This window comes from Bacillus sp. BD59S (genome assembly GCF_007363175.1).
In the GTDB taxonomy this organism is placed as follows: Bacteria; Bacillota; Bacilli; order Bacillales; family Bacillaceae_G; genus Bacillus_A; species Bacillus_A pacificus.
Map to the genome: position 1 here is coordinate 4,110,441 of NZ_CP034686.1, position 57,671 is coordinate 4,168,111.

The window sequence follows — 57,671 nt, forward strand, 5'->3', positions numbered from 1 at the left end:
CCAAATAGCGGAATAAATGAACAAAACATACAACAATGTATAAAAAAGAGAGGATGATATCACCCTCTCTTCTTAAACAACACTATTTACTTTCCACAATGAGGGTCACCGGACCATCATTGATTAAAGAAACATCCATCATCGCTCCGAACTTCCCTGTTTCTACATGCAATCCTTGCTTACGAACTTCTTCATTAAAGAAATCATATAAACGCTCTGCATAGTCAGGTTTGGCAGCATCCATAAAGTTTGGACGTCTGCCTTTGCGACAATCTCCATATAATGTGAATTGCGAAATTGATAGAACTTGTCCTTCTACATCGAGTACAGAATGGTTCATCTTTCCGCTCTCATCTTCAAAAATACGTAAGTTCGCAATTTTTTCTGCGATGTAAGTTGCATCTTTTTCTGTATCTTCATGCGTAATGCCAACTAGTAATGTTAAACCGAACGGAATTTGTCCTACGATCTCACCGTCTACTGTGACAGACGCTTCTTTTGATCGTTGTAAAACAACTCTCATCTTTTCTACACTCCCTATTAATGCATCATGCGTCGTACTGCATAAATTTCTGGAACACGTTTAATGCGTTCTACTACTTTTTTCAGGTGTTGTAAGTTACGAATAGAGATTGACATATTAATTGTCGCCATCTTATTACGGTCACTTCTACCCGAAACGGCCGAAATGTACGTTTTCGTCTCTGTAACAGCTTGTAATACTTCGTTTAATAAACCACGGCGATCGTAACCTGAAATTTCAATATCAACGTTATACTCAATTTCTTTTTCAGGACTACCTTCCCACTCTACTTCTAATAAACGTTCTATAGCTTCTTCTGTATGAACATTTACACAATCACGGCGGTGAATTGATACGCCTCGGCCTTTCGTAATATATCCAACGATATCATCACCAGGTACTGGGTTACAGCATTTTGATAAGCGAATTAATAAATTATCCGCACCGCTTACTTTAACGCCAGAATCCCATTTTCGAATTTTCATCGGTTTACGAACTTCTTTAACTTCAACAATCTCTTCTTCTTCACGTTGCTTACGGAACTTGTCCGTTAATCGCGTAACAATTTGTGATGCAGTGATGCCATTATATCCAACTGCAGCAAACATATCTTCTTCATTTGCAAAGTTGAATTTTTCAGCAACACGTTTTAAATTGTCAGGAGCTAACACTTCTTTCATCTCATACTCTAGGCTACGTACTTCTTTCTCAACAAGTTCACGGCCTTTCTCAATATTTTCATCTCTACGTTGCTTCTTAAAGAATTGACGTATTTTGTTTTTTGCATGAGATGTTTGAGCTAGTTTCACCCAATCTTGACTTGGTCCATACGAATGTTTCGATGTTAAAATCTCAATAATGTCACCTGTTTTTAATTTATAATCAAGTGTCACCATTTTCCCGTTTACTTTTGCACCAATTGTTTTATTCCCAATCTCTGAATGCACGCGATATGCAAAGTCAATCGGAACAGATCCAAGTGGTAGTTCCATTACATCGCCTTTCGGTGTAAAGACGAATACCATGTCAGAGAATAAATCAATTTTTAACGACTCCATAAACTCTTCTGCATTAGAAGCTTCATTTTGCCATTCTAATATTTGACGGAACCATGTAAGTTTCTTCTCTAATGTGCCTGTTGTTTCTGCTGTTTTTCCTTCTTTATACGCCCAGTGTGCCGCGATCCCGAATTCTGCAATTTCATGCATTTCTTTCGTACGAATTTGCACTTCAAGTGGATCACCTTTCGGCCCAATTACAGTCGTATGAAGAGATTGATATAGATTTGCTTTCGGCATTGCAATATAATCTTTAAAACGACCTGGCATCGGCTTCCAGCACGTATGAATAATTCCAAGTACTGCATAACAATCTTTAATACTATTTACAACGACACGTACAGCTAATAAATCGTAAATTTCATTGAACTGTTTATTTTGCAGTGCCATTTTACGATAAATACTATAAATATGTTTTGGTCTTCCAGAAATTTCAGGTTGAATTGCAACTTCGTCTAATTTCTCACGAATACCAGTCATTACTTCGTCTAAATACTCTTCACGTTCTGCACGTTTACGCTTCATTAAATTTACAATACGATAATATTGCTGTGGATTTAAATAGCGAAGTGACGTATCCTCTAGCTCCCATTTAATAGTACTAATTCCGAGTCTATGTGCTAAAGGTGCAAAGATTTCTAACGTTTCATTTGCAATGCGACGCTGCTTCTCTTGAGGCAAATGTTTCAATGTACGCATGTTATGAAGACGATCAGCTAGTTTAATTAAAATAACTCGAATATCTTGAGCCATTGCAATAAACATTTTGCGATGGTTTTCTGCTTGTTGCTGCTCATGAGATTTATATTTAATCTTTCCGAGCTTTGTCACACCATCGACAAGCATAGCAATTTCTTTATTAAATTCCCGTTCAATATCTTCTAAAGTAATCTCTGTATCTTCTACTACATCATGTAAGAAACCTGCTGATACTGTAGCTGGATCCATGTGTAAATCAACTAAAATACCTGCAACTTGAATTGGATGAATAATGTACGGTTCACCCGATTTTCTATATTGTTCGCTATGCGCATCGCGTGCATATTCATAGGCACGTGCTACTAGCTCAATATCTTCATCCACTAAATATTGACTTGCTTTCTCGAGTACCTGTTCAGCTGTTAGTACCTGCTCATTTGCCATCGAATCACCTTTTATTGAAAATTGACTTTATCTTAATTAAATAGAATAAATTATATTCTATCATTATAACCCAATGATTGTGAATTGTGAAAAGGAAAAGATTTTACTGACATTTCACCATAATTTTTTGTTCAATTATACAAAAGTACCCGCTCCTCTCCAAGAGATTCACGGGTACTTTTTATCACCGTAGTTTTACTATATAGTGATTAGTATTTTTCTAATACTAATACATCGTAACCATCTAACATTTTACGACCATCTAAGTAAGTAAGTTCTACTAAGAATGCAATTCCTGCTACAACTCCGCCTAGCTCTTCAACTAACTTAATTGTCGCTTCAATTGTTCCACCTGTAGCTAATAAGTCATCTGTAATTAATACGCGTTGACCTGGTTTAATTGCATCTTTATGGATTGTTAAAACGTCTTTACCATATTCTTTACCGTAGTCAACAGTAATTACTTCACGTGGTAATTTTCCTAATTTACGAACTGGCGCAAATCCTACTTCTAATGCATAAGAAACTGGGCAACCGATAATAAAGCCACGTGCTTCTGGTCCTACTACAAGGTCGATGTCTCTCTCTTTTGCATACTCAACGATTGCATCTGTTGCTGCTTTGTATGCTTTACCGTCGTTCATTAACGGTGTAATGTCTTTAAACACGATACCTTCTTTCGGATAATCCGGTACAATTGCGATATGTTGCTTGAAATCCATATTTCTGAATCCTCCTCAGATCTAAAAGGTTTGTAAATACAAATCCTTTACCCTAACTGTTCTACTTCTTTATGATTACGAATCGTTTCAAACCATGTATATAGTTGCTGATATGTGCTATAAACCAATTCTTTTTCTAATTGTAAGTGGTTCATTTTCTCACGATATGTGTTCGATTCAATTAAATCACGCTTTTGTTTTTTGTCTGCCATAAAAATGACGCCATCTTTTATTGTAACAAATTCTAACTCAAAAAACACCTGTGTCATGAAATTTACTGTATCTTTTGACCAACCTTTATGCTGACATAGTTGCGCTCCATATTGTCTTAAAGAAAATGGTGATTTTTGGCTCAAGAACGAATAGTACCATTTAAAGTGTTCTCTCGTTGGAACAGTACTAAATAAATGATTATTCTCTTGATAAAATAGTGTATAAATTCGCGACGGGAACCCCACTTTAAATAGCTCTCGTAATTCATCTGTTCCTTTCGGTAAATCAAGGAACACGATGTATTGATCATCTAATTCTGTTACTTCTGATGCATGCATCATATACTCTTTATAGTCTTCTAAAGAAAATTTATTCAATACCTCTTCAGAAAAATACACCATCGTTATTTTTTCTTTCTGAAGCTCTGCTATATTTGCTTCTACGTTACGCATACTACGCCAATCAAATAATTGCCATGCCTCTACCGCAATATCTTGTACCATTAATTGCGGCTTCTTGAAATTATTCCATTCATTAATAGACGCTTCCCCGATTACAGATACTTTTGCAACTGGAGAAATTTCTTTCGCATACGCACCAAATCCAAATCCAATTGTATCCAGTGTTGCTTGTCCATCACGAAGAGCCATTTTTAAATGTGAACCGTCTGATCCGATTGCACGAATACTTTCTAACTCCGCATCTTTCACTGCAATACGTGGCTTTGGATTTCCAACACCAAATGGTGCTAACTTTTGCATATCTTCAATTGCTGCAAGTGTTACGTCCTCCACTTTACAAAATGCATCGACAGCTGTAATTGGAATAAAATCTTCTTCTGTTAAAATTACCTCTGCTTGCTCATTTAAACGGCGGCGTAATTCATCTACATCATTCATATGTAGCGTCATTCCCGCTGCCATCGGATGTCCTCCGAAGTGTGGCAATAACTCTCTACAATCTGACAAGTTTGCAAACAAATCAAATCCTGCAATACTACGCGCTGAACCTTTTGCTGTTTCTTTCACAGGATCAATGCATAATACAATCGTTGGACGATAAAAACGTTCAACTAATTTAGAAGCGACAATTCCAATTACACCTGGATTCCATCCTTCTTTTGCAAGCACTAATACTTTATTGTCTTCAGGCGGGAAATTCGTTTCCACTTCAGCGATAGCTTCTTCTGTAATTTGCTTTACAATATCTTTTCGCAGTTTGTTCAGCTCATCAATTTCTTCAGCCAGCTCTTTCGCTTCTTCGGGATCCTCTGATAATAAAAGATGTACAGCCGGCGTAGCATCCTCTAAACGTCCAACTGCATTAATACGCGGTGCGATTGAGAAGCCAATACTCTCTTCTGTAATTTCACTTTGTGAAACGTTAGCAACTTTAAATAGCGCCTTTAGTCCAATATTTTTCGTCATGCGCATATGTTTTAAACCGCGCTTCACTAGCAATCTATTCTCTCCATGAAGTGATACTAAATCAGCCACTGTACCAATTACTGCAATTTCTAATAAATGTTCTGGTACACGGCCGAGTAGTGCATGCGCAACTTTAAACGCAACACCAACGCCCGCTAAATAGTGAAACGGATACACACCGCCATCTAATTTCGGGTGAATAATCGCAAGTGCTTCTGGCAATTCTGGTGGCGGCTCATGGTGATCTGTAATAATTAGATCTATCCCAAGTTCCTTCGCTACTTTCGCTTCATGTACAGCTGCGATACCAGTATCGACAGTAATAATGAGTGAGAATCCTGCGCTATGTGCCCAACGAAATGCGTCTTCGTTTGGTCCATATCCTTCTGTAAAACGGTTTGGAATATAAAATTCTACATCTGCACCTAATTCTTGCAAGGCAAGATATAACACAGTCGTACTACTTACTCCGTCCGCATCGTAGTCACCAAATATTAATATTTGCTCTCCATTTTGAATCGCCTTATTTACACGTTCTACCGTTCTATCCATTCCTTCTAATAAAAATGGATCATGAAATTCTTGATTTTCTGTATTTAAAAAATCTAAAATCTTATCTTCTGTATCTAGTCCTCTACCGAGGAATAACGAAACGACAAGTGGTGATAATTGTAATTTACTTGCTAATTCACTCACTCGCTCGCCATTATATTCTTTTTCTTTCCAACGCGTCTTCGGTTGTAACACGAAATCACCCCTTAACCTGTTCATTATACAAGACAGATTAAGGGGTGACAATATAATGCAAACTACGATGCAATATCTATATACTAAAATGTTAATAATGTTTAATTTGGAGAATACGGATTTATATGTACAAACACATTTTGTACGTTATCTTGTTTCATAAGCGTTTCTTTCACATGCTTTCCAATGCGATGCCCTTCTTCTACAGTAATGTATGGATCTACAGAAACTTTAATATCAACAATAACGTAATGACCATGTTCCCTGGCGTATAAAGAACCAATTTTTTTCACACCATCTATTTGAAGTACTGCTTCTCTAAGCGGAATAACATCTTCCTCATGAAGAACATGATCAAGCGTTGCATGAATTGCTTCTGCCCCAATACTCCATGCCATTTTTGCAACAAGAAGTGAAACAAATAATCCTGCAATTGGATCGGCATACACAAGCCAATCTAACCCGAACTTACCACCAATAATCGCTGCACAAATACCGATTAAAGCTGCAATTGAAGAAAATACATCTGAACGGTGCTCATATGCATTTGCAATAATTGCATCACTATTTACCTTTTTCCCTAATCGAAACTTATATTGAAACATTCCTTCTTTCACAACAATCGAAAGAACGACAGCAAAAATCGTAATCCCTTTCGGTGGTTCTAGTTCCTGCGAAAAAGCTTTTATGGACGAAATCGCTATCTCGATTCCCACAATAAATAATAATACTGCAACAATAATCGCTGAAATCGATTCCGCTTTACCATGACCATACGGATGATCTTCATCGGGCGGCTGCTTTGCTGCTCGTAACCCAAACAGTACAGCTAGTGAACCAATTACATCTGATGCAGAATGCACCGCATCTGCTAATAGCGCTTTACTGTTTCCAATATAACCAATTACCGCCTTTACAATCGCTAATATAATATTACCAACGATCCCGACAATAGCACCAAACTCGGCCTGTTTAAAACGTTCATCTTTTTCCATAATTAAAATCCCTTCTTTTCTTAACCTATCTTTTTATCCCACTTTAATGGGCAGTAAGACCCCCACCTCAAAATTCAGCGAAAGCAAAGAAGTAAAGTGGGGGATCAACTGCCCATAAAAGTCCGATTGGTGAAGGCTAATAATCAGTGGGGGATGAAGAAAACTCCCACTGATTAAAGTTTCACTTTATTGTAACAAAAACAGCGATACCATCACCACTTTCTTCCATTTTATCATTTCAAAGTAACTATCTTATTGTATCCACAAACGAAAAAAGAGATGCCTCATAAAGAGACATCATCTTTTTTATACTTGCGGTTCAGATTCTACTTTCTCAACCTTTTTCTTGTTTTTGCCCTTTTTCAAACGACGGTTTTCAAGCATTAACCAAATTTGAGAAGCAACGAAAACAGAAGAATACGTACCTACAACTAATCCAACAAGTAACGCAAACGAGAAGTTACGTAGTGACTCACTACCGAAGATAAGCAGTGCAATTACTGGGAATAACACTGTTAATACAGTATTAATCGAACGACCAAGCGTTTGACGAATACTCGCATTCACAATTTCTTCTAAGTCTTTTATATCGCGTACTCGTTTTTTCTGTTTGTATAATTCACGGTTTCTATCGAATGTAACGATCGAGTCATTAATAGAATAACCGATGATTGTTAATACCGCAGCGATAAACGTTAAGTCTACCTCTAATTGGAAAATACTAAATATAACAATCATAACGAATGCATCATGTAATAATGCAAGTACTGCAGATAATGCATACGTAAATCGGAATCGAATGCTTACGTATAAAATGATAACCGCAGAAGCGATTAATACTGCGATAAATGCATTTCGTGCAATTTCTTTACCGATTGTCGGCGAAACTGTACTTACGTTTGGATCTGTACCATATTTATCGTGGAAGAATGTTTTTGTTTTCGCAATTTCATCTTTTGATAGAACACCTAATGTACGAACTGCGAATCCTTTATTGTCATCTCCAGTCGGTACAATGTTTTCTTCTTTCACATCAATGTTCAATTCTTTAAAATCTTTATAAACATCAGATACAGTAACTGCTTGTTTTGATTGCAAGTCGATACGTGTACCACTCGCAAAATCAATACCAAGATTCAATTTGAAAATTGGTAAAATAATTGCACCTGCAATTACAACTACAATCGAGAAAACAAGGAATTTATGACCGATATTTACGAAGTTAATACGATCAAATCTTGTCGGTGGGTGTACTACACCTTTTGTTAATGGAATAATATCCTTTTGTTTCACACCAAAGTATCCTGGTTTTTTATCGAAGTAACGGCTCTTTACAAGTAAACTTAGTAAGAAACGAGTACCGAATACGTTCGTAATGAAACCGACTAAAATACTTACGATTAAACTTGTTGCGAACCCTTTTACAGAACTATTACCATAAACGAATAATACACCAGCTGCCGCAAGAGTCGTAACGTTTGCATCTAAAATTGTTGCTAATGAACGATGGTTACCAGCACGGAATGCTGACATCATTGACTTACCAATTTTCAGCTCTTCTTTCAGTCTCTCGTACGTAATAATATTCGCATCAACCGCGATACCTACCCCGAGCACTAACGCCGCAATACCTGGCAACGTAAGAACTGCATGCATCCAGTTAAACACAAGTAATGTGACAAAAATGTATAGACCTAACATAATAACCGCTACAAGTCCTGGTAATCGGTAGAATACAAGCATAAATAAGAAAATAAGAGCGATACCAATCGCACTAGCGAAAATCGTTTGCTCTAACGCTTGTTGACCAAATTTCGCTCCAACAGATGTTGAATACATTTCTTTTAAATCAACAGGAAGTGCACCTGCATTTAATAAAGATGAAAGTTGTTTCGCGCTTTCAACTGTAAAGTTTCCACCTACGATAGATACTTCAGCTTGGTTAAACACTTGGTTTACTGTTGCTGCTGATAAGAACTTTGGATTCGGTTTTGCAGATTCTGCTTTGTACGAATCTTTTCCTTCTTCAAAATCAAGCCAAATTACCATTAAATTCGTTGGTGGTGGCATTTTTGAAATTTTTTCAGTTACTTCGCGGAATTTTTCAGCACTCTTTAATGTAAGACCTACGCTCGCACGGCCTTGCTCATCAAATGTTTGCTTCGCTCCGCCGCCTTTTAAATCCGTTCCATCCATAAGAAGATTGTCATCTACATCACGGAATGTTAATTTCGCTTGTGTTGACAACATCTCACGTGCTTTTTGCTGATCTTGTACACCAGCAAGCTGTACACGAATTCGGTCCTGCCCTTCAATTTGAATGTTCGGTTCACTTACACCAAGTACATTGACACGATTTTCAAGAGCACCTACTGTACTTACAAGTGCCTCTCGGTCAATTTTATCACCTTTTTTGGCTGGTTTTACTTCATAAAGAATTTCAAAACCACCGCGAAGGTCTAGTCCTAGACTAATTCCTTTTGCTATGTCTTTTCCTGCCGCACCAATTACTCCACCGATTAATAAAACGATGAGGAAAAAGGCGGCAATTCTCGTACCACGCTTTGCCATATGTACCCTCTTTCCGCTACTAACACTTCAAATAAATCTTTTACGATTCACTTTCACACGTGTGCATACGCCAGTTAGTAGACTTCCTTTCTATAATTTTGCTAGCTCATCACTAGCTGTGCCGGTAAGTTTTCACATTACCTACACTTTCATTATTTGTTTTCTCTCTTCACTACCTCCTTTATATATGATCTTAGACATAATTATTTCCTCATTATCAATACCTATCATTATACTGCAAAAGGAAGAACAAACCAATTGCAGTCGGTTATTTATTTTCATATTCATCAAATGACCAAAGTGGCGCTTGATATGCTTCAACAGTTAAATACGTCATATATTCATTAGCTGTTACTGTTAATACGTCATTAACTAATTCATACAATCTAACGTCACTGTCTATCTTCTTCCACTTTTTCATTTTAAGAAACTTCCAAATGTCATCATCTGTTACTCGGTCGTAGCCGAACATTTGGAACTCTTCTACTTTACTTTCTAAAACGACTTGTAACTGTCCGCGGTATGATTCTACCAAAGCCTCTCTATCTAACATATATAACATCTCCTTCTTATTTCAGCACGAAAAGTCGCTTTTAATCCCGCTCTATTGGACAGCAATAACTACTTTCAAGAGCACTCTCTTAAATGCTTGTCATTCTTGTCTCGTACGTGCATATAAATTATTGTAAATCATTCCACTGATTTTGAGAAGGTAGGAGAAGACCATGACGAGACAAAGCTTTTTAAAAGGCGCATTTATTTTAATGATAGCCGGCTTTATTACCAAAATTCTAGGATTTATTAATCGTATTGTAATGGCACGTATTTTAGGAGAAGAAGGCGTTGGCCTTTATATGATGGCCGTCCCTACATTTATTCTAGCAATTACATTAACACAAATCGGTCTTCCTGTCGCAATCGCAAAATTTGTAGCAGAAGCAGAAGCTGTGAATGATAAACAAAAAGTAAAAAAAATATTAACCGTATCATTAGCTGTTACATCCGTTATTAGTATCATTTTAACAATTGGAATTATGCTCCTCACACCTATTTTAGCAAAAACATTATTAACTGATGAACGGACGTATTATCCATTAATGGCTATTTTACCTGTCGTTCCTGTTATTGCTGTTTCTTCTGTTTTACGCGGCTATTTCCAAGGGAAACAAAATATGAAACCTAGCGCTTACGCCCAAGTTATAGAACAAATTGTCCGCATTACAATTATCGCTATATGTATTCAATTATTTTTACCTTACGGCGTAGAATATGCTGCAGCCGGCGCTATGTTATCAGCCGTTCTCGGTGAAGTGGCATCGTTATTATTTTTACTCACTTTATTCCAGCGCGAAAAACATTTATCTATACGCTCTGGATTTTTCACTACTGTAAGGGAAAGCAAGGGGACATTCTATTCTCTTATGGATATTGCACTTCCAACTACAGGAAGTCGTTTAATCGGTTCCGTTTCCTATTTCTTTGAACCTATCGTCGTTATGCAAAGCTTAGCGATTGCCGGCGTTGCTGCCTCCGTCGCAACCCAGCAATACGGTATATTAAACGGGTATGCATTCCCGCTCCTTTCACTGCCAGCCTTTATTACATACGCTCTTTCTACAGCACTCGTTCCATCTATTAGCGAGGCAATGGCAAAAAGACAACATAAATTAGTAGAACACCGCTTACAACAAGCTCTTCGGATTTCACTCATTACTGGCGGATGGTCGGTCGTTATATTATACGTATTTGCTTCTCCTGTTTTAACCCTTATGTATGGATCGGATAGTGCAACAGCGTTCATCCAGCTTCTTGCACCTTGCTTTTTATTTCATTATTTTCAAAGTCCACTTACCTCTGTTTTACAAGCTTTAAACTTAGCACGTGCGGCCATGATGAATACGTTTATTGGTGCAATCGTGAAATTAATTGTTATTTTTGTACTAGCTTCAAGGCCAGAGTTTCAAATGATGGGGGTTGCCCTTGCAATTGCAGCAAATATCGTAACAGTAACATTTCTTCATTATGCTACTGTTTTAAAGAAAATTACATTTACCATTTACGCAAAAGACTATATTTTTGGCGGACTTGCCATCGGTATCGCAGGCTCCTTCGGTTTTTACCTTCATAAGTATATAGTTTTCTCTCATTCACTTGGCATACAAACACTATGGGAAATCACTTTAACAACACTCGTTTATATTGTACTCCTCTTCATTTTCAAGCTCATTCGAAAAGAAGAGCTAAGTCGTCTCCCTATCATTCGAAAACTTTCATTTTTGAAGTAAACGGGCTTACTATTTCGTATAGTAAGCCTCTAGTTTTCTTTCAAATCAACAAAAAATTGTCCATTTTGAAAACTACAGTATAAAATTTTTGTTACATCGTTATAGCCTAAGTTTTTTAATTTTTCAACGAGCCACTCATCTGTATGTTCAATCATTTGCAAATGATTAGATTGAATTTCTCCATCGATAATAAGGGGAAGCGTAAACTGCAATGCATCCTGCCCGCCTTTTTGTTTTTGAAAGACAGATAACTTCCCAGATGGTTCTAAAATAGCATATTCTACATCCCTTATATCTCCAACTCCCTGCTCCCTTAATTGCATCATTAAATCATCTATATTATAACGTTGCTTTCTCATCTTCTTTTCATCAATCTTTCCCGCATTTACAAGAATGGCCGGCTCACCTTCTATTAAATGCCGAAATCGTTGATACTTTAACGAAATAACTGACAAAATAATTTGTATACACATAAGAAAGGTCATCGGAACTAATTGGTGCCAAAGTGATTTATCGGTATTTTCAATTGCGACTACTGCCATTTCACCAAGCATAATGAATACGACTAAATCTAATACACTTAGCTCTCCAATTTCACGTTTACCCATAAGACGAAAAATAATTAAGATGATGATATACAACAGCATCGTCCGGCCAATGATTGATACCCATTCCATTTCTACATCTCCTTTTTACGTATAGACTCCCCTATAAAAAAGAAAATAGTCTAACTTAGGCAAAAGGAAAATATGCTTGTATTAAAAAGGGGGAATGTATAAATGGATGGAACGAAAAAATTATCAACTGCAATCGGCTTCGGTATCGTTATCCTATTAATTCTCGCAACAGTTACTAGCATGATTATGGCTCTTTTATTAAAATTTACAGATATGAATGAAGGAACATTAGCTGTCACTATTTTTATACTAGCACTTTTATCTATGCTTATATCCGGGTTTACTGCCGGCAAAAAAGCACAAGGGAAAGGTTGGCTAGTAGGCTTCACAACAGGACTTACATTCGCCATACTTGTTTTTCTAGTTAACTATTTAGGCTTCTCTCAAACTTTATCGAGCTCACAGTTACTTTATCAATTAGCATTAATGGGCGCGAGTACACTCGGTGGCATTTTCGGTGTAAATATGTCCAAACAAAATAACTAAAAAAGGCCCTGCACATTTCATGCAGGGCCTTCCTCATTAGTTTTTCACAACTTCACGAATCGCATTACGATCGAAAGTTAAATGTGAACCGCCAGATTTAATAACGATTTTCGTCTCATCTACTGATTCGATTGTACCGTGTAAACCACCGATTGTTACGATAGCATCACCTTTTGCTAACTCACTTTGCATTTGAGCAACTGCTTTTTGACGTTTTTGTTGCGGGCGAATTAATAAGAAATAGAAAATCGCAAACATCGCAACGATCATAACGATATTCATCATACCTGGATTCATCTTTTGTTCCTCCTTTTAAATTATGTATTAGAAGTTTTTAGCATTCGGTTTATTAAAGCCATACTGTTCAAAGAACTCTTCGCGGAAATCGCCAAGACGGTCTTCACGAATAGCTTGTCTCACCTGCTCCATTAAGTTTAACAGAAAATGAAGGTTGTGATAAGACGTTAAACGAATTCCGAACGTTTCATCACACTTCATTAAGTGACGAATGTACGCACGAGAGTAATTTTTACATGTATAGCAATCACAGTTTGGATCAAGCGGACCGAAGTCTCTTGCGAATTTCGCATTTTTGACAACTAGACGGCCTTCACTTGTCATACATGTACCATTTCGAGCGATACGAGTTGGAAGTACGCAGTCAAACATATCAATACCACGAATTGCACCATCGATTAATGAGTCAGGAGAACCTACTCCCATTAAGTAACGTGGCTTATTATCTGGAAGAAGTGGTGTTGTAAACTCAAGTACACGGTTCATAATATCTTTCGGCTCACCTACAGATAAACCACCTACCGCGTAACCAGGGAAGTCCATTGAAACAAGGTCTTTTGCACTTTGGCGGCGAAGCTCTTCAAACTCCCCACCCTGTACAATACCGAATAAACCTTGATCTTGTGGACGTTCATGTGCTTTTAAGCAACGCTCTGCCCAACGACTTGTACGCTCTACAGACTTCTTCATGTATTCGAAAGTAGCTGGGAATGGTGGACACTCATCAAACGCCATCATAATATCTGAACCTAATGCATTTTGAATTTCCATCGCTTTTTCTGGTGATAAGAATAATTTATCTCCATTTAAGTGGTTACGGAAGTGAACGCCTTCCTCTTCAATGCGACGGAAGTCACTTAAACTGAATACTTGGAAACCACCAGAGTCCGTTAAGATTGCACGATCCCAGTTCATAAATTTATGCAAACCGCCTGCTTCACGAATGATTTCGTGACCCGGACGTAGCCATAAATGATACGTATTACTTAAAATAATGCCAGAATCCATTGCTTTTAATTCTTCTGGTGACATTGTCTTAACTGTTGCAAGCGTACCAACTGGCATAAATGTTGGTGTATCAAATGAACCGTGCGGCGTATGTACACGTCCTAAACGGGCACCCGTTTGTTTACAAGTTTTAATAAATTCATAACGAATTGCTGTCATAATTTACTCCTTTTATTTGTTTCCCATTTTAGCGTGAGAGGCAACGAACATTGCATCACCAAAGCTAAAGAAACGATATTTTTCTTTTACTGCTTCATTATAAGCATGAAGTACATTATCTCTGTTTGCAAATGCACTTACAAGCATAATTAATGTTGATTTCGGTAAATGGAAGTTTGTAATTAAACCATCAATTGCTTTAAATTCGTAACCTGGGTACATAAAAATGTCTGTCCAGCCAGAAGCAGCACAAAGCTTGCCATCATGATCTGTCGCAATTGTCTCTAACGTACGAGTTGATGTCGTACCTACCGTAATAATACGTCCACCATTCTCTTTTACACGGTTTAATAATGCCGCCGTCTCTTCAGACATATGGTAATATTCTGCGTGCATATGGTGTTCTTCAATCGTATCAGCAGAAACTGGTCTAAATGTTCCAAGCCCTACGTGAAGTGTGATGAAAGCTAACTCAACGCCTTTTTGTTTTAACTTCTCCAGTAACTCTTCTGTAAAGTGAAGTCCTGCTGTCGGCGCTGCTGCTGAACCGATTTCTTTCGCATATACTGTTTGATAGCGATCGCGATCTTCTAGCGTCTCTTTAATATATGGAGGAAGTGGCATTTCTCCAAGTTCATCTAAAATTTCATAGAAGATGCCGTCATATGAAAATTCAAGCTGACGTCCACCTTGATCTGCAGTTCCTGTGCAAGTTGCTTTTAATTTCCCTTCGCCAAAAGAGATAACAGTTCCTTCTTTTACACGTTTCGCTGGCTTAACAAGCGTCTCCCACTTATCGCCTTCTTCTTGTTTTAAAAGAAGTACTTCAATGTGTGCGCCTGTATCTTCTTTCACACCATGCAGACGAGCAGGCATTACTTTCGTTTCATTTAAAACTAAGCAATCCCCCTCATGTAAGTAAGAAAGAATGTCTGTAAAATGTTTATGCTCAATATCACCTGTTTCGCGGTCTAACACCATTAATCTTGATGTTTCACGCTCTTCTAATGGGACCTGTGCAATAAGTTCTTCTGGTAAATGAAAATCAAACAGATTAATATCCATAACTATATCCACCTATTTCTTATTTGAATCGATTTATTATATACATAATAAAAGATAATACAATACTTAACACAATACATGTAATGATAGGAAAATAAAAGGTAACGTTTCCTTTTTTCACAAAAATATCGCCTGGAAGTCTTCCAATGAACTTCCAAGCTAAGCCAACAACGATAAGTAAGATACCTGCTGTAATAAGCAATTTTGGCATCTCCGTCATACTTTTGGCATCTCCATTCCGAAATGCTCATATGCAAGTGGCGTTACAATTCGACCCCTTGGCGTTCGTTGTAAAAAGCCAATTTGTAATAAATACGGCTCATACACATCTTCAATCGTATGAGATTCTTCTCCAATCGTTGCCGAAACCGTTTCTAATCCAACTGGACCACCACGGAACTTCTCAATAATACCAAGCAATAATTTATGGTCAATATGATCTAGACCTAATTTATCTACTTGCAGTAGCTCTAATGCCATTTGTGTAATTTCCATCGTAACCGTTCCATTACCACGAACTTGTGCGAAATCTCGTACACGTCGTAATAAACGATTCGCAATACGAGGTGTACCACGAGCACGTCTTGCAATTTCTAGTGCGGCTAACGAGTCAATTTCAACTTCGAATACTTCTGCTGTACGTTCAACAATCTCAGAAAGCTGATCTACTGTGTAATATTCTAATCTTGAAAGCACACCGAAACGGTCACGAAGCGGCGCTGATAATGCACCTGCACGCGTCGTTGCTCCAACTAATGTAAATGGCGGTAAATCTAATCGTACAGACCGTGCTGAAGGCCCTTTTCCAATTACGATATCAAGGCAAAAGTCTTCCATCGCAGGATACAATACTTCTTCAATTGATCTATGCAAACGATGAATTTCATCAATAAATAATACATCCCCTGGCTGAAGTGCTGTTAAGACAGCCGCTAAATCACCTGGTCTTTCAATTGCCGGTCCTGAAGTTGTTCTAACATTTACGCCCATTTCATTGGCAATAATATTCGCAAGCGTCGTTTTACCAAGACCTGGTGGTCCATATAAAAGCACGTGATCCAACGTTTCTTCACGCATTTTCGCCGCTTCAATAAACACCTCTAAATTATGTTTCGCTTTATCTTGGCCAATATACTGACGGAGTGTCTGTGGCCGTAATGAATATTCTAAATCCGCATCTTCATATGCAGACTCCCCTGAAAGGAGACGTTCGTCCATTATACTCACCTCTTACCATTTAGTAAAAGACTAAGTGCCTTTTTAATATACTGATCCGTCGTTAATGATTCTTTTAATAACTCTGGTACAACGCGAGAAACTTCTCGTTCCGCGTACCCAAGTGCGCGCAGAGCTTCCAGCGCCTCATCAAGCTCAGCTGACGAACCTTTCTTCTCATCAAAACGTTCTTCGTCTGAGAATAAATCAACAAATGCATCTGGTACAACGTCTGCTAGTTTTCCTTTTAAATCTAAAATCATTTGGCGCGCTGTTTTCTTTCCTACGCCCGGGAACTTCACTAAAAACTTCTCGTCTTCATGTTCAATCGCTTGAACGACCTGTCCTGTTTGACCAGAAGCTAATATTGCAAGAGCGCCTTTTGGCCCAATACCAGACACACCTAACAACTTTGTAAATAATAAACGCTCTTCACGTGTTTTAAACCCGTAAAGCGCCATAATATCTTCTCTCACATAATGATATGTATAGACACGGATTTCTTGCTTACTTCTTTGAAATACATACGGATTCGGTGTGAAAATTTGATAACCAATTCCATTATGGTCAATTACGACATATTCCGGCCCTACATACTCCACGTAACCTGTAACATATTCAAACAAAATACAATCTCTCCCTCTTAAATCATGTATTCCATTTTAACATATTTAATGATAGAAAAGCGAGACTGCCCCAACAAATGTTCTCTATTAGAAACTTCTGTTATTTTCCTACGAAAGCTTTCAATCCAATCGGAAAAGATATGCTAATTGATGAAATTGTAAAACAAATTTTAGATAAAAATAAATAAGAAAGAAAGCAGCTCACCATGAGCTGCTTTCTTTCCTATTCTGCACTGCGTATTGTTTCATTTTTTCAATTGTCTTCACAAAACCTTCTTTTGATTTAATCCGAATACCACGCTTCAATTTCGCGCGCTCATAACTCTCAAGCTTTTTCATATCAATTTGGAAGAAGGAATGAATCGCATTATCACTTTTCGGTACACCTTTAAAAATTTGTAATATCCCTTCCTCCGAAACACCAAAATAACCACTCGTCTTTAATAACGGAGAAATATCGTCAACTTTCTTTTGTAGTACGATTTGTACATCATCACGATCAACGAGCTGCCACTCTTTATACTGCTGTAAAAACTTTTCTAAATCCGCCACTTTTTCTGTAAAGATTTCCTCACTTACTTCGCCATCAACATACATACGCTCTAATAAAATTGTAACTTCTGGTTCTTTCTCTGTTACTTCTGGTACTGGCCCTTCCGCCTTTACATTCGTTTCATAAACGAAACAAAACATCATAACGAAAGCTTGCATCGCAATCAGTATCCATTTCATTTCCGTTCACCTCTTTTAGGCAAGATCAAACTTTCATTAGTAGCTTTTCCGAAAATGGGGGTTTTATCCCTAATTCATAGATTACTCTCATTAAGACTTATAGAGTCCAATGATTTCTGCCTATTTCGAAACATATTGATTACTTGAAAGCTTTTTTATATCTTTATTTGATTGTACCGTCGCTATATAGACTCCAATTAATACGATTGCCATTCCAACTATTTGTTGCCACGCAACAGCTGCTCCATATAGGATAACTGATATGCAAGTAGCTACAATAGGAGTTAGATTTAAATACATACTCGCTTTGCTTGCACCTAGCTCTTCTACTCCTTTATTAAACACGATATATCCAATTAACGTCCCGCATATGACCATATACAACATTTCTATCCATCCCTGTAAAGAAAACGTCCCAACCTTTCCCCATCCATCTTCATATAGAGAAAGGCCTGCTAAAAACACAGTACCCAATACCGTCATACTCATTGTAGTTAACAAAGGGGAGACACCACTCATAACTTTTTTTCCTGTTAAGCTATATAACACCCCGCAGATTAAAGCAGCTATAAATAAAAGATCGCCCTTATTAAATGACAAAGACATAAGTGTATTCATTGAACCACTCGTAATAACAACTATTACACCGATAAGAGACAACATTAAACTTATTCCGACTTTTATACTCCAAGACTCTTTAAAAAATAATATTGCTCCTAATGTTACAAAAACGGGCATTGTAGCAATAATAAGCGAGCCATTCAAAGTAGAAGTATAGTTAAGTCCCATAAAGAAAAAAACATTGTAGCCAAAAATACCTGTTAATGATACAAATAACAGCCCTTTCCAATTCTTTAATAACAAACTTGTATTCCACTCAGATTTCATAAAAACTATGCCCATTAAAATACAACCCGCTAAACCAAAACGAATTGTTGCCGCTGTAATCGGTGGAATTTCAGTAATAACATGCTCTGCTGTTGCAAAAGACCCACCCCAAAATAAAGGAACAAGTAACATAATGACATACATACGATTTATTTCTTTCATTCTTATTACCCCTTTCAACTAAATAAGTTTAAAAGTTTAAACTTATTTACTTGTTAGTTAAAAAAAATTAATAATTCGATTCTATTGCTTGAAGTAAATCCTTCACCTGTTTTAAAAATTCCCCGGCTATTATAGAATAAAAAATTTCTTTTCCATGTCGATCCGCTACAATTAATTCTGCTTGCCTTAAAATTTTCAAATGATGCGAAACAGCTGGTCTAGAAATCCCCATTTTATCTGTTATTTGTGTTACATTCATCTGTTTGTTTTCTAATAACAACATAATAATTTGTTGACGATTCTCATCTCCTAATGCCTGAAATATAGATGTTACAACCTGAAATTTCTCTAATACAACTTCTGTATTTCTACATTCAAAATTCTCCATATCCTATTCATCCCAACCTTATATATAACATGTAATATATTACCATTAAATAGTAACTCTTTCATGCACAATTGTAAATAACTTTATTTTCAGACTCTTTTTTCGATAAAAAAGGAAGATTGGACTCCTCCACTCTTCCCATTACATTCATATAAAATGAAAGACGCCTGCAAAGCAGGCGTCTTGATGCGTTTACGGCGAGAGACCAGGCGACCACATTCGCGTGTTTAGCACTTAAGCATATCTCTCGTCTTACGTAAATTAGCTCATCGCTTTGCTAATATAACATTAATAAATTATAAGTGCAACATGTTTATAAAAATATTTTATTTCCTCTTTCATCCAAACAAATTATATGTAAATTATAAATTGATAAATGCAATATATATGTTACAATTTATGTAACAGCGAAATCATCATAAACAGGAGATGGATATTGTGAAAAAAATAAAAGATGAACGTCTCATTCTGCAAACATTAAAAAATATACGTATTGCCTTTCTTTTTCAATCACTTGGTATAATTGGAATTTTAGGCTATATCGGATTCACTGAAGGACTAGATCAAATTACGAAATCTCCATTATGGCTATTATTTATTCTTACAACTATCGTACTTAGTTATTTACAATTAAGCGTTTCAATCGATGTAGAAGAAAGCGAAAAGAACATAAAATTAACTCCTTACTATAAACTTGTCTTACGCTCCCTTATCGTTGGGGTTATTATGACTATTATTTATATTATTTTCAGTCCAGAAAGACCTCTCTTTGAAGCTATTTTAACAGGCAGTATTCTCTTCATATGCTTTTTAGTATCTTACTCCGTTAGTTATTTTATAAAAAAGCGTCGTTTACAGGACAAAGATGAATAAAGAGGAAGGGCTACCCTTCCTCTTTTATTTTGCTATCGCACTGTACCAGTTAAACCGTAACGAATGTCTCGGAACATATTTCCTATGTCACGATTAAAATCGTTTGTCACTGTACCGTTACGTAAGCGTGTACTCATTGCATCGACACGAGTAAACATGTCATTTCTTACAGAAACATATACGTTTCTGTTTCCAACTTCATTTGCAACCGCTTGACGAATTTCGTTCGCCATCGCCGTTTCATTTGTTACTGTGTTACGTGGTTTTACCGCAATCGCTACATCGTTGCCATATACAACTGTAGACACGCGGTCTACGTTATTCATACGTTTCACACGATTTGTAATTCTTTCTGCAGTTTTACCATCATTGTTAATGTATGAATTGTTCATTGTAATATTACGTGTTGGATGCGGATTAGCAATTTGACCGTTGTAATTTACATCACGGTAATAGTTGTATCCTGTATCGTTACGACCATTTCTATATGTTACATAGTCTGTATAACGATCGTTACGCGTCACATTATCATGATACTGATGTGTATCATTATAAGATGTACGCTCGTAATTGTAGTTACGTCCATCCATTGCATTGTTTTTTGGTGTACCACATGCAGCTAATGCACTAGTAACTAACAAAGAAGCAGCAATCACTTTTACTTTCGTATTCAATACAAAAACCCCCTCTGTTAGAATGAACTTCTCTTCTGAAAAGCTCCCTCTTATGATGAGTAACAGAGAAGGTTTTTACACTGTTAATATTTCACTGGGAATTTTCTAACATTCGTTGTGGTTCTTCTGTTTTGAGAACAACTCTACATACAAAAAAGGTGGGAATAACCCCACCTTTTTTAAACTTCTTCTTCATCCTCTTCTTCTGAAACTGGCTCCCCAAATACATTCGGCGGATCTGGTTGATAATACATCGTTCCTGGCTGTGGTGCATATGCTGATTGAGTTGGTTGATAATATAAAGGATTCGCGTATTGTGGACCTCCAGGTTGCGGACTATATAGCCTACTCTCTCCTCCGCATCCACAATCCTCCTCTCCTTGCACGAGCGGCGGCATATTATTATCTATCATCATATTTGGATTTGGCATAGACGTATATTGCGGTCCAAACGGTGCTCCTTGCTGATACGGCATTTGATATGGATTTTGTTGTTGATAATACGGATTCGGCGGCATCATAGGCTGTTGATACGGCATTTGATATGGCATCACATTCGGTGGTTGATTGTTATCCATGATTGGCATCATATTCGGCATTTGGTTATTATCCATGATCGGCATCATGTTCGGCATTTGGTTGTTATCCATGATCGGCATCATATTTGGCATTTGGTTGTTATCCATGATCGGCATCATATTTGGCATTTGGTTGTTATCCATGATCGGCATTATGTTTGGTATTGGGTTATTATCCATGATTGGCATTATATTGGGTGGTTGATTGTTATCCATAATTGGCATGATGTTTGGCGGTTGATTGTTATCCATAATTGGCATGATGTTTGGCGGTTGATTGTTATCCATAATTGGCATGATGTTTGGTGGTTGATTGTTATCCATGATTGGCATGATGTTTGGTGGTTGATTATTATCCATGATTGGCATGATGTTTGGTGGCTGATTATTATCCAACATTGGCATGATGTTTGGCACTTGAATATTTGGCGGTATTACTTGCGGAATAACTACATTTTCTTTCGATACATTTGGTGACACTATATTTCCTACATTTTCTTTCTTCACTTGCGGCGATACTATATTTCCTACATTTTCTTTCTTCACTTGCGGTGACACTATGTTTCCTATATTTTCTTTCTTTACTTGCGGTGATACTATATTTCCTACATTTTCTTTCTTTACTTGTGGTGATACTATATTTCCTACATTTTCTTTCTTCACTTGCGGTGATACGATATTCCCTACATTTTCTTTCTTTACTTGCGGTGATACGATATTCCCTATATTTTCTTTCTTTACTTGCGGTGATACTATATTCCCTATATTTTCTTTCTTTACTTGCGGTGACACGATATTCCCTATATTTTCTTTCTTTACTTGCGGTGACACGATATTATCCTTTTTCTTTTGCGGAGAAATGATGTTATTAGGTTTCATCTTAGTAATTTGAGGGGCAATTAATTCGCTTCCTTTTTTAATTACATCTGAAATTTTATATTCTTTTTTCGCTTTTATTGGTGGTTGCGGTGGCTGTGGTAGCACATTTACCGAAAACTTTGTATTTTCTTTTTCCGCTGGTTTTTGTTTTTCTATAACAGGTGGCTTTTGAATAACAGACGGTTTTTCAACTGGTTTTTCTTTTTGAATTGGCTGTTCTTTTTGCACCTCTTTTTGCGGCTTCACTTGTATTTCCTTCTGTGGTTTTACCTGTACTTCTTTTTGTGGCTTCACTTGCATTTCCTTCTGCGGTTTTACTTGCACTTCTTTTTGTGTTTGTTGCATAGCAGGCTGCTGCGTAATTGGTGCTGATTGATACGTAACTTCTTCCTCGTCTTCTATTCCAAGCGGCGTTGGCGTTGCTGCAAATTCTTTTTGTTGCACTTCTTTTACGTATTGTTTTGGAGGTGCTGAACCTGCTCCAGCATGCTGTTTTACGTGTACACTGTTTGATGGTACTTTAATTTTCATACCTGGCATAATTAAATCTGGATTGCTAAGTTGTGTATTTGTTTTTTTCAGCGTATCAAAATCCACTCCGTACTTTTTCGCAATTTTCCAAAGGGTATCCCCTTTTTGCACGATATGAATTTTCAAATTTTCCCCCTCCTGTATAACTTATCTATAAGTAACAAATCTCATGAAGTAACTCTTCCTACATAACGTTAACTTCTTTTCACTTTCATCACTTCTTCGATTTTCAATATCATTTGAAGTGGCATAAGCATAAAAAAATCACAATGATTTCTTCAAAACAATGTATGCCCATTTCGTTCTCGTTATGATTATATGTACGAAAAAAAGCAACGGGAATCCGCTGCTTTACACACGCTCTAACATACGATTTAATGCAAGAACTGCCTCTTCAGTCACTTGTTTATCTACGCTAATAACGTTAATTTCTTCCCCTTTTTCTATCGTTTCAAGTGCCCATAATAAGTGCGGCAAATCAATTCGGTTCATCGTTAAACACGGACACATAAATGGATTAAGTGAAACAATTTCTTTATCTGGATGTTGTTGAATAATTCGGTTCACTAAATTCATTTCTGTACCAATCGCCCATTTACTTCCGGGTGGAGCCGATTCAATCCTATCAATAATGTATTTCGTTGAACCTGCATAATCCGAAGCAGCTACAACTTCATAGCAACATTCCGGATGTACAATAATATTCATATCCGGATGATTTTTTCGGACATTCTCTATATTTTTCACTGTAAAGTTTTGATGAACTGAACAATGTCCTTTCCATAAAATCACCTGAATTTCTTCTATATCTCCATCGTACTCTAATGAATCAGTATGCGGATCCCATACTGCCATTTTATCTAACGGGATACCTAAGTCGTACGCTGTATTTCTTCCTAAATGTTGATCTGGTAAAAAGACGAGACGCTCTTTTTGTGTAAACGCCCAAGATACCATTTGTTTAGCATTAGAAGAAGTTACTGTTGCTCCGCCATTACGACCGCAAAACGCTTTAATTGCAGCCGTAGAGTTTACATACGTTAACGGAATCATCGTATCTCCAAATAATTTTGTGAGCTCTTTCCACGCTCTTTCTGTTTGTTCGATATCTGCCATATCTGCCATCGAACACCCTGCACGCATATCTGGCAAAATAACGATTTGATCATCTGTCGTTAACATATCTGCTGTTTCTGCCATAAAGTGTACACCGCAAAATACAATATATTTCGCCTCTTTATTGCTCGCTGCAACTTGCGCAAGCTGAAGTGAATCTCCTGCTGCATCAGAAAATTGTACCACTTCATCTTTTTGGTAATGATGGCCTGGAATAAATAGTGTTTCCCCCATTTTTTCTTTAATTTCACGAACCCGCTTTTCCATCTCTGCTGTTGACATCGTGTAATAACGCTCTGGTAACATCGTTTCAATCGGTTGTACTTTTTCTAAAATACTCATATTCCTTTCTCCCCCTCTAAGCCACTTTCCTTACGCCTCAATATTGAAACTAATATCAAGTGCTTTCACTGAATGTGTTAACGCTCCAAGTGAAATATAATCTACCCCTGTTTTTCCGTATTTCGATAAATCTTCAATGGTAATGCCTCCTGATGCTTCCGTAACGATGGCACTTGGTACAATCTTTGAAAACTCCCGAATCTCATCTGGCGTACGGTTATCAAACATAATAATATCCGCACCAGCAGCTACAGCTTCTCTCACTTGCTCCTCCGTTTCTGTTTCCACTTCTACTTTTACCATATGTCCTAATTTCTCTTTCACCGATGTAACAGCTTTCGTAATAGAACCAGCAAAAGCAATATGATTGTCTTTGATCATGACACCGTCATATAAGCCGAAACGGTGATTAAATCCGCCTCCGCATACAACTGCATACTTATCAAACATACGTAGCCCTGGCATCGTTTTTCGCGTATCACAAATGCGTGTATGGCTGCTATCTAAAGCACGAACAGCTTTATGTGTCATTGTCGCTATCCCGCTCATACGCTGGATAACGTTTAATATAACGCGCTCAGCCGTTAATAACGATGCGATTGGTCCTTGGACAGTTGCAATTATTTCGCCGTTTTCTACAAAATCTCCATCTTTTTTATGAAGCTCCACTTCAATTCTCTCATCAATTAATTTAAAACCTTCTTCAATGACTAAACGTCCCGCAAAGACCCCTGTATCCTTCGCAAGAAACGTTCCTTTTGAAAGTAAATTATCTGGAAAAATAAGCTGAGATGTTACATCTCTTTCTCCTATATCTTCTAGAAAAAATCGATTTAATGCTTCTTTAACCTTTATCGTATTCATAAAGCCCCTCTTCCTCTCATTACACAAGTTGTAGTTTTCTTTTCACTCGAATAATCTCTTTTTTTACGCTATTTCTATGTGGATAATCACTTCGATAATGGCCACCAATGCTTTCTTCTCTTTGCAAAGCTGATACGACGATAAGCTCACAAACTGTTAACATATTCATAATCGTTATCTCTTCATTTGTAAGAGCATCATGTTGCAATATCATATTTCGAACACCGTACTTACTAAGCCATCTCTTTGCATAAGATAAACTTTGTTCTGTTCGCACAATCCCAACGTATTTCATCATACATTCTTGTATTTCTTCTTTCGCCGGCAAATGATTCAGAACGATAAACTTCTTTTCCTTCTCAGCAAAGTTGTTCAATCTATCTTTTGTCGCTTTCGTTAAAAGATGCTGTCCTATTCTTTTTCCAAATACAAGACCTTCTAATAATGAATTACTCGCTAATCTATTGGCTCCATGAACACCGTTACAAGCTACTTCACCAACCGCATATAAATGTGGAATGGACGTCTCTCCATCACAGTTTGTTTTCACGCCACCCATATGAAAATGAGCACCGGGTACGACCGGAATGCACTTTTCATTTATATGAACACCATTCTTTTTACATAATGATGATACAGTCGGAAAACGTTCTTCGAAATTTTGGATGGACTCGATATTCAAATACACTTTTTCACCCGCTAAAAGCTGTTCATGAATCGCTCTTGCCACTACATCACGCGGTGCGAGATCATGATCTGGGTGTATACCCATCATAAAACGCTGTCCTTTTCCGTTTATAAGGACAGCTCCTTCACCACGGACAGCTTCAGAAACAAGGCCACAGCATCGCCCACCCGCATATAACATCGTTGGATGAAATTGTACAAATTCTAAATCTACTAGCTCTCCACCCGCACGGTACACCATCGCAAGTCCATCACCCGTAATTGTTTTGTCATTAGAAGTAAAGGCGTATAAACCACCAACCCCGCCTGAGGCTAGCACAGTATAATCTGCATCATAACGCTTCAGTTCCCCTTCACTATCTCGCGTTAAAACTCCAACACATTTTTCGTTTTCTATAATAAAATCAAGCACCATTTCCTGTTCCACTACCGTAACGTACGGAGCTACTTCTTGAATGAAATGCTCTAATAAATTCTTTCCTGTTGCATCGCCACCTGCATGTAAAATACGACGCTTTCGATGTGCACCTTCTTTTCCAAGATGGGGACCCGTTTCATCTCCATCAAATTTCATTCCATTTTCAATGAGATGATTCATTTCTTTTGGTCCTTCTTCAACTAAATAACGAACCGCATCTTCATTGTTATAATGACATCCTGCTACTAACGTATCTTCAAAATGATCATTCGGATTGTCATATGTAGCTACCGCTGCGGCAATTCCACCTTGCGCTAAATATGTATTATTATTACGATTCGTTTCCTTTGTGATAATAATCACATTCTTTTCGTGACAAATCTCTTTTGCAACACGAAGTGCCGCAACGCCACTTCCAATAATTAAGACATCTGCACTTGGCATAATTGTTGCCTCCTACTTTACACTTTTCAACTGTCTTGACACCTATATTTACATAGTTTTAAAATAATGACAAGAGTTTTTTTATAATTCTTATTTTCACTACCATTTAAAAAATAAAAGAAATGTAACTCTTACTAGAGAGAGGAACTTACATGATGATATATCTTGATTATGCAGCTACTACACCTATGAGCGCGGAAGCATTACAAACATATATGAAAGCAGCATCGCAATACTTCGGAAATGAACAAAGTTTACACGATATTGGAGGAACGGCCTCTTCTTTATTACAAGTTTGTAGAAAAACATTTGCTGAAATAATTGGCGGAAAGGAACAGGGGGTATTCTTCACGAGCGGTGGGTCAGAATCGAACTACCTTGCGATTCAGTCCCTTCTCAATGCCCAAAATAAGAAGCATATTATTACGACACCTATGGAACATGCATCCATTCGAAGTTATTTTCAATCCTTACAATCAAAAGGGTATACAATTACTGAAATTCCTGTTGATAAAAATGGACTCATTCGTTTAATAGATTTAGAAGCAGCTATTACAGAAGATACCATTCTAGCAAGTATACAGCACGGAAACTCTGAAATCGGAACCGTTCAAAATATCGCAGAGATCGGGGCACTTTTAAAAAAATATAACGTTTTATTTCATTCAGATTGTGTACAAACATTTGGTAAACTTCCTATCCATGTTTTTGAGATGGGGATTGATAGTCTTTCTGTTTCAGCACATAAAATATACGGACCAAAAGGGGTCGGCGCTTGCTATATAAATCCGCAAGTGCGCTGGACACAAATATTTCCGGGAACTTCTCATGAAAAAGGATTTCGTCCCGGTACAGTAAACGTTCCTGGCATCGCATCTTTTTTAACAGCAGCTGAGAATATATTAAAAAATCAACAAGAAGAAAGTTTACGTTTTAAAGAGTTACGATCCTACTTTTTAGAGCGATTACAAGCACTTCCTCTAGAAATTGAAGTAGAAGGTCATTCTACTTCTTGTTTACCACATATTATTGGGGTTACAATAAAAGGAATAGAAGGTCAATATACAATGCTAGAATGTAATCGCCGCGGTATTGCCATTTCTACCGGAAGTGCTTGCCAAGTCGGTAAACAAGAACCTTCGAAAACAATGCTTGCAATTGGAAAAACGTATGAAGAGGCAAAACAATATGTCCGCTTCTCTTTCGGACAACAAACAACGAAAGATCAAATTGATACTACTATTCATGCACTACACACAATTGGAAATCAATTTTATAGAGGTGTTAAATCATAATGAAACAAAATGAACAAAAAAAGATTTTAGGTGAAGAAAGACGACAGCTTATCCTTCAGTGGCTTCTCGCTGCAAATGAACCGTTATCTGGGAATGAGCTATCGAAAAAAACGAATGTAAGTAGACAAGTTATCGTGCAAGATATTTCCTTGCTTAAAGCACGAAACGAACCGATCATTGCGACTGCTCAAGGCTATTTATATTTAAAACCACAAGAGAAACAACAAGCTTTCGAACGCGTAATTGTATGCCAACATAAACCAGCAGAAGTACGTCAAGAACTTACAATGCTTGTTGACCACGGCGTTACAATTAAAGATGTAAAAGTTGAGCATCCTGTATACGGTGACTTAACAGCATCTATTATGGTAAGTAATCGCTTTGATGTAGAGCAATATTTACAAAAAATCGAAAACACAAATGCTTCCTATCTATCGCAATTAACAGACGGTATTCACTTACATACTATTGAGGCAGATTCAAAAGAAAAATTAGATGCTGCTTGCGAGGCACTAGATAAAGCTGGTTTTCTCGTTTATTAATGTAAAGCACAGAGTTTTTATAATTCTCTGTGCTTTTTTAATGCTATAATATTATAATCAATCGTAAAGGGGCTAACATATGGGAATTGAACTCGTTCACTTTAGCATTGGCAAACCGAAACAAATGAAATATAGCGAAGATAAAGCAATGATTACCGGTATATGTAAAGAACTTACCGAAGAAGCTTTCCTATCAAAAGATGGCTTCCTTGGTGATGATGTAGCAGATTTAAAACACCATGGTGGACCTGATCGTGCAGTTTGTGTGTACCCACACGAGCATTACGCACTATGGGAAGAGGAATTCCAAACAACGCTTCCAGCTTCCACATTTGGGGAAAACATTACCGTGACAAATATGTTAGAGCGTGATGTATGCATCGGAGATACATATCAACTAGGTGAAGCAATCATTCAGGTCACACAAGCAAGAGTACCTTGTAGTACGATTTCAAAACGCCTCGGCATTCCTGGCATACTACCGCGCATTGTAGCAACTGGATTTACTGGCTACCTATGCCGCGTTCTTCAGAAAGGTACTGTACGTAAAGATTCAAAAATCAAATTACTAGAACGTCAACCGGGTAATGTTTCTGTCTTGTTCTCTAACGAAATTTATTTTCATAATAGAAAAGATAGAGATGGCATCGAAAAGATTCTTGCTGTTCCAGAACTAGCTGACGTTTGGCGTGGTCAATTAGAAGAGCGTCTTGCGAAGTTAAAATAAAGAATCCCACCATCTATAGGTGGGATTTTATTAATCTATCACACGGTATAACCTAACTCCTCCTTATAGCCAATAAGAAGAATAACTCCCCAGCACCGTAACAGAAAAACCAAGTGCTTCAAGTTCCATCGTTACGCCTGGCAATAATACGTCATCGTATGCTTTATCAACATCGATTAAGAAAAAGTAATTTCCAAGTCCAGTTTTCATCGGGCGCGATTCGATTTTAGATAAGTTTAATTTTCTCCATGCGAAAGCTGATAACACTTGATATAGTGCCCCTGCATAATCAGCAGGTAACGTTATCATAAGCGTCGTTTTCTCTCCGCGGTTTTCTCCATTATTTGAGAGTATTGCTTTCTTTTTCTTATGAAGCACTAGGAAACGTGTATGATTATTTTTATGTGTATGAATACTTCGTCTTACAATCGTTAATCCGTATTTTTCTGCAGCTGCTTCATTTGCAATGGCAGCAATTTTTTCTTCAGGATGTTCTTTCACATATTGCGCAGCAGCACTTGTTGATGTCATATCTCGAGCAGTTATCCCTTTTAATTCTTCATTTAAAAACTTATGACATTGGGCAATAGCGTGTGGGTGAGAATGCACTGCATATACTTCTTCCCACACTTCTGCATACTGCGGATGTACAAGTAAATGTTGCTGAATGGGTACTGTAATTTCTCCTACAATAGAAAGCGGCTGCTCATGCACGAGATAATCAACTGTTATATTCACTGAACCTTCTATAGCGTTTTCTAGTGGTACCACTGCATAATCTACATTTCCATTTGCAGCTGCATCCATACAGTCTGGAATCGTTCGATACGGTACATGCTCTGCTTCCGGAAAAAAACGACTCACCGCCATATTTGTAAATGTTGCTTCTGGTCCTAAATATCCTACTCGAATCATCGTCTTTTCCCCTCTTTTTCGTTTTCTTACTGTTATACCATACTTTTTTATATTCTTCTATGTAAATTTCGAATATTAAAAAAAGACTAGCATTTGCTAGTCTAAATGTTTCCTATATTCTCTTTGAGCAAAAAAGAAATAAACGATGCATGCAACAATATAAAATAGAATAAACAAGCCTACTTTTCGTAATGAACCATCCATAAAGATTGTATTATGAAATGTATATAACGCAACCGCACTATGCATACTCCCGACTATAATAGGCGCAAAAAATAGCATACACAATTGCCAGCGAGAAATCTTCCACACTTCTTCTTTCGTCATTCCAAGCTTAGATAGCGCTTCGTACTGCTTTCTATCTGATGAAATATTATGAAACCATTTAAAATATACGATACTACATGAAGTAAGAAAGAATAATATACTAATGAATGAGCCTACAAATAGAGTAATATCGCCGAACTCTTTCATATTCACATATAACTCCATATTACTTCGAAATGCGTTATTATCATCTTGTTTTATATGTTTCCGTAAAGCTTCATTTAATTTTTTCGTATTTTCGATATTTGGTAATGTGTATCCTCTATACATCATTTTTTCAGAATCCGGAACCTTATTTGCTATTCTGTCAAAATCTTCATCATTCATGACGAAAAACAGACCGTTAATGTGCGCAAGATGATAGTTAAATTGCACCCCTTCTTTCTGACCGTTAAATACGAATGGATACGTTTGATTCATTACTTGTAATTGAATCTCTTTTTGATTATATATATTCGAACGATTGTATTTATTATAAAAAACAAGTGTAACAGTTCCTTTTTTAGGATGATACGTTTTCTGTTTTTGTTTTCTTGCCTCCTGATTGTATTCACTTTCTTTAATGAGCGGCGCTACTTCTGCTTCTCCCTTGTTGGACTGAAAAGATGCATACACTCCAACAAAACTCATAAATTGAAAATCATCATATCCATATTGATGCAGTAATTGTTCAACCGTACCTTCCTCAAAGACTTCATGGGTAGAAACACCTTTTTCTATGTATGAAAATGAGTGTGCGCCCCCATCTCGCCACATATCTTGCATGCTAGAAAAATATAAGAACACCGTACCTGTTGCTGTAACTACAAATGTCGTTGCCATAGAAAGCATAAAGAAAAAGCGACCATTTTCCTTCATTCGATGTGACAATTGATTCACTATAAATAAATACGGATATGTATACATAATCTTTTTATTTCGTTTAATCATTTCCAACAATTGGATTGCACCGTGTGTAAAAGAAAAGTACGTTCCGAAAAAAACAAGTATAGACACAGGGAAAAAATATAATCCTATCGTTTCCATTGTCACTTGTAGCGCTAACGCATATCCTGTCCCTAAACAAATAAAGCCGAATATACAAAGCCATATTGATGTTTTCTTCTCTTTTTTATCCGTTCGAAATTCTTTTAATAACCGAATGATTTTTATGTTCCATATACGTAAAGCACTTATAAAAGATAACAGAATAAAAACAACCATATATGTAATAAACGTTACCACAATCGCTTTCACGTCAAATATGACAGGGAGTTCTTTCGGAAGACGCATTAGCATGCTAAACACCATAAAAAAGAGTTTCAAAAAGATCATGCCAATCCCAATACCGAAAATATTAGCAAATACCCCGATCAACATTTGCTCGGTCATAATTACACCAATTACGTTAGATTTCGTTGCTCCCATTAACATATATAATCCTAATTCTTTTTTACGTGCCTCTATGAAAATAGAAGTGGAGTACAAAATAAATATGACGAAAAAAGAAATGATAATAACATTACATATAACAAGTCCCCAGCGTACGTTTTGATACCACAGTGTCTCTTGCATATACGGATGTACAATAACAGACATGTATGCAAAAGACGCAAATATTGCAAAGCAACTACTTAAGAAAAACACTTTATAATTACGCCAATTTCCTTTTATATTTTGCAGCGCTAGTTGCCGAATGTTCATCTATCGTCCCCCTATAACTTACTACATAGGCAAAAAGCTAGAGGTTTCTCTAGCTTTGCACGTGTTTCAAATATCCTCTTTGCGCGATTATAAAATAAATCGCAGAAGCTACAATGTATGCTCCAATTACAATCGCACCTGATTTCCATAAATCGAGATAAAGCATTTTCCCTAGCGTATGAAGAGCAAATCCACTATGAATAGCGCCGATTACAATTGGGATAAAGAAGATAACACCCATTTGTCGAATTGCAATTTTACGAATTTCTTTATCTGTCATACCGATTCTCTTTAACGATTTAAATTGAATACGATCTTGTTCTTTATCGTTAAACCATTTAAAGTATGTCATACTACAAGCAAAGAAGAAGAATAGTACAGCTACGAAGAAACCAATAAACATTGTAATTGCCCCTGATTCCCTTATATTTTTATAAGCGAACACTGAGTTATGCAATTCCTCTTGCTTATCTGGTGCAATTTCCTTTTTCAAATCTAACACAAGATCTTCTGTACTTTTCCAGTCTTCTATATAATAACCGTAATATTTTGTCTTTTCTTCATCTGGTACGAGCTTTGCGTATTCCTCAAAATCTTGATCATTTACAATGAGATATTCACTATCATTAAAAACAGAAAATGAAGTTGGCTGATTTAATTGAACAGACTGCGTTTGTCCGTTCATTTTAAATTCATACGGTTTCGCAAGATCTACCTTCATCATATCGTTCGCCATATCCGTTATGACCATCGTTGCACTACCAGGTGCATTATGAACTTCTCTAACTTGCTCTCTTTTTTGTTTACGTACTTCAGCGTTATATTCTTTTTCTGAAACAATCGCCATTGGCATCTCATGTTCACTGTTAAACATCGTGATTTTTTGAGTTCCAGGAAGTTTTACGTACGTTACTTCTCGCGCTTCTTCAAATCCGTGTTTTTTTATTAATTCTTTTGCTTTTCCTTCTTTGATGACATTATGCGTATGTATTCCCTTTTCCTCATACGAAATAGCATGCGGGGTACTAGTTACTGCCTTATAGCTCATATCTTCAAAGAATACATACAGTGTACCGACTGCTGAAGATACAACCGCCGTAATGATAGAAATTACAAATAGAAAACGAGCATTATCTTTCATTTTATAAATAAGATTGCTAAGTACGAACATATTTGGATATGTATAAAAAGATTTTTTTCGTTTTTGTAACGCCTTTAATACGACTGTACTACCTTGTGTAAACAGCAAATAAGTTCCGCCTATCGTCAGCCCTACAATCGGTAAAAACAGAATGATAAAATTCATAAATGTTACTTGGAAGCTAAGTACATATGCAACAATAATACATCCTATACCAACTATGCATAACCATGTAAATGCAAAAGGCTCTACTTTTTGCTTTCTTGCTTCTCTTAATAAATCAATAATTTGCAAGCGTCCTACTGTCCAAACGCTAAACAATGATAAGATTAAAAATAAAATAAAGTATACACCTGCTGTAATCAAAACCGCTTTACTATTCCATACGAGTGGAAGTGTTTTATCTATTTTCAATATTACGCTTAATGCTTGGAAGAATAATTTGGAACAAAGCATACCAAGTCCAATACCTACTACAATTGCAATACTACCTAACATAAGCTGTTCTAATATAATCATTCGGCCAAGCTGAGATTTTGTTCCGCCTATTAATGTTAATAGACCAAACTCTTTTTTCCTTGCTCGTAAAAATGTTGAATTTGCATATAAAATAAAGAGTGCTGAGAAGATGACTACAATATAATTCATCGATTCTAACCCTTTTGAAATCATCTCCCTCATACTAATATTACCGCCTACAACATCTGGATGATAAATGAAGGAAGCATACATGAAAAATACGACTATCGATAAACAACTACTTATAAGAAACGCTTTATAATTACGCCAATTTCCTTTTACATTATTAAGCGCGAGCTGGCGAAAGTTCATGATATTCTCCTCCTAGCATCGCAAGTACGTCCAGAATTTCTTGGAAAAAGGCTTGTTTCGTTCTTCCCTTATGTATTTCTGAGAAAATCTCTCCATCACGTATGAAAAGAATACGTTCGCAATAACTCGCCGCTACTGGATCATGCGTTACCATTGCAATTGTTACTTTCTTTTGTTCATGTAAGTCTTGCAACGCGCTCATTAATGATTTTGCCGACTTAGAATCTAAGTTTCCAGTTGGCTCATCTGCTAAAATTAACGTCGGTTCATGAATGATCGCTCTCGCAGCTGCTGCACGTTGTTGTTGGCCACCTGATACTTCATATACCTTTTTATTTAAAATGCCCTCGATATTTAAAAACTTTGCAATCTCAAGCACTTTTGCATCGATTTCATTTACAGATTTCTTCGCCATTACAAGTGGTAAAATGATATTTTCTTTAATCGATAACGTATCAAGTAAGTTAAAATCTTGGAAAATGAATCCTAAATGTGTACGGCGAAACTCCGCTAATTTTGCAGCACGCATTTGATTAATTTCTTCCCCATTTACAAGCACATGACCTGAAGTTTGCTTATCAATTGTTGCTAATAAATTTAAAAGCGTTGTTTTCCCGCTCCCTGAAGGACCCATAATCCCTACAAATTCGCCTTCTTCTATTTTAAAATTTATATCATTTAAAGCAGTCGTTGCTACTGAACCTTTTGATTGGTATACCTTCGTTAATCCTTTTACTTCAAGAACACTCATTTCTAATCCCCCTATGTGTTTTCTTCTTACATTTACTATAAGAAAAATAAGAAAAAGAAACGAGTGATTTCCCTTACAAAACGTTTTGTTACCTTACAGTTTTGTCATTTTTCTCATTAATGTATGATATTCTTCATCTTTTGCAAATTGGAACGTGAATGTTGTCCCTTCCCCTTCAGCCGATTGCACATACATACCGTGATGTAAATTATCACAAATTTCCTTCGTAATATATAAACCCATTCCAGTCGCTTCTCTCGTTTTACGGCCATTTACCCCTGTAAAGAATGGATCAAATATACGCTTTACATCTTGCTCTGGAATACCGATTCCATTGTCCTTAATATGTAATAACACCTTTTGATCTTTCTCTTCAATTTGAAATTGAATTTCCTTTTTTTCTGCTTCCGAAATTTTTGTATACTTAATTGCATTTACAACAATTTGCCCTATAGCAATACTGAGCCATTTTCTATCAGAGGCAACCATACAAGTATCTTCCTCAAACATCACTTTCGGAAATACAGACGATTGAATGAAGGACTTTCTATTTTCATTAATAATACCTCTAATGATATCTATCACATTTACTACTTCTACTTTATAATCTTTCGCAAACTGTTCTAACCTTGCCATATGTAACGCTAAATCTAAACCATTTAGTATGCGATTATTTTCTTCACGGATACTTTCAACTGTTGCTCTTGCTTCACGATGCTCTTTACCAAACTTCTGTAATAGCAACTCAATAACAGATACCGGTGTTTTCATTTGATGAATCCATTGGTTCATAAATATCATTTGCTGTTGTTCTTTTGCATGTTGTTTATGAACTTCATTCATATATTGCTGTCTTAATAGCGTAAACGATTCAACGACCATCTCTTGCTCTGCCGTATAAGAAGTATCAATAAGTAAGGAATCATGTAATGTATTTCCGCTAGTAACATATTTTTCGATCCTCTTGAAAAATACACTCCGTTTTCGGTAATCGTAAATAAGGTATACAGTAAACACAACTGTCCCTAATAACAGTCCGTATAACCACGTATTCCAATCAATAGATCGCTTTTCTAAAAGACTTTGCAACTGCAAAACGAGCCCAAATAAACAAAGGCTAACAATGTAAGAAAGAATTAAAGAAAAACGATCCATAAGGTAATTTTTAACCTTCATGCCCTTCGCCCCACTCTGTAAGAAGCGCATAACCATATCCACGTTTCGTTACAATTGCATTTTTAATGCCTAACTCCTCTAGTTTCTTCCTTACACGTTTCACATTCACAGTTAATGTATTATCATCAACAAAAGCTACCTCATCCCAGAGGGCTTCTAACAATTCTTCGCGTGTTACGTATTGATTTGCTTGTTTCATTAAACATTCTAATAAGTAAAATTCATTTTTTGTCAGTTCTGTTTGTTGCCCTTGCCACTCAACAACGTGCTGAGATGGGAATAACAACAGTCCATTTACACCTAAACAATCGCTTTCTGCCGCAGAAGCATACTCACCATATCCACGACGAAGTGCACTTTTCACTTTAGCCATTACAATGTCTAAATGGAATGGCTTCGTAATGTAATCATCTCCGCCATTTTCAATTGCCATTACTTGATCCATTTCCCCCGTTCTTGCAGAAACAAAAATAATTGGTGCATTCGATATAGTGCGGATTTGACGACACCAATAGAATCCATCAAAATACGGTAAATTAATATCAAGTAACACGAGATGTGGATTTACTTTTACAAACTCATCTTTTATATGTCGTAAATCACTCGCTCGAAATGATTGATAGCCATACCTTTCTAAATGCTCTTCTAATATTCCTGCGATTTTTTCATCGTCTTCTACAATTAATATTTTATACATGTTCGTTTTCTCCCCATAAAAAATTCTTATAAAACCACTCCTTTTCTATTATAAATTGAAAATTTAATTAGTGGGGATTTTTTCCTGTATGAATCAGACTTTTACAATATAAAAAAAGACTGCCATATTTCGGCAGTCTTAGTCGATAAACTCAAATTCATATTCAAGAATTTTTACAATATCTCCGTCTTTTGCGCCACGTGCACGAAGGGCTTCATCAATACCCATTCCGCGCATTTGGCGAGCGAAACGACGTACAGATTCATCACGTGAGAAGTCTGTCATCTTGAATGTTTTCTCAATATCATAACCAGAGATAACAAACGTGCCATCACTTTCACGTGTAATTTCAAATTTAACACCTTCAGTATCAAATTTGTACATTACACTTGTATCAGACTCATCCGCAACTTCATGTATTGGGAATTCTGGTGTTGTTTCTATTAAGTTCGCTACTTCAAACAGTAAGTCACGAACACCTTGTTTCGTTACAGCTGAGATTGGGAAGATTTTTACTTCGTCTCCCACTTTCTCTTTAAATGCTTGTAAGTTTTCTTCTGCATCTGGCATATCCATTTTGTTTGCAACAACAACTTGTGGACGCTCCGTTAAGCGAAGATTGTATTCTTTTAATTCATTATTAATCGTTACGTAATCTTCATATGGATCACGGCCTTCTAAACCAGACATATCAATAACATGCACGATTACACGTGTACGCTCAATATGACGTAAGAATTGGTGTCCAAGTCCGACGCCAGCATGTGCGCCTTCAATTAGTCCAGGAAGGTCAGCCATAACGAAGCTGCGGTTATCACCAGTCTCAACAACACCAAGGTTTGGAACGATTGTTGTGAAGTGATACTCTGCAATTTTCGGACGTGCTGATGATACGACAGATAATAATGTAGATTTACCTACACTTGGGAATCCAACAAGTCCAACGTCTGCTAGTACTTTCAGTTCTAGAATGACATCACGCTCTTGACCTGGCTCCCCGTTCTCAGCGATTTCTGGCGCTGGATTCGTAGCTGTTGCGAAACGTGAGTTACCACGACCACCGCGGCCACCTTTTGCAATTACAGCCGTTTGCCCATGCGTTACTAAATCGGCAAGAATTTGACCAGTTTTTTCATCTTTTACTACTGTTCCTGGTGGAACCTTTACAAGTAAATCTTCAGATTTACGTCCGTGCTGCCCTTTACTCATTCCGTGCTGACCACGATCAGCTTTGAAATGACGTTGGTAGCGGAAGTCCATTAATGTACGTAAGCCTTCCTCAACAACAAAAACAACATCTGCACCTTTACCACCGTCGCCACCTGCTGGGCCACCTTTTGGTACATACTTCTCACGACGATACGCAACCATTCCGTTACCACCGTCGCCGCCTTTTACATATATCTTGACCTGATCTACAAACATTATTTCACCACACTTTTTTCAATTGGTTGTAATATAACTGAGACTTCTTCGTCTCTTACTGTATAAGAAATGGAATACCATTTATTGTTTTGGTTCGCAAGCCAATTCTGTAGTTCTTCTACACTCGTTAGCTTACCACGAAAATCAAAAAAGAAACGAGCATTCTCCGCGTCACATTCAATTGTGATACAAACATAATTTTCAACATATACGTCTAAACTATGCTGAAGCATTGAGAAAAATTGATTCGTCCATGTACATACAGTCTCATCTAAGTGAGATAAGTTATGTAAATTCCCTAATACTTCGTACTCCAATAAGCACGGCTGCTGTTTCCAATTATATGTTAAAATCCACTCTGAAAATAAAGGCATAGATAGCCCTATCAGATTGGATTCTTGTCTCGCTTCTTGGACAAAACGATCGATGAGACTATGAATTTCTTCCACTTTTCCAAGGGAAAGGTTTCCTTTCACCATCTGCATACGATTGAGCCAATCATGTCTTGAATGGCGCAATGCATCTATAATTGTCCATTTTTTATTCATTTAGATACCCCTTAATATAGAAAAACTCTAACCTGCACTCAGGTTAGAGTTTTCCGTGAGTTCTTATGCTTCTTGAGCAACAGGATATACGCTCACTTGTTTGCGGTCACGGCCAAGACGCTCAAAGCGTACTACGCCGTCAACTTTCGCGTATAAAGTGTCATCGCCACCACGACCAACGTTAACACCTGGATAAATTTTTGTACCGCGTTGACGGTAAAGAATTGAACCACCTGTAACCGTTTGACCATCTGCGCGTTTAGCACCAAGACGTTTTGACTGAGAGTCACGACCGTTCTTTGTACTACCTACACCTTTCTTAGATGCGAAAAACTGAAGATCTAATCTTAACATACGTTACACCTCCTGCACTTTTTCTATTAAACGGATATACTTTCCGTAATCAAGTTCGATCGTCTTAAGCGAAACAACCAATCCTTCTAAAAGTATTTGTGCTTTTTCTGCTGCATGAACGTCTAAATCATTAGGCAATTCATACGTTAAGAATCCGCCATCACTTCCGAGTTCAATAGTTGCCTGCACATTACAAAGTTCTTCCACTGCATTTATAGAACCAAACACAACCGCTGTAGTTCCAGCACAGACAAGATCTTGTCCATGTGGCGCATAATCGGCATGTCCAGTCATTTTAAATGATTGGATACGTCCTAATTTCGTGCGACTTATCGTAATTTTAATCATGTTAACCAGAATTAAGCGTTGATAGCTTCAACAACTAGCTTAGTGTAAGGTTGACGATGACCTTGTTTCTTACGATTGTTCTTTTTCGCTTTGTATTTGAAAACGATGATTTTCTTAGCGCGACCTTGTTTTTCTACTTTCGCAGTAACTGTTGCACCTTCTACAACTGGGCTACCAACTTTAACGTTTTCGCCACCAACGAAAAGAACTTTGTCAAAAGTAACAGTTTCACCAGCTTCAACATCTAATTTTTCAATGTAGATTGCTTGACCAGCTTCAACTTTAATTTGTTTTCCACCTGTTTCGATAATTGCGTACATACTTGCACCTCCTCTTAATTACTAAGACTCGCCAAAAACGAGGTAGACATAAAATGCCTTTAGGGAACCTGTCTTGTGCGGTTGTAGCATATAGCCGTTTAGGTGCTATAAACTATAACATAAAGATGTTATCATGAATCATAGACGGTTGTCAATGAAAGTTCTACTAACTATTTTTTCCGCTCTACAATTTCTTTTTTACTTCCAAAACGGATAATTGCATACTTTTCGATCATATCATCTTTGAAATAAATTTCAAATGGAATATTTTTTTGTAATTCTTTTTGTAAAAATTGTTTTTGCAGTCCTTTAGGTGCAGAGATTAATACTGCCTCATCTTCTATATTACCATATGTGATTAGTTCTCTCTCTAGCTCATACGCAATCGTTTCATATGACATCACATACCCTGTCGCTTTGCACGGTGCACACTCTTCAAGTAATACGTCGCGTAAAGAATGTTTCTTACGTTTACGTGTCATCTCTAAAATCCCTAACTCTGTAAATCCGAGTACTCTTGTATATGTGCGATCATTTTGCATAGCAGCCATGAGACATTCTCTTATCTTTTCTTTATCTTCTCTTCTTTTCATATTAATAAAATCAATTAATATCATACCACCGATATCACGCAATCTTAATTGACGTGCGATCTCTTCAGCTGCCACTTCATTTGTACGAAGGACTGTATCTTGTAAATTTTGTTTTCCAGTAAACTTACCCGTATTCACATCAATTACAGTCATCGTCTCCATTTGTTCCACAATTAAATAAGCACCATTTGGGAGCCAAACAATTTTTTGAAGTGCTTTCTCAATCTCACGCTCTATGCCAAAATGGTTAAACATTGAAGATTTTTCATTATAAAAAGATACTTTTTCTTTACCGACTTTTTCTTCTAATTCTTTTACTATACTTCTTGTATCTACAACTACTTTTTCAATCGTTTCAATTGGATTCTCTTGAAATACACGATCTAAAAAGGTTGCCGGTCGATGGACTAGTAACGGTGCCTTTCCTTGGCCCTCTTTTCTTTTTAACTCTTCATATAACTGCTGTAATCTTTGCATTTCAGCTTGTATTTCTTCAATTTCTCCTTTTTCAGAAGCTGAGCGGAAAATATAACCTCCTGTCCCTTCTACTTCAATTTGGAGTAATTGTTGCCTTCTTTTATTGTTTTTTATTTTCCGAGAAACCGCACGCATTTCATCATATGGCATATAAACGACATATTTTCCGGTAAATTCTATATTTGCTGTCAATTTTGGCCCTTTCGTATCAATTGCCTCTTTTACAACTTGTACAAGTACCGCTTGTCCTTCATGTATATGATAAGAAGATGGTACATCATCGTACGAAAGATACGCATGTTTTTCTAAACCTATATTTACAAAAGCTGCATTCATTCCAGCAATCGTTCTTACGATACGTCCAACATAAATATGCCCAACAATCTCTTGTTCTTCATTTCGTTTCCATAAAAACTCAACAATTTTCTTCTTCTCTTCAATTGCAACGCGTTTTTCCGATCCAGCGTAGTTCATATATAACGTTTTCAAAATACTTTCCTCACTTTATAATCTTCTTTGCTTTTACAATAATAAAAGGTTAGTGCTAACGTCAACACTAACCGATTAATTCTTCAACAGATGAAGTTGTTCGTTTTTCAGTAAAATACGCATAAAGCAATTCATTTTCATCCAATGTGTAATGTTCTTTATATTTTCCGCGAACGATAATAGAATGCTTATAGCCTCTACGAAATTTTGTGAATATCTTATATAAATGATCTTCTGATTGCACCTCAATTGGTGCAATCTTTTCAATTCCTCTTTTGTTCCCATAATAACGTTCTAATAAAAAACGCATAAAGGCATACCGTCTTTGCTTCCATTCTTGATATAACGACACCGCTAAAAATATGAGTAGTACCCACATCATAATATTGTTACTATTCCAAAGTAACTGCCATCCTAGTATGACACTAAAAAAAACACATGATAATTTCATCATCTTTTCATGTGCTTGTAAATAAGGAAAACGATATGATAGTACGTTAAACAATACTTTTCCACCATCAAGAGGCCAAATAGGTAGTAAATTAAATGCTAAAATAATTATATTATTCCACATAAAGAAATAATATAATTCCGCATGAAGCCAACCAGCTTCAAACAACATATAGCCTACCGCCATCATCCAAATATGTTGAATTGGTCCTGCAATTACGACAACTAGTTCCTCTTTCAATGATTTATTCCCATGTTCCTCAAGCTCAGCCACACCACCAAACGGCAAAAGTTGAATCTTCTTAATACGCCAATTATAGTGTGCCGCTGCAAAAGCATGCCCAAGTTCATGGATGAGAACGATACAAAATAACAGTAGTAACTCTTTAAAACGTGCCGTGAAAATACCAATGACAATAATAACCCAAAACAACGGATGCACTGAAATCTTTGTTAAAACATCTCTATATTTAATCAAATGAAATCACCTGAATCGGATCAATAAATTTTTCGTCCTTTTTTATTGCGAAATAAAACTTACCATTTTTATTATTCGCATCATTATTCACCGTTCCAATTTTTTGTTTCTTTGAAACGTAATCATATAATTTCACTGACATATCATTTAAGTTTGCATACCATGACTCCGTACCATCTGCATGCTGAATTTGAACTGTATTACCAAGTTCCTCTTTCTTGCCTGCAAAAATAACTAGCCCTTCATTCACTGACTCAACAGTTGCATTTGTAGCTGTTTGTACAAATACACCTTGGCCATTTTTTTGAAACCCTTGCATCACCTTTCCTGAAGCAGGAATGGCATAATCTTTTTGCTGAATCGTTTCTTCTTTTTTCTCATTAGGCGAATAGAACACGAGCGGTTTTCCAAACTGTTTTTCGTACCATTTCGCTACAGTAGCAAACTGAAATTCTTCTTTCATCACTTTTTCTGTAACAGCTTTAGCACCGTCGAAAGAAACTGGTGCATTCTTATATAAAATAGCGACAGAAAGAACTAATATTGCTGATAACAATACTTTGAAGAAAAACACTTCTTTTCGAAATAAAGGATGAATTTCCTTTTCTCCATCTTCAATAAATACTGTTTCACTATCAAAATTCCCTCCAGCAAAATACTGCTCTTCCTCCATCCTTTCTTGCTCTGCCTTCCTCTTCGCAATCCGTTTTTTAATTTCTTCTACACGTCTATTCTTCATACTGTCTCCTTTCTTTCGTTAAGCTAATGTACATAGAAACAGTTGTATACAGTTTGTACATATGTATGAGCTAGGTATGGAAGATATTCGTGTGAAGAAAAAAGAAAGCACTCCGCAAATATGCGAAGTGCTTTTAACGGATTCCAAAGAAGTTTTTCACCTTTGTAAATACCGATACCTTTTCTTGTTCAAATGCTTGTAATGGGACATTCTCACCCAACAAACGTCTTGCAATATTACGATAAGCTAACGCTGCTTTTCCGCTCGGTTGCAACGCTACAGGCTCACCTGTATTTGTAGCACGAATAACTTCATCATCATCTTCGACAACACCAAGAAGCTCGATTGACAATGTACGTACGATTTCATCAACATCTAACATATCCTGTTCATGAAGCATATGACTACGCACACGATTAATAACAAGTTTCGGTGGTTCAATATCCTCTTTTTCTAAAAGCCCAATAATACGATCCGCATCACGCATTGAGGATACTTCTGGTGTCGTAACAACGATTGCTTTATCCGCACCAGCTACCGCATTTTTAAATCCCTGCTCAATCCCCGCAGGACAATCAATTAATATGTAATCATAATCTTGACGTAATACTTGTATTAATTCATCCATTTGTTCAGGTGTTACCGCTGATTTATCACTCGTTTGTGCTGCAGGTAATAAATAAAGATCATCAAAACGTTTATCTTTAATAAGAGCCTGAGGTAAACGGCAACGCCCTTCAACGACATCAACAAGATCAAATACAATACGATTTTCCAGCCCCATTACTACGTCTAAGTTTCGAAGACCGATATCTGTGTCAATTAAGCACACTTTCTTTCCAGATAACGCTAAGGCTGTACCAATGTTCGCAGACGTTGTAGTTTTACCTACACCGCCTTTTCCAGATGTAATTACTATTGCCTCTCCCACAGCTATACAATTCCCCTTTCTAACTTTGTTAAATTAGGTCTAAGATGAGTGAGAAGTTGCAGTCGATCGACAACAATGTGATTGTTCTCATTAATATACGCACATTCTGCCGCCTCCGCTCCGTCTTCTTTCTCTTCCGGAGCCCGCATTGCCACATCACTAATTCGAAGTTGCATCGGGTTCATAACAGATGCAGCGATTACAGCATCCGAATCCCCATAATACCCAGCATGCGCAATTCCTCTTAATGATCCTACGACAAAAATATTCCCCCCAGCGATAACCGTTCCGCCTGGATTAACATCACCAATTAACAATAAATTTCCTTTTACATGTAAAACTTGTCCAGAGCGAACAATTTTGGAAATAGGGACAATTTCTGTTTCTTCTTTCCAAGCTATTGCTTCCTCTTTCGTTATAACATCACTTTCAATCGAATCCACAACGAGATTCTTTTTATTACGAATTAACGTACGAATCTCTTCTTGTTGGACTTCTGTTAAATAACGATTTCCCACGTTCACATGCACTTCAATTAAAGAGCGTCCATCACCATCATAGTAATGAGTAGAAAGCTTTTCATCCAATTCCTTCAGTAATTCAGAGAATGAACAACAATCATCTAAATGAAGCGTTATCCCGTCTTTTGTCCCTTTTATTGTTACATTTTGTTGCTTTTTTTCTTCCACTAAAGTTCACCCCACCGATTCAATTCGACATAAAATTAGAAAATCCTTTTTTCTTTTTCTTCCATCGCTTTTGAAAGACGCACTAAATATCGTCTCAGTGGGAAACAAACTATCAATAAGAAAATTGCATTTAGCAATAAAGTAGACAGGAGACGATCTGTGAAAAAGACATACGCCGACATATGAGTACGTCCTAACAAAGTTAAAAATCCATACACATAATACTCTAATGCTGCAATGCTAGCTAGTACGATAGAGACAACAATAAATAAATTCAATTGTAGTACCTTCATCACACTATAAACTAAATAAGCTAAAATCGGATACGCAAAAATATATATACCGACAAGTTCCGTGTATACGGTATCAAATAAGAAACCAAATAATAGTCCGTAATAAATCCCTTGGACCGGACTGTAGTACACAGTAACAAAACATAATACTATAATAAAGAAATGAGGTGCTGCTATACTGTCTTTCCAAAAAACTGCTGTTGGAACAATAGTAGCAAACATATTTTCAAATAAAAAAACAAAAAGGAGCAAAAGAGGAAGAGCTGCTCTTTTTAAAATCTTCATCATCTCTTCTCCCCCTCCTATTCTAATGGCGCTGAAGGCGTTTCACGTTTCGCAACCATAATATGCTCTACGTCATTTAAATCAGCGGCAGGTTTTACATAAGCTGTTTTTGTTAAACCGTATGGATCCGGCTGAACATCAACGATTTTTCCAATTACAAGACCTTTCGGGAAAATATCACCAAGTCCAGATGTTACAACTAATTGATCTGCTTTTACGTCTGCATCAGAGCCAATCTTTGTGAAAAGAAGTAAGTGCTTTTCTTTGTCATAACCTTCAATCAATCCAAAGATTTTCTCATCACCTTGTACGATAGCAGAAACACGATTTGTTCGGCTCATAGAGCTTAATAACTCTACTGATGATGTAAACTGAGATACACTTTTCACTCGTCCAACTAAACCTTGTGGAGTTAATACAGCCATATCTTTTTTAATTCCTTGCTGTGCTCCTTTGTCAATACCAACTAAATCGTACCATTTATCTGGATTACGCGAAACAACAGTAGCTGGAATTTCAGTATATTGGCTATTTAACTCTTTTTTACCCGTTAACTCTTGTAACTTCTTGTTATCATCTTCTAATTGTTTTACTTTCCCTGATAGACCTGCATAATTGTCTAATTTTGCTTTTAATTCTTTATTCTCTTCATACGTGCGCTTTACATCCTCTACATTTTCGAAGAATCCAGCTACGTATTTCGCTGGCTTTTGGAATACACGTTCTACCACACCGACAGTGTCTTTAACAAACTGCTCTGGCCATGTTAAACTGTTCCGTTCTTTCAATGAGATTCCAATCAATGCCACGAGAAGAATAATACTAACTAACAAAACAATTAATCTTTTGTTTAAGAAAAACTGTGGCACGTTCACACCCTCTTAATTTCATTGATTTTTATTTTGCAATATTATCGAGCAGCAGTTTTGAAAAGATCGATATTGTCTAATGCTTTACCCGTTCCAATTGCTACGCAATCTAATGGATCTTCTGCAACAAGAACTGGCATATTTGTTTCTTCACTAATTACTTTATCTAAATTACGTAGTAATGCTCCGCCACCTGTTAATACGATACCACGGTCCATAATATCTGCCGCTAATTCAGGTGGAGTTTTCTCCAACGTATTTTTAACAGATTCTACAATTGCATCTACTGTATCTTTTAATGCATCTGCAATTTCTTCTGGTTGAATTAGCACTGTTTTTGGCAAACCACTTACTAAATCTCGACCGCGAATTTCCATAGGCTCAATACCTTCTGGCTCGCCTGCAGAACCGATCTCTAATTTTAATGCTTCAGCTGTTCTTTCACCGATCATTAAGTTGTAGCTTTTCTTAATGTACTGAATGATTGAATCATCCATATCATCACCAGCAACACGAACTGATTGACTTGTTACAATACCGCCTAAAGAAATGATTGCAACTTCTGTTGTACCGCCACCGATATCAACAACCATACTACCAGTTGGTTCCCAAACAGGTAAGTTTGCACCAATTGCTGCTGCAAATGGTTCTTCGATAGGATAAGCATCACGAGCACCAGCTTGACGAGTCGCATCGATTACTGCACGTCTTTCTACAGCTGTAATACCAGATGGTACACATACCATTACATAAGGCTTACGTGAGAAGAATCCATTTGATTTTTGAGCTTGTTGAATGTAATATTTCATCATTGTTGCTGTTGTTTCGTAATCAGCAATTACACCGTCTTTCATCGGGCGAAGTGCCACAACGTTTCCTGGTGTACGACCAATCATTTGTTTTGCATCGCTACCTACAGCAACGATTTGTTTCGTATCAGTTTGTAACGCTACTACTGAAGGTTCACGTAAAACTACACCTTTTCCTTTTACATATACAAGCGTGTTCGCAGTTCCTAAGTCTATTCCAAGATCGCGAGTAAAGCCACCAAATCCAAACATATTATTTATCTTCCTTTCTTGTTTTCACGGACTCATTTTTTCTTACTTTATATTATAAAAACAGTACGTTTTTTATATCTTTATCCTTTTTGTAGATAATTTTCTACAAAAAACTCATAAATCACATTATAAAACAAAATAAGTAAAAAGCATAGTCTTAAATATGACCTTTTTCCTTTAAACTCACGAATTTATGGTCACCTATTATAATATGATCGAGCACTTCAATTCCGATAATCCGGCCGCATTCTACTAAGCGTTTTGTTACTTCAATATCTTCTCGGCTCGGCGCGGGGTCTCCTGAGGGATGGTTATGAAGACATATGATAGAGGCTGCTGCACGGCGAAACGCTTCTTTAAAAACTTCCCTTGGATGTAAAATTGATGAGTTTAAACTTCCAATGAAAATCGTTTGCCTATGTATAACTTGATTCTTTGTGTTCAAATATAGACATACAAAATGCTCCTGCTGCAGGAAGCGCATTTCTTCCATCATATATCTGGCGCAATCTTCCGGGCTTCGAATGCTGTATTTATTTTGATATTCTAACCGCACCATTCTTCTACCGAGTTCAAAAGCAGCTATAAGCTGCGTTGCCTTTGCAACCCCGACACCATGTATACTGACAAGCTCTTCTAACGTTGCATCTTTCAACATACGTAAACCATCAAAGTGATATAAAATTTTATCTGATAACTTCAAAACTGTTTCTTCTTTAGAACCTGTTCTGAGTAACACTGCAAGAAGCTCCCGATTGGATAAACTTCCAGCTCCCTCTAACAATAAACGCTCCCGTGGCTGTTCTTCTTTGACAACATCACGAATACCGTTCATTTCTCCACCCCTTTATTTGTTCTCTCAAAGAAAATCCCATGCAGTTTTACGCATGGGTTACATCAATATTAAATTGTTTTAATTCCCGAACAAGACGTGAAATTGGTAACCCAACTACACTATAGTAGTCCCCTTGAATATGTTGAACAAAAATAGATCCTTTACCTTGAATCCCATAACTTCCTGCTTTATCCAAAGGCTCTTTTGATGCAATGTATGCGTCAATTTCCTCTTCTGTTAATTCCCAAAACGTAACTTCTGTACGCTCGTAAAAAGTGACTGTTTTGTCCTTTGCTATAATTGCAACACCAGTATACACTTCATGTGTTTTCCCTGATAATAATTGCAACATTTCTTTCGCCTCAGCCTCATTAGATGGCTTTCCAAGAATACGCGACTCATATGTAACAATTGTGTCTGCACCTAACACAATATGATCACTGTTATTTTCTGCTACCGCAGATGCTTTTTGCAGGGCAAGGGACATAACAATATCAGAAGGCGATGAATACGCACCAATCGTTTCTTCTACTTCACTTACAATAATTTCAAATGGCACACCCGCTAACTCAAGTAATTCCTTCCTGCGAGGTGATCCTGAAGCTAAAATAATTTTTTTCATATTTTCTCCTTCCTTTCTCACATGAAGCAGAATCATTTATATCAATCGTATCAAAGGAATAGTTTGTCCACAAATAAAAGAAATATTATTTTCTCTAAACAAAATAATACTTCCTTACTAAAACACGATTATATTCCTGTCATAGAGAAAGCACTTTACTCTAAATTCAAAAGAAAAGAAAGAAGCATCTACACTTCTTCCTTCGTCATTTCATTATCCTATTATTTCACCTTTTGTGAAACAATTTTTTCGTATGAAAGTATACCATCAATGATAACTTGATTTAATTTCGCTAAAGATTCCTTATCACCTTTTCCGTCCTTCACTGTTTGCACAGCTACTGACGTGTACATATACAATTTCTTTGCTTCTTCCTGCTTCATACTTTTCCCTTCTTTTTCAATCGCTTTCCACTCTTTTTCGATTGCACTTATATCTTTTGCATTACCTTTTTCACTAGCTTGTACGCTAGAAGCATATTTTGCTAAATGAGTATATAATGGCTGTACTTTTGTTAAAAACGCCCCAACTTCTTTATCATCTTTCAGTAACGCTTTATCTGTTATATCCCAGTCCTTTTTCAATACGGAGACATTATCATTTTTATACTGCGTCATTAATTGGTTTATGCCTTGTTCATCGCCAGCAATACCAACAACTAATGCATACTTATCACCGCTCGGTTTTAAGGCTGCTACACCTCCATTACCTTTCCACTCTTCAAGAGCGGCCTGTCCCTTTTCTTCAGAAGAATAGATTCCTCCTTGAACAAAAAATAATTTCATTGGATCTAATGACGTTCCTGTCTGTGCTTTTGTTTTTTCCTCTTTTGGTGCTGGTGTGTGTTCTGCCGTTCCACCAACCTTTGATTCTTCCTTTCGCATCTGCTTCGAAGCTGTTACTTCGCTTCCTCCTGTGGCACCTTGTCCTTTCAGTAACTGTAGCATCCCCATCCCAAACGTCGTACCAATAATAATTGCAGTTGCAACGATTGCAATTAACGTATTACTCCACTTCTTTCGATTTTTTTCCGTAGACGCTACTTTCGATTTTTGAAACGGAACAACGTTTTTTGGCCTTTCACTTTCTACTACCATCCAGTCAAATTCATCTTTCTTCTTCTCCTCATACTTCGCTTCTGTTCCATTCACTTTCACTGAGATCGTTCGTGATTGCTTGTCCATACACTCACACCTCACCTCTTATCGTTGTCCGCATCATATCATATTCATTTCACAAAAAAACGAGATATTTGTCAGAGGAATTCGCCAAATAACCCTATATATTTATCTTATATGTATGCATTTGACTTCATTTGTAGAACAAAAAAACTAGATAGCAAAGACTATCTAGTTTTTTTCGCGAATATATTTTCGAACTTCCGAAATGAAATAAAGAGAACCTGTTATGATAAAAACATCATTTTCTCCAAGCATTTCAACCTTCGTATCAATTGCCTCTTTCCAATTTTCAAAAACTAATTTTGACTCTTTCTTTGAATACGATGCAAGCTCGCCTGCTAAAATAGCACGATCAAAGGCGAATGTTGTAAAAATAATTTCATCGGCGATGGTTTCTAATTGACCTACCATATTGTGCAATTGTTTATCACCAAGGGCAGTAAATAAAACTATTACATTTTTAGCTTTGTAATGTGATTCTACCGTTTTCACAAGACTTTCAATACCTTCTGGGTTATGAGCACCATCTATAATAATATCCGGATTACTTTGCAGTTTTTCAAAGCGCCCCACCCAATACGCTTCCTGTAATCCAGTTCTTATTTCTTCTTCCTCAATTAAAAATGATAAGTATGTTTTTACATACATGACTGCCATAAGTGCAAGTGCTGCGTTTCCTACTTGATGGCTGCCTTTCATTGAAATTCGCACATCTTCAAAAGAGGCGAAAGGGCAAGTGAAATCGAACTGTTCTCCATCTTCGCTAGACTGTTTATGTAACGATGTAAAATGGTTGCCCATCTCGTATAAATTTGCATGATTTTCCTTTGCAACTTTTTGAATGACTTGCAGCGCTTCCTCATCTTGCACACCAGTAATAACCGGAACACCAGACTTAATAATCCCCGCCTTTTCATATGCAATTTCTCCTAGTGTATTACCTAAAATATGCATATGATCGTGACCGATATTCGTAATAATCGTGAGAACTGGATGAATCACATTCGTAGAATCAAAGCGCCCTCCAAGCCCTGTTTCAAATAAAACAACATCACAGAAATTAACTTTACCGAAATAACAAATTGCCATAACAGTAATAATTTCAAACTCAGTCGCTTCCCCTAAATCCGTCTCATCTAGTTTTTCAACGACTGGCTTTACCATCTTTACAAGTTCAGTAATCTCTTCATCTGCAATTGGTGTTCCATTCACACTAATACGCTCGTTAAATGTTTCAATATAAGGGGAGGTAAATGTTCCTACCTTATATTTTGCATTTTCTAACATGTAACGCATATATGTTAACGTTGAACCTTTTCCATTTGTACCAGCAAGGTGAACACATTTTATGTGACGCTCTGGATTTCCGAGCTCTTCTAGCATCCATCTCATTCTTTCTAATCCTGGTTTAATACCAAATTTCAATCGACTATGAATCCAGCCTATCGCTTCTTCGTATGTATGTATCACGTATGCTTTCCCCTTTCAAAAGACAACCTTCATCATTCTATTATACGCAAAGAAAAGAGACTCACCAATATAGTGAGTCTCTAAAAAACATTTTTATTTCTCAAGATCCGCTAAACGTTGGCGAACTGCTTCGCGTTTTTCTAGGTAATCTTGCTCTTTCGCACGCTCTCCTTCAATAACTGCCGCAGGAGCTTTCGCTACGAAACCTTGGTTTGAAAGTTTCTTCTGTACACGTTCTACTTCTTTATCGAACTTCTCAAGTTCTTTCTCAAGACGCGCTCTCTCTTCATCAAGATTGATAAGATCAGCTAACGGTAAGAATAACTCTGCACCTGTTACGATTGCAGTCATCGCTTTTTCTGGTGCTTGTAAATCCGTTTGAATTGTTAACTCGCTTGGGTTACAGAAACGCTCAATGTAAGAGCTATTTTTCGTAAGCTGAGCAAGTACAGCCTCATCTTTTGCTTTAATTTGCATTTGAACTTTTTTGCTCATTGGCGTATTAACTTCTGCACGGATGTTACGAACAGAACGAATGATATCAACTAGAAGGTGCATTTCTGCTGCAGCTTCTGCATCTTGTAAATCTTCGCGTACTGTTGGCCACGCTGCTACTGTAATAGATTCGCCTTCGTGCGGTAAATGTTGCCAAATCTTCTCTGTTACGAATGGCATGAATGGGTGTAATAGACGCATTGTTTGATCTAATACGTAAGCTAAAATAGAACGAGTTGTTTTCTTAGCTGCTTCATCTTCACCGTATAGAGGAAGTTTCGCCATTTCAATGTACCAGTCACAGAAATCATCCCAGATGAAGTTGTATAATGAGCGACCAGCTTCACCGAACTCATATTTATCCATGTTACGTGTTACGCTTTCGATTGTTTCATTTAAGCGAGTTAAAATCCACTTATCTGCAACTGATTTTTCACCAGTTAAATCGATTTCTTCATATTTCATGTCATCCATGTTCATTAATACGAAACGTGATGCATTCCAAACTTTATTAATGAAGTTCCAAGTAGATTCTACTTTCTCCATGCTGAAGCGTAAATCTTGACCTGGTGCACTTCCTGTTGATAAGAAGAAACGCATTGCATCTGCACCGTACTTCTCGATAACTTCCATTGGGTCAATACCGTTACCAAGAGATTTACTCATTTTACGTCCTTGCTCATCACGAACTAAACCGTGAATTAATACATCTTTAAATGGACGCTCGCCTGTAAACTCTAACCCTTGGAAAATCATACGAGATACCCAGAAGAAGATGATGTCATAACCAGTTACTAGTGCATCAGTTGAATAGTAACGTTTGAAGTCCGCTGCATCTTCATTTGGCCAACCAAGTGTTGAGAATGGCCATAACGCTGAACTGAACCATGTATCAAGTACGTCGTTATCTTGATTCCAATTTTCAATATCTGCTGGCGCTTCTGTACCTACGTATACTTCACCAGTTTCTTTATGATACCAAGCTGGAATGCGGTGTCCCCACCATAATTGACGAGAAATACACCAGTCGTGAATGTTTTCCATCCAACGTAAATATGTGTTTTCGAAACGATCTGGTACGAACGTTACTTTCTCTTCTTCTTTTTGTTGAAGCGCTACTGCCTTCTCAGCAAGTGGAGCCATTTTTACGAACCATTGTGTTGATAAGTAAGGCTCAACAACTGCACCACTACGCTCACTATGGCCTACTGAATGCATATGAGGCTCGATTTCTACTAATACGCCCGCTTCTTGTAAATCTTTCACTAACGCTTTACGACACTCGAAACGATCCATACCGTTATACTTACCAGCTTTTTCGTTCATCGATCCATCTTCGTTCATTACTAAGATACGCGGTAAGTCATGACGGTTACCTACTTCAAAGTCATTCGGGTCATGAGCTGGCGTAATTTTTACAACGCCTGTTCCGAAATCTTTTTCTACGTACTCATCAGCAATAATCGGAATCTCACGGCCTACGATTGGAAGTGTAACTGTTTTTCCGATTAAATGCTTGTAACGATCGTCTTCTGGATGAACCGCTACCGCTGTATCACCAAGCATCGTTTCTGGACGAGTTGTTGCAAGACGAATGTGACCAGAACCATCTGTTAACGGATAGTTCATATGGTAGAATGCACCTTGAACTTCTTTATGAATTACTTCGATATCAGAAAGAGCTGTGCGTGTTGCCGGGTCCCAGTTAATAATATATTCACCGCGGTAAATTAAGCCTTTTTCGTATAATTGAACGAATACTTTATTAACCGCATCAGATAAACCTTCGTCTAATGTGAAACGTTCGCGAGAATAGTCTAGTCCTAAACCAACTTTCCCCCATTGTTGACGAATGTGAGAAGCGTATTCTTCTTTCCATTCCCATGCTTTTTCAAGGAATTTCTCACGGCCAAGATCGTAACGTGAAATACCTTCTTCACGAAGTTTCCCTTCTACTTTCGCTTGTGTTGCGATACCCGCATGGTCCATTCCTGGAAGCCACAATACATCGTAACCTTGCATACGCTTCGTACGAGTTAAAATATCTTGAAGAGTTGTATCCCAAGCATGACCTAGGTGTAACTTACCAGTTACGTTCGGAGGTGGAATTACAATTGTATACGGTTGTTTCTTCTCGTCTCCTGTTGCTTCAAAATATTTGCCTTCTAGCCACCACTGATAAAGGCCTTCTTCAACGGACATATGATCATATTTAGTTGGTAAATTCTTTTCCGTGTTTGACATTATTTTCCCTCCTTAAAATAAAAAATGCCCCTCATCCAAAAAAAGGACGAGGGACATCGCGGTACCACCTTTATTTACAAACAAATTCAGGAATTTGCTTATACTCTTAATTTGATAACGGACAAATCCGTCTTTTCCTAATGAGAACTATTCCGTTCAGAAAAGATGCTCCAGGGCTACCTTCTAACATAACTATCTAGAGAATCTCCCAGCTAATGATTCTCCTCTCTGAAGACGTTTCTTGTTATACTCTTCCCCTTCAAGGCATTTATATGATTGTTAATTATTATATACAATAGTGTAAAAAACGAAACCTTATTCGTCAAGATAAATTTAAGACTACAGCTTTTTGAGTAAAAAAAGAAGATAAGTAGCAGCCTCTACTTATCTTCTTATCCGTTCCCTTGCTGGGCAGCTTGTAATTGCGAAAGGAAATATTCTATATTACTAACGAGCCAATGCGCTTGTTGCAAACTCTTTACTCCGAGAAGTTCATTTTCCTCATTACGCCGCTCTCTTCTTTTCTTATAAGACTGGATTTGCCGAATAAATTGCGATGGATACGTCATATACGCAAACATGAGTAGTTGCTCTTCTTTCGTAAAAGGGAAATTTTTTTGATACATTTGATACCATTCAAACCGATCACTTCGCGCAATTGGATATGTGTTTAACGACCGAGAATAAAACCCTACAATATCTTGCACAGGTGTTGCAAACTTCGATTTTTCTAAACTAATAAAATAGCCATTCCGTTCATAATCAAATAAAAAATGATTAAGCGATACGTTACCATGTACAAAAGTAATACGTGTTTTTTCTTTTTCTTTCATCGCATCGTTCCACTCATTTAATTGCTTCGTTGCAAACTCACGCGCCCTCATTACGTGATGATAGTACGTACAATATTGCAATTCAAACGGAGACATATACCACTTCGCTTCAGATTCTACAAGAAACTCTTCTAACATCTCTCCATCATTTTCCCAGCGATCGGATATATTTGTATAATGTTTTTCTAAATCCTCTTCTGTATACGTTTCTTCTTTTACTGTTTTTTGGTGCAACGTTCCGAGAGTCTGAAACATTTTATGGTATTGATCATTATCCTCGCCGTTCCCTTCCGCACGCTCTAACCAAGGCATTAAATAATAATTATACGTACCATCACTTAAAATATAATTTCCGTCCGTCGCATGGTATATAGGTACATAATTTGAAAAACCTTTCTCCTTCAAATATTGAATATGATGCAAAAAGTTATTCCGCTCTAACTTCCTGCCTTCTATTTTCTTGAGCGCATATGGACCTTGATTCGTATAAATTTTCGTCACACTTCCGTGCTCTTCCATATGCTGCGTATCCAATTTATATTGCCTTACAATGGGTTCATAGCGATTTCGTAATTCCATATCCATACGAATAACCCTTTCTATTCAAAACATAGCCTTTAGAAAAATAAGTGAGTGAAAACACTCACTTATTTCGCTTTTGCTCTTGAAACAGGAATATAAATAATTTGTCCTGTAGTTAAATATATATCTTCTGTTTGATTGACACGGTATAAGTTTTGTACAGATGTTTCATAGCGTTCTGCAACAGATTCGATCGTATCTCCTTCTTGCACAAAATACATTCTTAACTTTGTAAATTCTTCTTCCGGTTCTTTCGTAAATAATTTCGTTAAATAAAGCGCATTTTCATCCCGCTGTGAATACGTTTCCTCTTCTTGTACTTCTTGTTTTTTCGCTTTTTCTTTCTTGAAGTCTTTTCTTCCGAACAATTCAAATTGCGGCGTTGTTTCTTTCTCCTCTTCACGCTCTACAAATTCATGTTCTTCTATTTCCTCTTCTTCTACTTCCTGCTCTTTTCTTTCTTCTAGTTGGAACGGTTCAAATGCGTAATCTTCCCACTCATCTGATTCCTTATAGGCTGGCTCTTCGACTTGTGGCGTTGGTCTAGTTTCATGCTCTTGCGCAGAATCATCCTCTAACTCAGCATACGCCGTTTCTTCCTCTTCATCCTCAATTCTTTCTTCATCACATAAACCTGTAATAGATATATCCGCTAATAATTGTAAGCAACCATTTTCCTTTAGTTCATAATCAAATTCCTCGATAGATACATATAGTTCTTCAATTACTTTCACACGGTTTCTTGGGATTGATATTTCAAGCGGGAAGGAATGAACAAGTTCATTAACCCCATCTTCTCTTGTTTCTACATAATCAATGGACTTCGCTGGCGATAGATCTCTTAATGAATAAGCTGAATCATCTTTTCGTGCAACATACTCTCCCGTTAAATCTAATTGCCCTCTCACAATTACCTCATGATCAAGCTCTTCTATCTCAACGTCTGGATCTAACGAAATTGACAAAAGTTCTTCGACTTCCTGTCCTTTTTGGAACCAAACAGATTCTTTTAATGAAAAACGTAATGAATGATCTGTTGCCACTTCTTTTCCCCCTCCCAAACTATATGTCATTACAGATTTATGTACGGAAAGCTGACTTTATGAATAAAAAAAATCGCTCCCCTTTTGAAGAGCGATTTTCTTTATTCAATTAAGCTTTTAATTTTGACATTGCAATTTCAGCCGCTGCAATTGTCGCCTCAATATCTGCATCACTATGTGCTGTCGATAAGAATAAACCTTCAAATTGGGATGGCGGTAAAAATACACCTTGTTCTACCATTTCACGATAGTAAGCAGCAAAGAACTCTAAGTTTGAAGATTTTGCTGCATCGTAATTAATAACTGGTTCATCTGTAAAGAAGATACCAATCATAGAACCCGCACGATTGATATGATGCGGAATGCCATGTTTTTCAGCCGCTTTACGTAAGCCAGCTTCTAACATTTCAGCTTTACGCTCAAATTCTACATACGATTCTGGCGTTAACTGTACTAACGTTTCATAACCTGCTGCCATTGCTAGTGGGTTACCTGATAAAGTACCTGCTTGATAAATTGGTCCGCTCGGTGCAACTTGGCGCATAATTTCTGCTTTACCACCGTATGCTCCTACCGGTAATCCACCACCGATTACTTTACCTAAACAAGTTAAATCAGGTGTTACACCGTAATAACCTTGTCCACAATTATAAGCAACACGGAATCCTGTCATTACTTCATCAAAAATAAGCAATGCACCATTTTGCTCTGTTACTTCACGAAGACCTTCTAAAAATCCTGGCTGCGGAGGAACAACACCCATATTCCCTGCTACTGGTTCTACAATGACACAAGCAATATCATCACCGAATTGTTCGAAAGCGTATTTCACACTTTCTAAATCGTTATACGCTACTGTAATCGTATTTTTCGCTACACCTTCTGGTACACCAGGGCTATCTGGTAAACCTAGCGTCGCTACACCAGAACCCGCTTTAATTAATAACGAGTCACCATGACCGTGATAACAACCGATAAATTTCAAAATTTTGTTACGCCCTGTATAACCACGAGCTAAACGTAGCGCACTCATTGTCGCTTCTGTTCCAGAGTTAACCATACGCACAATCTCAATTGATGGAACACGCTCAATAACAAGTTTCGCTAATTTATTTTCAATTTCCGTTGGGGCACCGAAG

General features: G+C 37.1%; 54 protein-coding genes, 1 pseudogene and 2 other annotated features (1 of these 57 only partly in view). Of the genes and pseudogenes, 6 read left to right on the top strand and 49 right to left on the bottom strand.

All coding sequences use genetic code 11. The features are described from left to right. Positions 1 to 82 precede the first annotated feature (82 nt). The 7 genes from EKQ63_RS23585 to EKQ63_RS23615 form a co-directional block, all read right to left on the bottom strand. Complete coding sequence (locus EKQ63_RS23585; protein WP_001266956.1) at positions 83 to 523, bottom strand: D-tyrosyl-tRNA(Tyr) deacylase; 441 nt, start codon at positions 521 to 523, stop codon at positions 83 to 85. A gap of 17 nt (positions 524 to 540) precedes the next feature. Further along, positions 541 to 2,724 carry a GTP diphosphokinase gene (relA, locus tag EKQ63_RS23590; RefSeq protein WP_001262809.1) on the bottom strand — a complete coding sequence of 728 codons (2,184 nt, stop codon included), beginning with the start codon at positions 2,722 to 2,724 and terminating at the stop codon, positions 541 to 543. 209 nt (positions 2,725 to 2,933) lie between these two features. Continuing rightward, a complete protein-coding gene (locus tag EKQ63_RS23595; protein ID WP_000346214.1) occupies positions 2,934 to 3,446 on the bottom strand; it encodes an adenine phosphoribosyltransferase in 513 nt (170 codons plus the stop codon). Positions 3,447 to 3,493: 47 nt separating this feature from the next. Continuing rightward, entirely contained in the window at positions 3,494 to 5,833 is a 2,340-nt protein-coding gene (gene recJ, locus EKQ63_RS23600; protein WP_087954222.1) for a single-stranded-DNA-specific exonuclease RecJ, read from the bottom strand. 101 nt (positions 5,834 to 5,934) lie between these two features. Further along, positions 5,935 to 6,828 (bottom strand): cation diffusion facilitator family transporter, encoded by an 894-nt coding sequence (locus EKQ63_RS23605; RefSeq protein WP_087954221.1) that lies wholly within the window; start codon positions 6,826 to 6,828, stop codon positions 5,935 to 5,937. Between the two features lie 306 nt (positions 6,829 to 7,134). Then, positions 7,135 to 9,399 carry a protein translocase subunit SecDF gene (gene secDF / locus EKQ63_RS23610; protein WP_087954220.1) on the bottom strand — a complete coding sequence of 755 codons (2,265 nt, stop codon included), beginning with the start codon at positions 9,397 to 9,399 and terminating at the stop codon, positions 7,135 to 7,137. A 268-nt stretch (positions 9,400 to 9,667) separates the two neighbouring features. After that, positions 9,668 to 9,952 (bottom strand): post-transcriptional regulator, encoded by a 285-nt coding sequence (locus tag EKQ63_RS23615; RefSeq protein ID WP_087954219.1) that lies wholly within the window; start codon positions 9,950 to 9,952, stop codon positions 9,668 to 9,670. Between the two features lie 172 nt (positions 9,953 to 10,124). Here EKQ63_RS23615 and spoVB point away from each other — a divergent pair, with 172 nt between their 5' ends. After that, on the top strand, positions 10,125 to 11,684 hold the full coding sequence (gene spoVB / locus EKQ63_RS23620; RefSeq protein ID WP_087954218.1) for a stage V sporulation protein B: 1,560 nt from the start codon (positions 10,125 to 10,127) through the stop codon (positions 11,682 to 11,684). Between the two features lie 29 nt (positions 11,685 to 11,713). On the opposite strand, the gene EKQ63_RS23625 is transcribed toward spoVB, so the two are convergent. Then, the gene (locus tag EKQ63_RS23625; RefSeq protein ID WP_000455381.1) at positions 11,714 to 12,361 is read right to left on the bottom strand and encodes a DUF421 domain-containing protein; all 648 of its coding nucleotides are present in this window, start codon (positions 12,359 to 12,361) and stop codon (positions 11,714 to 11,716) included. A 102-nt stretch (positions 12,362 to 12,463) separates the two neighbouring features. On the opposite strand from EKQ63_RS23625, the gene EKQ63_RS23630 reads away from it, so the two are divergent. Continuing rightward, positions 12,464 to 12,847, top strand: coding sequence for a TIGR04086 family membrane protein (locus EKQ63_RS23630; protein WP_087954217.1), 384 nt, complete (start codon positions 12,464 to 12,466; stop codon positions 12,845 to 12,847). Between the two features lie 36 nt (positions 12,848 to 12,883). On the opposite strand, the gene yajC is transcribed toward EKQ63_RS23630, so the two are convergent. From yajC to EKQ63_RS23675, 9 genes are all read right to left on the bottom strand, one after another. Beyond that, positions 12,884 to 13,144, bottom strand: coding sequence for a preprotein translocase subunit YajC (gene yajC, locus EKQ63_RS23635; RefSeq protein ID WP_001068065.1), 261 nt, complete (start codon positions 13,142 to 13,144; stop codon positions 12,884 to 12,886). Positions 13,145 to 13,171: 27 nt separating this feature from the next. Next, positions 13,172 to 14,311 carry a tRNA guanosine(34) transglycosylase Tgt gene (tgt, locus tag EKQ63_RS23640; RefSeq protein WP_000125362.1) on the bottom strand — a complete coding sequence of 380 codons (1,140 nt, stop codon included), beginning with the start codon at positions 14,309 to 14,311 and terminating at the stop codon, positions 13,172 to 13,174. Between the two features lie 12 nt (positions 14,312 to 14,323). Beyond that, complete coding sequence (gene queA, locus EKQ63_RS23645; RefSeq protein WP_000354028.1) at positions 14,324 to 15,376, bottom strand: tRNA preQ1(34) S-adenosylmethionine ribosyltransferase-isomerase QueA; 1,053 nt, start codon at positions 15,374 to 15,376, stop codon at positions 14,324 to 14,326. A gap of 19 nt (positions 15,377 to 15,395) precedes the next feature. After that, positions 15,396 to 15,596, bottom strand: coding sequence for a DUF2905 domain-containing protein (locus EKQ63_RS23650; RefSeq protein ID WP_000138162.1), 201 nt, complete (start codon positions 15,594 to 15,596; stop codon positions 15,396 to 15,398). Further along, positions 15,593 to 16,594 carry a Holliday junction branch migration DNA helicase RuvB gene (gene ruvB, locus EKQ63_RS23655; RefSeq protein WP_046197784.1) on the bottom strand — a complete coding sequence of 334 codons (1,002 nt, stop codon included), beginning with the start codon at positions 16,592 to 16,594 and terminating at the stop codon, positions 15,593 to 15,595. The genes EKQ63_RS23650 and ruvB overlap by 4 nt, the downstream gene beginning before the upstream one ends. 5 nt (positions 16,595 to 16,599) lie before the next feature. Beyond that, positions 16,600 to 17,217 (bottom strand): Holliday junction DNA helicase RuvA, encoded by a 618-nt coding sequence (ruvA, locus tag EKQ63_RS23660; protein ID WP_000464508.1) that lies wholly within the window; start codon positions 17,215 to 17,217, stop codon positions 16,600 to 16,602. Positions 17,218 to 17,418: 201 nt separating this feature from the next. Continuing rightward, on the bottom strand, positions 17,419 to 17,949 hold the full coding sequence (locus EKQ63_RS23665) for a BofC C-terminal domain-containing protein (protein WP_087954216.1): 531 nt from the start codon (positions 17,947 to 17,949) through the stop codon (positions 17,419 to 17,421). Between the two features lie 120 nt (positions 17,950 to 18,069). Continuing rightward, positions 18,070 to 18,999 carry a DMT family transporter gene (locus EKQ63_RS23670; protein WP_143881559.1) on the bottom strand — a complete coding sequence of 310 codons (930 nt, stop codon included), beginning with the start codon at positions 18,997 to 18,999 and terminating at the stop codon, positions 18,070 to 18,072. Between the two features lie 67 nt (positions 19,000 to 19,066). Continuing rightward, the gene (locus EKQ63_RS23675) at positions 19,067 to 19,387 is read right to left on the bottom strand and encodes an ArsR/SmtB family transcription factor (RefSeq protein ID WP_143881560.1); all 321 of its coding nucleotides are present in this window, start codon (positions 19,385 to 19,387) and stop codon (positions 19,067 to 19,069) included. Positions 19,388 to 19,825: 438 nt separating this feature from the next. On the opposite strand from EKQ63_RS23675, the gene EKQ63_RS23680 reads away from it, so the two are divergent. Next, positions 19,826 to 20,260, top strand: coding sequence for a branched-chain amino acid ABC transporter substrate-binding protein (locus EKQ63_RS23680; protein WP_140168812.1), 435 nt, complete (start codon positions 19,826 to 19,828; stop codon positions 20,258 to 20,260). A gap of 32 nt (positions 20,261 to 20,292) precedes the next feature. On the opposite strand, the gene EKQ63_RS23685 is transcribed toward EKQ63_RS23680, so the two are convergent. The 5 genes and pseudogenes from EKQ63_RS23685 to nadB all read right to left on the bottom strand — a co-directional run bounded on the left by EKQ63_RS23685 (position 20,293) and on the right by nadB (position 26,793). Next, entirely contained in the window at positions 20,293 to 20,934 is a 642-nt protein-coding gene (locus tag EKQ63_RS23685) for a YhcN/YlaJ family sporulation lipoprotein (protein ID WP_087954213.1), read from the bottom strand. A 1,957-nt stretch (positions 20,935 to 22,891) separates the two neighbouring features. Continuing rightward, a pseudogene (safA, locus tag EKQ63_RS30750) lies at positions 22,892 to 23,048 on the bottom strand (SafA/ExsA family spore coat assembly protein); the annotation flags it as partial. Between the two features lie 225 nt (positions 23,049 to 23,273). After that, entirely contained in the window at positions 23,274 to 24,380 is a 1,107-nt protein-coding gene (nadA, locus tag EKQ63_RS23695) for a quinolinate synthase NadA (RefSeq protein ID WP_087954211.1), read from the bottom strand. Positions 24,381 to 24,410: 30 nt separating this feature from the next. Further along, entirely contained in the window at positions 24,411 to 25,244 is an 834-nt protein-coding gene (gene nadC / locus EKQ63_RS23700) for a carboxylating nicotinate-nucleotide diphosphorylase (protein ID WP_087954210.1), read from the bottom strand. A gap of 19 nt (positions 25,245 to 25,263) precedes the next feature. Next, a complete protein-coding gene (nadB, locus tag EKQ63_RS23705) occupies positions 25,264 to 26,793 on the bottom strand; it encodes an L-aspartate oxidase (RefSeq protein ID WP_087954209.1) in 1,530 nt (509 codons plus the stop codon). Between the two features lie 152 nt (positions 26,794 to 26,945). Between nadB and EKQ63_RS23710 the strand changes: the two genes are divergently transcribed. The 3 genes from EKQ63_RS23710 to EKQ63_RS23720 all read left to right on the top strand — a co-directional run bounded on the left by EKQ63_RS23710 (position 26,946) and on the right by EKQ63_RS23720 (position 29,357). After that, positions 26,946 to 28,088: an IscS subfamily cysteine desulfurase gene (locus tag EKQ63_RS23710; RefSeq protein ID WP_087954208.1), complete on the top strand. Its 1,143-nt coding sequence runs from the start codon at positions 26,946 to 26,948 to the stop codon at positions 28,086 to 28,088. Further along, positions 28,088 to 28,630 carry a transcription repressor NadR gene (locus tag EKQ63_RS23715; protein ID WP_000812272.1) on the top strand — a complete coding sequence of 181 codons (543 nt, stop codon included), beginning with the start codon at positions 28,088 to 28,090 and terminating at the stop codon, positions 28,628 to 28,630. Before EKQ63_RS23710 ends, EKQ63_RS23715 begins: the two co-directional genes overlap by 1 nt. A 79-nt stretch (positions 28,631 to 28,709) precedes the next feature. Further along, the gene (locus EKQ63_RS23720; protein ID WP_143881562.1) at positions 28,710 to 29,357 is read left to right on the top strand and encodes an MOSC domain-containing protein; all 648 of its coding nucleotides are present in this window, start codon (positions 28,710 to 28,712) and stop codon (positions 29,355 to 29,357) included. 63 nt (positions 29,358 to 29,420) lie between these two features. Here the strand turns inward: EKQ63_RS23720 and pheA are convergent, their stop codons facing one another. The 27 genes from pheA to hemL form a co-directional block, all read right to left on the bottom strand. Further along, positions 29,421 to 30,272, bottom strand: coding sequence for a prephenate dehydratase (gene pheA, locus EKQ63_RS23725; RefSeq protein ID WP_000621725.1), 852 nt, complete (start codon positions 30,270 to 30,272; stop codon positions 29,421 to 29,423). A gap of 96 nt (positions 30,273 to 30,368) precedes the next feature. After that, positions 30,369 to 32,282, bottom strand: a complete 1,914-nt coding sequence (locus EKQ63_RS23730; RefSeq protein ID WP_088326764.1) for an ABC transporter permease — start codon at positions 32,280 to 32,282, stop codon at positions 30,369 to 30,371. A gap of 49 nt (positions 32,283 to 32,331) precedes the next feature. Further along, positions 32,332 to 34,254, bottom strand: coding sequence for an ABC transporter permease (locus EKQ63_RS23735; RefSeq protein WP_087954205.1), 1,923 nt, complete (start codon positions 34,252 to 34,254; stop codon positions 32,332 to 32,334). Then, positions 34,229 to 35,005: an ABC transporter ATP-binding protein gene (locus EKQ63_RS23740; RefSeq protein WP_000114533.1), complete on the bottom strand. Its 777-nt coding sequence runs from the start codon at positions 35,003 to 35,005 to the stop codon at positions 34,229 to 34,231. The genes EKQ63_RS23735 and EKQ63_RS23740 overlap by 26 nt, the downstream gene beginning before the upstream one ends. A 93-nt stretch (positions 35,006 to 35,098) precedes the next feature. Further along, positions 35,099 to 36,181 (bottom strand): HAMP domain-containing histidine kinase, encoded by a 1,083-nt coding sequence (locus EKQ63_RS23745; protein WP_087954204.1) that lies wholly within the window; start codon positions 36,179 to 36,181, stop codon positions 35,099 to 35,101. Further along, positions 36,171 to 36,878, bottom strand: coding sequence for a response regulator transcription factor (locus EKQ63_RS23750; protein ID WP_087954203.1), 708 nt, complete (start codon positions 36,876 to 36,878; stop codon positions 36,171 to 36,173). The genes EKQ63_RS23745 and EKQ63_RS23750 overlap by 11 nt, the downstream gene beginning before the upstream one ends. 138 nt (positions 36,879 to 37,016) lie before the next feature. After that, complete coding sequence (obgE, locus tag EKQ63_RS23755; RefSeq protein WP_087954202.1) at positions 37,017 to 38,303, bottom strand: GTPase ObgE; 1,287 nt, start codon at positions 38,301 to 38,303, stop codon at positions 37,017 to 37,019. Beyond that, on the bottom strand, positions 38,303 to 38,851 hold the full coding sequence (locus EKQ63_RS23760; protein ID WP_087954201.1) for a sporulation initiation phosphotransferase B: 549 nt from the start codon (positions 38,849 to 38,851) through the stop codon (positions 38,303 to 38,305). The genes obgE and EKQ63_RS23760 overlap by 1 nt, the downstream gene beginning before the upstream one ends. 63 nt (positions 38,852 to 38,914) lie before the next feature. Further along, positions 38,915 to 39,205, bottom strand: a complete 291-nt coding sequence (rpmA, locus tag EKQ63_RS30020; RefSeq protein WP_000944958.1) for a 50S ribosomal protein L27 — start codon at positions 39,203 to 39,205, stop codon at positions 38,915 to 38,917. A 3-nt stretch (positions 39,206 to 39,208) separates the two neighbouring features. Continuing rightward, positions 39,209 to 39,553: a ribosomal-processing cysteine protease Prp gene (locus tag EKQ63_RS30025; RefSeq protein WP_087954200.1), complete on the bottom strand. Its 345-nt coding sequence runs from the start codon at positions 39,551 to 39,553 to the stop codon at positions 39,209 to 39,211. A gap of 11 nt (positions 39,554 to 39,564) precedes the next feature. Then, positions 39,565 to 39,873, bottom strand: a complete 309-nt coding sequence (gene rplU, locus EKQ63_RS23770) for a 50S ribosomal protein L21 (protein ID WP_000270907.1) — start codon at positions 39,871 to 39,873, stop codon at positions 39,565 to 39,567. A gap of 14 nt (positions 39,874 to 39,887) precedes the next feature. Continuing rightward, positions 39,888 to 39,966: a sequence feature (ribosomal protein L21 leader region), on the bottom strand. 77 nt (positions 39,967 to 40,043) lie between these two features. Beyond that, on the bottom strand, positions 40,044 to 41,432 hold the full coding sequence (locus EKQ63_RS23775; protein WP_087954199.1) for an Rne/Rng family ribonuclease: 1,389 nt from the start codon (positions 41,430 to 41,432) through the stop codon (positions 40,044 to 40,046). A 67-nt stretch (positions 41,433 to 41,499) separates the two neighbouring features. Beyond that, positions 41,500 to 42,360, bottom strand: a complete 861-nt coding sequence (gene spoIVFB, locus EKQ63_RS23780) for a stage IV sporulation intramembrane metalloprotease SpoIVFB (protein WP_000599049.1) — start codon at positions 42,358 to 42,360, stop codon at positions 41,500 to 41,502. Next, complete coding sequence (gene spoIVFA / locus EKQ63_RS23785) at positions 42,353 to 43,099, bottom strand: stage IV sporulation protein SpoIVFA (protein WP_143881563.1); 747 nt, start codon at positions 43,097 to 43,099, stop codon at positions 42,353 to 42,355. Before spoIVFA ends, spoIVFB begins: the two co-directional genes overlap by 8 nt. 133 nt (positions 43,100 to 43,232) lie before the next feature. Continuing rightward, complete coding sequence (gene minD / locus EKQ63_RS23790; RefSeq protein ID WP_000503311.1) at positions 43,233 to 44,030, bottom strand: septum site-determining protein MinD; 798 nt, start codon at positions 44,028 to 44,030, stop codon at positions 43,233 to 43,235. Positions 44,031 to 44,032: 2 nt separating this feature from the next. Next, positions 44,033 to 44,719 carry a septum site-determining protein MinC gene (gene minC, locus EKQ63_RS23795; RefSeq protein ID WP_143881564.1) on the bottom strand — a complete coding sequence of 229 codons (687 nt, stop codon included), beginning with the start codon at positions 44,717 to 44,719 and terminating at the stop codon, positions 44,033 to 44,035. A 35-nt stretch (positions 44,720 to 44,754) separates the two neighbouring features. Further along, positions 44,755 to 45,300 (bottom strand): rod shape-determining protein MreD, encoded by a 546-nt coding sequence (gene mreD, locus EKQ63_RS23800; RefSeq protein ID WP_000975752.1) that lies wholly within the window; start codon positions 45,298 to 45,300, stop codon positions 44,755 to 44,757. 14 nt (positions 45,301 to 45,314) lie between these two features. After that, positions 45,315 to 46,166 carry a rod shape-determining protein MreC gene (mreC, locus tag EKQ63_RS23805; protein WP_143881565.1) on the bottom strand — a complete coding sequence of 284 codons (852 nt, stop codon included), beginning with the start codon at positions 46,164 to 46,166 and terminating at the stop codon, positions 45,315 to 45,317. 41 nt (positions 46,167 to 46,207) lie between these two features. After that, positions 46,208 to 47,227, bottom strand: a complete 1,020-nt coding sequence (gene mreB / locus EKQ63_RS23810; protein ID WP_000466737.1) for a cell shape-determining protein MreB — start codon at positions 47,225 to 47,227, stop codon at positions 46,208 to 46,210. Between the two features lie 157 nt (positions 47,228 to 47,384). Then, positions 47,385 to 48,062: a DNA repair protein RadC gene (gene radC / locus EKQ63_RS23815; protein WP_143881566.1), complete on the bottom strand. Its 678-nt coding sequence runs from the start codon at positions 48,060 to 48,062 to the stop codon at positions 47,385 to 47,387. Between the two features lie 46 nt (positions 48,063 to 48,108). Beyond that, positions 48,109 to 48,684, bottom strand: coding sequence for a Maf family protein (locus tag EKQ63_RS23820; RefSeq protein ID WP_087995343.1), 576 nt, complete (start codon positions 48,682 to 48,684; stop codon positions 48,109 to 48,111). Positions 48,685 to 48,905: 221 nt separating this feature from the next. Then, positions 48,906 to 49,868: a stage II sporulation protein B gene (locus EKQ63_RS23830; protein ID WP_088326772.1), complete on the bottom strand. Its 963-nt coding sequence runs from the start codon at positions 49,866 to 49,868 to the stop codon at positions 48,906 to 48,908. Between the two features lie 165 nt (positions 49,869 to 50,033). Then, positions 50,034 to 51,335 carry a bifunctional folylpolyglutamate synthase/dihydrofolate synthase gene (locus EKQ63_RS23835; protein WP_088326774.1) on the bottom strand — a complete coding sequence of 434 codons (1,302 nt, stop codon included), beginning with the start codon at positions 51,333 to 51,335 and terminating at the stop codon, positions 50,034 to 50,036. Between the two features lie 93 nt (positions 51,336 to 51,428). Next, the gene (locus EKQ63_RS23840; protein ID WP_143881567.1) at positions 51,429 to 54,074 is read right to left on the bottom strand and encodes a valine--tRNA ligase; all 2,646 of its coding nucleotides are present in this window, start codon (positions 54,072 to 54,074) and stop codon (positions 51,429 to 51,431) included. A gap of 39 nt (positions 54,075 to 54,113) precedes the next feature. Beyond that, positions 54,114 to 54,346: a binding site (T-box leader), on the bottom strand. A gap of 120 nt (positions 54,347 to 54,466) precedes the next feature. Continuing rightward, complete coding sequence (ysxE, locus tag EKQ63_RS23845) at positions 54,467 to 55,492, bottom strand: spore coat protein YsxE (protein ID WP_087954191.1); 1,026 nt, start codon at positions 55,490 to 55,492, stop codon at positions 54,467 to 54,469. A 62-nt stretch (positions 55,493 to 55,554) separates the two neighbouring features. After that, positions 55,555 to 56,532, bottom strand: a complete 978-nt coding sequence (gene spoVID, locus EKQ63_RS23850; protein WP_087954190.1) for a stage VI sporulation protein D — start codon at positions 56,530 to 56,532, stop codon at positions 55,555 to 55,557. Positions 56,533 to 56,641: 109 nt separating this feature from the next. Beyond that, positions 56,642 to 57,671: the 3' portion of a glutamate-1-semialdehyde 2,1-aminomutase gene (gene hemL / locus EKQ63_RS23855; protein ID WP_000712928.1), read on the bottom strand. The gene runs 260 nt beyond the window's last position; 1,030 of the gene's 1,290 nt are visible here — the last part of the coding sequence; its start codon lies off the right edge, out of view — the gene reads right to left on this strand; it ends in the stop codon at positions 56,642 to 56,644.

Coding starts and splice junctions, on each gene's coding strand:
- EKQ63_RS23585 (WP_001266956.1), bottom strand. CDS start 523: ATGAGAGTTGTTTTACAACGATCAAAAGAAGCGTCTGTCACAGTAGAC.
- relA (WP_001262809.1), bottom strand. CDS start 2,724: ATGGCAAATGAGCAGGTACTAACAGCTGAACAGGTACTCGAGAAAGCA.
- EKQ63_RS23595 (WP_000346214.1), bottom strand. CDS start 3,446: ATGGATTTCAAGCAACATATCGCAATTGTACCGGATTATCCGAAAGAA.
- EKQ63_RS23605 (WP_087954221.1), bottom strand. CDS start 6,828: ATGGAAAAAGATGAACGTTTTAAACAGGCCGAGTTTGGTGCTATTGTC.
- secDF (WP_087954220.1), bottom strand. CDS start 9,399: ATGGCAAAGCGTGGTACGAGAATTGCCGCCTTTTTCCTCATCGTTTTA.
- EKQ63_RS23615 (WP_087954219.1), bottom strand. CDS start 9,952: ATGTTAGATAGAGAGGCTTTGGTAGAATCATACCGCGGACAGTTACAA.
- spoVB (WP_087954218.1), top strand. CDS start 10,125: ATGACGAGACAAAGCTTTTTAAAAGGCGCATTTATTTTAATGATAGCC.
- EKQ63_RS23625 (WP_000455381.1), bottom strand. CDS start 12,361: ATGGAATGGGTATCAATCATTGGCCGGACGATGCTGTTGTATATCATC.
- EKQ63_RS23630 (WP_087954217.1), top strand. CDS start 12,464: ATGGATGGAACGAAAAAATTATCAACTGCAATCGGCTTCGGTATCGTT.
- yajC (WP_001068065.1), bottom strand. CDS start 13,144: ATGAATCCAGGTATGATGAATATCGTTATGATCGTTGCGATGTTTGCG.
- tgt (WP_000125362.1), bottom strand. CDS start 14,311: ATGACAGCAATTCGTTATGAATTTATTAAAACTTGTAAACAAACGGGT.
- queA (WP_000354028.1), bottom strand. CDS start 15,376: ATGGATATTAATCTGTTTGATTTTCATTTACCAGAAGAACTTATTGCA.
- EKQ63_RS23650 (WP_000138162.1), bottom strand. CDS start 15,596: ATGACGGAGATGCCAAAATTGCTTATTACAGCAGGTATCTTACTTATC.
- ruvB (WP_046197784.1), bottom strand. CDS start 16,594: ATGGACGAACGTCTCCTTTCAGGGGAGTCTGCATATGAAGATGCGGAT.
- EKQ63_RS23665 (WP_087954216.1), bottom strand. CDS start 17,949: ATGAAATGGATACTGATTGCGATGCAAGCTTTCGTTATGATGTTTTGT.
- EKQ63_RS23670 (WP_143881559.1), bottom strand. CDS start 18,999: ATGAAAGAAATAAATCGTATGTATGTCATTATGTTACTTGTTCCTTTA.
- EKQ63_RS23675 (WP_143881560.1), bottom strand. CDS start 19,387: ATGGAGAATTTTGAATGTAGAAATACAGAAGTTGTATTAGAGAAATTT.
- nadA (WP_087954211.1), bottom strand. CDS start 24,380: ATGAGTATTTTAGAAAAAGTACAACCGATTGAAACGATGTTACCAGAG.
- nadC (WP_087954210.1), bottom strand. CDS start 25,244: ATGAATACGATAAAGGTTAAAGAAGCATTAAATCGATTTTTTCTAGAA.
- nadB (WP_087954209.1), bottom strand. CDS start 26,793: ATGCCAAGTGCAGATGTCTTAATTATTGGAAGTGGCGTTGCGGCACTT.
- EKQ63_RS23710 (WP_087954208.1), top strand. CDS start 26,946: ATGATGATATATCTTGATTATGCAGCTACTACACCTATGAGCGCGGAA.
- EKQ63_RS23715 (WP_000812272.1), top strand. CDS start 28,088: ATGAAACAAAATGAACAAAAAAAGATTTTAGGTGAAGAAAGACGACAG.
- EKQ63_RS23720 (WP_143881562.1), top strand. CDS start 28,710: ATGGGAATTGAACTCGTTCACTTTAGCATTGGCAAACCGAAACAAATG.
- pheA (WP_000621725.1), bottom strand. CDS start 30,272: ATGATTCGAGTAGGATATTTAGGACCAGAAGCAACATTTACAAATATG.
- EKQ63_RS23730 (WP_088326764.1), bottom strand. CDS start 32,282: ATGAACATTCGGCAACTAGCGCTGCAAAATATAAAAGGAAATTGGCGT.
- EKQ63_RS23735 (WP_087954205.1), bottom strand. CDS start 34,254: ATGAACTTTCGCCAGCTCGCGCTTAATAATGTAAAAGGAAATTGGCGT.
- EKQ63_RS23740 (WP_000114533.1), bottom strand. CDS start 35,005: ATGAGTGTTCTTGAAGTAAAAGGATTAACGAAGGTATACCAATCAAAA.
- EKQ63_RS23745 (WP_087954204.1), bottom strand. CDS start 36,181: ATGAAGGTTAAAAATTACCTTATGGATCGTTTTTCTTTAATTCTTTCT.
- EKQ63_RS23750 (WP_087954203.1), bottom strand. CDS start 36,878: ATGTATAAAATATTAATTGTAGAAGACGATGAAAAAATCGCAGGAATA.
- obgE (WP_087954202.1), bottom strand. CDS start 38,303: ATGTTTGTAGATCAGGTCAAGATATATGTAAAAGGCGGCGACGGTGGT.
- EKQ63_RS23760 (WP_087954201.1), bottom strand. CDS start 38,851: ATGAATAAAAAATGGACAATTATAGATGCATTGCGCCATTCAAGACAT.
- rpmA (WP_000944958.1), bottom strand. CDS start 39,205: ATGTTAAGATTAGATCTTCAGTTTTTCGCATCTAAGAAAGGTGTAGGT.
- EKQ63_RS30025 (WP_087954200.1), bottom strand. CDS start 39,553: ATGATTAAAATTACGATAAGTCGCACGAAATTAGGACGTATCCAATCA.
- rplU (WP_000270907.1), bottom strand. CDS start 39,873: ATGTACGCAATTATCGAAACAGGTGGAAAACAAATTAAAGTTGAAGCT.
- spoIVFA (WP_143881563.1), bottom strand. CDS start 43,099: ATGAAGAATAGACGTGTAGAAGAAATTAAAAAACGGATTGCGAAGAGG.
- mreD (WP_000975752.1), bottom strand. CDS start 45,300: ATGATGAAGATTTTAAAAAGAGCAGCTCTTCCTCTTTTGCTCCTTTTT.
- mreB (WP_000466737.1), bottom strand. CDS start 47,227: ATGTTTGGATTTGGTGGCTTTACTCGCGATCTTGGAATAGACTTAGGA.
- radC (WP_143881566.1), bottom strand. CDS start 48,062: ATGAACGGTATTCGTGATGTTGTCAAAGAAGAACAGCCACGGGAGCGT.
- EKQ63_RS23820 (WP_087995343.1), bottom strand. CDS start 48,684: ATGAAAAAAATTATTTTAGCTTCAGGATCACCTCGCAGGAAGGAATTA.
- EKQ63_RS23830 (WP_088326772.1), bottom strand. CDS start 49,868: ATGGACAAGCAATCACGAACGATCTCAGTGAAAGTGAATGGAACAGAA.
- EKQ63_RS23840 (WP_143881567.1), bottom strand. CDS start 54,074: ATGTCAAACACGGAAAAGAATTTACCAACTAAATATGATCATATGTCC.
- ysxE (WP_087954191.1), bottom strand. CDS start 55,492: ATGGATATGGAATTACGAAATCGCTATGAACCCATTGTAAGGCAATAT.